Origin of the sequence: Kitasatospora brasiliensis, assembly GCF_032654805.1 — a bacterium.
GTDB classification, from domain to species: Bacteria; Actinomycetota; Actinomycetes; order Streptomycetales; family Streptomycetaceae; genus Kitasatospora; species Kitasatospora brasiliensis.
Window position 1 is genome coordinate 223,818 of record NZ_JAUOOW010000002.1, and the last position, 57,671, is coordinate 281,488.

Annotated in this window: 47 protein-coding genes and 3 tRNA genes (1 of these 50 only partly in view); 19 read left to right on the forward strand and 31 right to left on the reverse strand. The window is 71.5% G+C overall.

What is annotated here, in order from left to right:
* Positions 1–96: 96 nt before the first annotated feature.
* The 6 genes from QWJ13_RS08885 to pknB all read left to right on the forward strand — a co-directional run bounded on the left by QWJ13_RS08885 (position 97) and on the right by pknB (position 8,576).
* The gene (locus QWJ13_RS08885; RefSeq protein ID WP_316522169.1) at positions 97–969 is read left to right on the forward strand and encodes an FHA domain-containing protein; all 873 of its coding nucleotides are present in this window, start codon (positions 97–99) and stop codon (positions 967–969) included.
* A 46-nt stretch (positions 970–1,015) separates the two neighbouring features.
* The gene (locus QWJ13_RS08890) at positions 1,016–1,561 is read left to right on the forward strand and encodes an FHA domain-containing protein FhaB/FipA (RefSeq protein ID WP_316522170.1); all 546 of its coding nucleotides are present in this window, start codon (positions 1,016–1,018) and stop codon (positions 1,559–1,561) included.
* 53 nt (positions 1,562–1,614) lie between these two features.
* Positions 1,615–3,219, forward strand: coding sequence for a PP2C family protein-serine/threonine phosphatase (locus QWJ13_RS08895; RefSeq protein WP_316522171.1), 1,605 nt, complete (start codon positions 1,615–1,617; stop codon positions 3,217–3,219).
* A gap of 142 nt (positions 3,220–3,361) precedes the next feature.
* Complete coding sequence (locus QWJ13_RS08900; RefSeq protein WP_316523944.1) at positions 3,362–4,738, forward strand: FtsW/RodA/SpoVE family cell cycle protein; 1,377 nt, start codon at positions 3,362–3,364, stop codon at positions 4,736–4,738.
* On the forward strand, positions 4,735–6,192 hold the full coding sequence (locus QWJ13_RS08905) for a peptidoglycan D,D-transpeptidase FtsI family protein (RefSeq protein ID WP_316522173.1): 1,458 nt from the start codon (positions 4,735–4,737) through the stop codon (positions 6,190–6,192). The genes QWJ13_RS08900 and QWJ13_RS08905 overlap by 4 nt, the downstream gene beginning before the upstream one ends.
* 260 nt (positions 6,193–6,452) lie before the next feature.
* Positions 6,453–8,576: a Stk1 family PASTA domain-containing Ser/Thr kinase gene (pknB, locus tag QWJ13_RS08910; protein ID WP_316522176.1), complete on the forward strand. Its 2,124-nt coding sequence runs from the start codon at positions 6,453–6,455 to the stop codon at positions 8,574–8,576.
* A gap of 118 nt (positions 8,577–8,694) precedes the next feature.
* Here pknB and QWJ13_RS08915 read toward each other — a convergent pair whose 3' ends face one another.
* The 5 genes from QWJ13_RS08915 to QWJ13_RS08935 all read right to left on the reverse strand — a co-directional run bounded on the left by QWJ13_RS08915 (position 8,695) and on the right by QWJ13_RS08935 (position 12,337).
* Complete coding sequence (locus QWJ13_RS08915; protein ID WP_316522178.1) at positions 8,695–9,549, reverse strand: class E sortase; 855 nt, start codon at positions 9,547–9,549, stop codon at positions 8,695–8,697.
* Between the two features lie 35 nt (positions 9,550–9,584).
* Positions 9,585–10,601 (reverse strand): class E sortase, encoded by a 1,017-nt coding sequence (locus QWJ13_RS08920; protein WP_432277466.1) that lies wholly within the window; start codon positions 10,599–10,601, stop codon positions 9,585–9,587.
* Positions 10,602–10,606: 5 nt separating this feature from the next.
* Complete coding sequence (locus QWJ13_RS08925; RefSeq protein ID WP_316522180.1) at positions 10,607–11,269, reverse strand: aminodeoxychorismate/anthranilate synthase component II; 663 nt, start codon at positions 11,267–11,269, stop codon at positions 10,607–10,609.
* A gap of 54 nt (positions 11,270–11,323) precedes the next feature.
* Complete coding sequence (locus QWJ13_RS08930; RefSeq protein WP_316522182.1) at positions 11,324–11,503, reverse strand: hypothetical protein; 180 nt, start codon at positions 11,501–11,503, stop codon at positions 11,324–11,326.
* Positions 11,504–11,572: 69 nt separating this feature from the next.
* The gene (locus QWJ13_RS08935) at positions 11,573–12,337 is read right to left on the reverse strand and encodes a DUF881 domain-containing protein (RefSeq protein WP_432277467.1); all 765 of its coding nucleotides are present in this window, start codon (positions 12,335–12,337) and stop codon (positions 11,573–11,575) included.
* Between the two features lie 169 nt (positions 12,338–12,506).
* Between QWJ13_RS08935 and crgA the strand changes: the two genes are divergently transcribed.
* Complete coding sequence (crgA, locus tag QWJ13_RS08940) at positions 12,507–12,758, forward strand: cell division protein CrgA (RefSeq protein WP_316522185.1); 252 nt, start codon at positions 12,507–12,509, stop codon at positions 12,756–12,758.
* 347 nt (positions 12,759–13,105) lie between these two features.
* Here crgA and QWJ13_RS08945 read toward each other — a convergent pair whose 3' ends face one another.
* A complete protein-coding gene (locus tag QWJ13_RS08945) occupies positions 13,106–13,999 on the reverse strand; it encodes a rhomboid family intramembrane serine protease (protein WP_316522187.1) in 894 nt (297 codons plus the stop codon).
* Between the two features lie 281 nt (positions 14,000–14,280).
* Between QWJ13_RS08945 and QWJ13_RS08950 the strand changes: the two genes are divergently transcribed.
* A complete protein-coding gene (locus QWJ13_RS08950) occupies positions 14,281–14,997 on the forward strand; it encodes a DUF5324 family protein (protein WP_316522190.1) in 717 nt (238 codons plus the stop codon).
* A gap of 82 nt (positions 14,998–15,079) precedes the next feature.
* Here QWJ13_RS08950 and QWJ13_RS08955 read toward each other — a convergent pair.
* From QWJ13_RS08955 to dnaA, 13 genes are all read right to left on the reverse strand, one after another.
* Positions 15,080–15,152, reverse strand: a tRNA-Ala gene (locus QWJ13_RS08955).
* Between the two features lie 142 nt (positions 15,153–15,294).
* The gene (locus QWJ13_RS08960) at positions 15,295–15,423 is read right to left on the reverse strand and encodes a DLW-39 family protein (RefSeq protein WP_014137031.1); all 129 of its coding nucleotides are present in this window, start codon (positions 15,421–15,423) and stop codon (positions 15,295–15,297) included.
* Between the two features lie 356 nt (positions 15,424–15,779).
* A tRNA-Ile gene (locus tag QWJ13_RS08965) sits at positions 15,780–15,853 on the reverse strand.
* A gap of 105 nt (positions 15,854–15,958) precedes the next feature.
* Positions 15,959–16,032, reverse strand: a tRNA-Ile gene (locus tag QWJ13_RS08970).
* A 16-nt stretch (positions 16,033–16,048) separates the two neighbouring features.
* Entirely contained in the window at positions 16,049–17,443 is a 1,395-nt protein-coding gene (locus QWJ13_RS08975) for a class I SAM-dependent methyltransferase (protein WP_316522207.1), read from the reverse strand.
* Between the two features lie 195 nt (positions 17,444–17,638).
* Positions 17,639–18,331, reverse strand: a complete 693-nt coding sequence (locus QWJ13_RS08980) for a DUF3566 domain-containing protein (protein ID WP_316522210.1) — start codon at positions 18,329–18,331, stop codon at positions 17,639–17,641.
* Between the two features lie 150 nt (positions 18,332–18,481).
* Positions 18,482–21,019 (reverse strand): DNA gyrase subunit A, encoded by a 2,538-nt coding sequence (gene gyrA, locus QWJ13_RS08985; RefSeq protein ID WP_432277489.1) that lies wholly within the window; start codon positions 21,017–21,019, stop codon positions 18,482–18,484.
* 134 nt (positions 21,020–21,153) lie between these two features.
* A complete protein-coding gene (gene gyrB / locus QWJ13_RS08990) occupies positions 21,154–23,169 on the reverse strand; it encodes a DNA topoisomerase (ATP-hydrolyzing) subunit B (RefSeq protein ID WP_316522216.1) in 2,016 nt (671 codons plus the stop codon).
* A 269-nt stretch (positions 23,170–23,438) separates the two neighbouring features.
* Positions 23,439–23,903, reverse strand: a complete 465-nt coding sequence (locus QWJ13_RS08995) for a DciA family protein (protein WP_316523949.1) — start codon at positions 23,901–23,903, stop codon at positions 23,439–23,441.
* Positions 23,904–24,142: 239 nt separating this feature from the next.
* Entirely contained in the window at positions 24,143–25,276 is a 1,134-nt protein-coding gene (gene recF / locus QWJ13_RS09000; protein WP_316522217.1) for a DNA replication/repair protein RecF, read from the reverse strand.
* 40 nt (positions 25,277–25,316) lie between these two features.
* On the reverse strand, positions 25,317–26,192 hold the full coding sequence (gene gnd, locus QWJ13_RS09005; RefSeq protein WP_316522219.1) for a phosphogluconate dehydrogenase (NAD(+)-dependent, decarboxylating): 876 nt from the start codon (positions 26,190–26,192) through the stop codon (positions 25,317–25,319).
* A gap of 171 nt (positions 26,193–26,363) precedes the next feature.
* A complete protein-coding gene (gene dnaN, locus QWJ13_RS09010) occupies positions 26,364–27,494 on the reverse strand; it encodes a DNA polymerase III subunit beta (RefSeq protein WP_316522221.1) in 1,131 nt (376 codons plus the stop codon).
* A gap of 933 nt (positions 27,495–28,427) precedes the next feature.
* Positions 28,428–30,242, reverse strand: coding sequence for a chromosomal replication initiator protein DnaA (gene dnaA, locus QWJ13_RS09015; protein ID WP_316522222.1), 1,815 nt, complete (start codon positions 30,240–30,242; stop codon positions 28,428–28,430).
* Between the two features lie 353 nt (positions 30,243–30,595).
* On the opposite strand from dnaA, the gene rpmH reads away from it, so the two are divergent.
* From rpmH to QWJ13_RS09060, 9 genes are all read left to right on the forward strand, one after another.
* Positions 30,596–30,733 carry a 50S ribosomal protein L34 gene (gene rpmH / locus QWJ13_RS09020; protein WP_030059672.1) on the forward strand — a complete coding sequence of 46 codons (138 nt, stop codon included), beginning with the start codon at positions 30,596–30,598 and terminating at the stop codon, positions 30,731–30,733.
* Positions 30,734–30,751: 18 nt separating this feature from the next.
* A complete protein-coding gene (gene rnpA / locus QWJ13_RS09025) occupies positions 30,752–31,180 on the forward strand; it encodes a ribonuclease P protein component (RefSeq protein ID WP_316522231.1) in 429 nt (142 codons plus the stop codon).
* A complete protein-coding gene (gene yidD, locus QWJ13_RS09030; protein WP_316522234.1) occupies positions 31,177–31,491 on the forward strand; it encodes a membrane protein insertion efficiency factor YidD in 315 nt (104 codons plus the stop codon). Before rnpA ends, yidD begins: the two co-directional genes overlap by 4 nt.
* Before the next feature lie 3 nt (positions 31,492–31,494).
* Positions 31,495–32,658, forward strand: coding sequence for a membrane protein insertase YidC (gene yidC, locus QWJ13_RS09035; protein ID WP_316522235.1), 1,164 nt, complete (start codon positions 31,495–31,497; stop codon positions 32,656–32,658).
* 82 nt (positions 32,659–32,740) lie between these two features.
* On the forward strand, positions 32,741–33,271 hold the full coding sequence (locus QWJ13_RS09040; protein WP_316522236.1) for a Jag family protein: 531 nt from the start codon (positions 32,741–32,743) through the stop codon (positions 33,269–33,271).
* 159 nt (positions 33,272–33,430) lie between these two features.
* Complete coding sequence (gene rsmG, locus QWJ13_RS09045) at positions 33,431–34,255, forward strand: 16S rRNA (guanine(527)-N(7))-methyltransferase RsmG (RefSeq protein ID WP_316522237.1); 825 nt, start codon at positions 33,431–33,433, stop codon at positions 34,253–34,255.
* A 262-nt stretch (positions 34,256–34,517) separates the two neighbouring features.
* Complete coding sequence (locus QWJ13_RS09050; RefSeq protein WP_316523952.1) at positions 34,518–35,456, forward strand: ParA family protein; 939 nt, start codon at positions 34,518–34,520, stop codon at positions 35,454–35,456.
* Positions 35,453–36,559: a ParB/RepB/Spo0J family partition protein gene (locus QWJ13_RS09055; RefSeq protein ID WP_316522241.1), complete on the forward strand. Its 1,107-nt coding sequence runs from the start codon at positions 35,453–35,455 to the stop codon at positions 36,557–36,559. Before QWJ13_RS09050 ends, QWJ13_RS09055 begins: the two co-directional genes overlap by 4 nt.
* Before the next feature lie 138 nt (positions 36,560–36,697).
* A complete protein-coding gene (locus QWJ13_RS09060; protein ID WP_316522242.1) occupies positions 36,698–37,315 on the forward strand; it encodes a GNAT family N-acetyltransferase in 618 nt (205 codons plus the stop codon).
* A 75-nt stretch (positions 37,316–37,390) separates the two neighbouring features.
* On the opposite strand, the gene trxA is transcribed toward QWJ13_RS09060, so the two are convergent.
* The 7 genes from trxA to QWJ13_RS09095 all read right to left on the reverse strand — a co-directional run bounded on the left by trxA (position 37,391) and on the right by QWJ13_RS09095 (position 48,008).
* Complete coding sequence (gene trxA, locus QWJ13_RS09065) at positions 37,391–37,717, reverse strand: thioredoxin (RefSeq protein ID WP_316522245.1); 327 nt, start codon at positions 37,715–37,717, stop codon at positions 37,391–37,393.
* A 130-nt stretch (positions 37,718–37,847) separates the two neighbouring features.
* Complete coding sequence (trxB, locus tag QWJ13_RS09070; protein WP_316522247.1) at positions 37,848–38,813, reverse strand: thioredoxin-disulfide reductase; 966 nt, start codon at positions 38,811–38,813, stop codon at positions 37,848–37,850.
* A gap of 173 nt (positions 38,814–38,986) precedes the next feature.
* A complete protein-coding gene (locus QWJ13_RS09075; RefSeq protein WP_316522250.1) occupies positions 38,987–39,946 on the reverse strand; it encodes an RsmA family anti-sigma factor in 960 nt (319 codons plus the stop codon).
* A complete protein-coding gene (gene sigM, locus QWJ13_RS09080; protein WP_316522252.1) occupies positions 39,943–40,650 on the reverse strand; it encodes an RNA polymerase sigma factor SigM in 708 nt (235 codons plus the stop codon). Before sigM ends, QWJ13_RS09075 begins: the two co-directional genes overlap by 4 nt.
* A 46-nt stretch (positions 40,651–40,696) precedes the next feature.
* On the reverse strand, positions 40,697–42,676 hold the full coding sequence (locus tag QWJ13_RS09085; RefSeq protein ID WP_316522254.1) for a protein kinase family protein: 1,980 nt from the start codon (positions 42,674–42,676) through the stop codon (positions 40,697–40,699).
* Positions 42,677–42,979: 303 nt separating this feature from the next.
* A complete protein-coding gene (murJ, locus tag QWJ13_RS09090; RefSeq protein ID WP_316522257.1) occupies positions 42,980–45,445 on the reverse strand; it encodes a murein biosynthesis integral membrane protein MurJ in 2,466 nt (821 codons plus the stop codon).
* 58 nt (positions 45,446–45,503) lie between these two features.
* A complete protein-coding gene (locus QWJ13_RS09095) occupies positions 45,504–48,008 on the reverse strand; it encodes a DUF6049 family protein (protein ID WP_316522259.1) in 2,505 nt (834 codons plus the stop codon).
* Between the two features lie 366 nt (positions 48,009–48,374).
* Between QWJ13_RS09095 and QWJ13_RS09100 the strand changes: the two genes are divergently transcribed.
* Positions 48,375–49,799 carry a CCA tRNA nucleotidyltransferase gene (locus tag QWJ13_RS09100; protein WP_316523953.1) on the forward strand — a complete coding sequence of 475 codons (1,425 nt, stop codon included), beginning with the start codon at positions 48,375–48,377 and terminating at the stop codon, positions 49,797–49,799.
* 60 nt (positions 49,800–49,859) lie between these two features.
* On the opposite strand, the gene QWJ13_RS09105 is transcribed toward QWJ13_RS09100, so the two are convergent.
* From QWJ13_RS09105 to QWJ13_RS09125, 5 genes are all read right to left on the reverse strand, one after another.
* Entirely contained in the window at positions 49,860–50,933 is a 1,074-nt protein-coding gene (locus QWJ13_RS09105) for an LppU/SCO3897 family protein (protein ID WP_316522261.1), read from the reverse strand.
* Between the two features lie 32 nt (positions 50,934–50,965).
* Positions 50,966–51,622: an LppU/SCO3897 family protein gene (locus tag QWJ13_RS09110; protein WP_316522262.1), complete on the reverse strand. Its 657-nt coding sequence runs from the start codon at positions 51,620–51,622 to the stop codon at positions 50,966–50,968.
* Between the two features lie 108 nt (positions 51,623–51,730).
* The gene (locus QWJ13_RS09115) at positions 51,731–53,053 is read right to left on the reverse strand and encodes an MFS transporter (protein ID WP_316522264.1); all 1,323 of its coding nucleotides are present in this window, start codon (positions 53,051–53,053) and stop codon (positions 51,731–51,733) included.
* A 138-nt stretch (positions 53,054–53,191) separates the two neighbouring features.
* Positions 53,192–54,274, reverse strand: a complete 1,083-nt coding sequence (locus QWJ13_RS09120) for an inositol-3-phosphate synthase (protein ID WP_313764715.1) — start codon at positions 54,272–54,274, stop codon at positions 53,192–53,194.
* Between the two features lie 128 nt (positions 54,275–54,402).
* Positions 54,403–55,008 (reverse strand): PadR family transcriptional regulator, encoded by a 606-nt coding sequence (locus tag QWJ13_RS09125; RefSeq protein ID WP_316522270.1) that lies wholly within the window; start codon positions 55,006–55,008, stop codon positions 54,403–54,405.
* Between the two features lie 354 nt (positions 55,009–55,362).
* On the opposite strand from QWJ13_RS09125, the gene QWJ13_RS09130 reads away from it, so the two are divergent.
* Positions 55,363–57,671 carry the 5' portion of a transglycosylase domain-containing protein gene (locus tag QWJ13_RS09130; protein WP_316522273.1) on the forward strand. The gene runs 343 nt beyond the window's last position, so 2,309 of the gene's 2,652 nt are visible here — the first part of the coding sequence; it begins with the start codon at positions 55,363–55,365; its stop codon lies beyond the right edge, outside the window.

A 57,671-nucleotide genomic window follows, 5' to 3' on the forward strand; every position in this document is an offset into this window, starting at 1 on the left:
GATCAGTACGGAAGTACCGCAAGTAGGAGGCGTGACCGGGTCCCGGGCGGGACGCGGCCGGCAGGCAGGCGAACGAACCCTGGAAGGGGGTGCCCCATGGGAGTGCTGAAGAAGTTCGAGCAGCGACTTGAGGGTCTCGTCAACGGCACCTTCGCGAAGGTGTTCAAGTCCGAGGTCCAGCCCGTGGAGATCGCCGGAGCGCTTCAGCGCGAGTGCGACAACAACGCGAGCATCTGGAACCGCGACCGCACCGTCGTGCCGAACGACTTCATCGTCGAGCTCAGCCCGCACGACCACGAGCGGCTCAGCCCCTACTCCGGGCAGCTCGGCACCGAGCTGGCCGGCATGGTCCGCGAGTACGCGGAGGCCCAGCGGTACACCTTCATGGGCCCGCTCCAGGTGAACCTGGAGAAGGCCGACGACCTGGACACCGGGCTGTACCGGGTGCGCAGCCGCACCCTCGCCGCCGAGGAGCCCCAGCAGCCGCAGCAGCAGTACCCGCCGCAGCAGCCCGGCTACGACCGCCCGCCGGCCGCTCCGGCCCCCGGCGCACCGTGGCAGCAGCCCGGCGCCGGCCAGTACAACGCGCCCCCGCCGCCGGCCGCGCCCCCCGCGATGCCCCCGGGCCCACCCGCGCCCGCCGGCGGAAACGTCCGCGCCTTCCCCGGCTCCGGCCACGGCGGCACCGCGATGCGCCGCTGGGTCGAGGTGAACGGCTCCCGCTACCAGATCTCCGGTTCGGCCTGCGTGCTCGGCCGCTCGACCGAGGCGGACGTGCGGATCGACGACCCCGGGGTCTCCCGCAAGCACGCCGAGATCCGGCCCGGCACCCCGTCGATGGTGCTCGACCTGGGCTCCACCAACGGGATCGTGGTGGACGGACAGCACACCCAGCGCGCTACGCTCCGCGACGGCTCGCGAATCGTCGTGGGCTCCACCACCATCGTCTACCGGCAGGTCGAAGGGTAGTGTCCGAATTGTTCGCGCGCCTCGCTCACCGACTGGCGGGACGGTCATGTCAGAACTGACCCTCACGGTCATGCGGCTGGGCTTCCTGGCCGTGTTGTGGCTGTTCGTCATCGTCGCGATCCAGGTGATCCGCAGCGACCTGTTCGGCACCAAGGTGAACCCGCGGTCCTCCCGTCGCGGCGCGAGCGCCCCGGCCGGCGGCGGCCCGGCCACCGCGACCGCCGCACGCGCCGCGGCACCGGCCCCGGCCGCTCCGGCGGCGGCCCAGACCCAGGGCGGCGGCGGCCGCCGTCGCGGCGGCCCGACCCAGCTGGTCGTGGTCGCGGGCTCGCTGGCCGGCACCACGGTGGCGCTCCAGGGCCAGACCATCACACTGGGCCGCGCGCACGACTCCACCATCGTGCTGGACGACGACTACGCGTCCTCCCGGCATGCCAGGATCTATCCGGATCAGACTGGGCAGTGGACGGTCGAGGATCTAGGCTCCACCAACGGCACCTATCTGGACCGGCAGCGCCTGACCGCGCCCACCCCGCTCCAGCCGGGCATGCCGATCCGTATCGGCAGGACCGTCATCGAACTGCGGAAGTAGTAGCGCATGAGGGACAGCATCCCGTCCATGACCCAGAGGGGGGCACAGGTCGCATGACCCTGGTGCTGCGCTTCGCCGCCGGCTCCCACAAGGGACTGATCCGGGAGGGGAACGAGGACTCCGGCTACGCCGGGCCGCGGCTGCTGGCCGTGGCCGACGGCATGGGCGGCGCCGCGGCCGGCGAGGTCGCTTCCTCCGAGGTGCTCGGCTCGATCGTCCGACTGGACGAGGACGTGCCGGGCGCCGACCTGCTGACCCTGCTGGGCGACGCCGTCCAGGGCGCCAACGACCGGCTCCGGCAGATGGTCGAGGAGGACCCGCAGCTGGAGGGCATGGGCTGCACCCTGACCGCCATGCTGTGGACGGGCCAGCGGATGGGCATGGTGCACGTCGGCGACTCCCGCGCCTACCTGCTGCGCGACGGTTCGCTGGCGCAGATCACCCAGGACCACACCTGGGTGCAGCGCCTGGTCGACGAGGGCCGGATCACGCCCGAGGAGGCCGAGACCCACCCGCAGCGCTCGCTGCTGATGCGGGCGCTGGACGGCCGCGGCCAGGTCGAGCCCGACCTGTCGATCCGCGAGGTCCGGGCCGGCGACCGCTACATGATCTGCTCCGACGGCCTCTCCGGCCCGGTCAGCCACCAGACCCTCCAGGACACCCTCGGCAGCTACTACTCGCCCGAGCAGACCGTGCAGGAGCTGATCCAGCTCGCGCTGCGCGGCGGCGGTCCGGACAACATCACCTGCATCGTGGCGGACGTCATCGACGTCGGCGCCACGGACACCATGAGCGGCCAGTTCAACGACGTCCCGGTGGTGGTCGGCGCGGTCGCCGACGCCCCGCCGTCCTCGGCCGCCGCCGACCGCTCGATCGCGGACACCCCGGCCGGCCGCGCCGCCGGCCTCGGCCGCGGCCCGCAGGGCGCCTTCGGCCCGGCCGAGGGCTACGAGGAGGGCTACGACGCCGCACCGGGCGGCTTCGGCCCCGCCGAGGGCTACGAGGGCGGCTACGGCTCCGCCGAGCCCTCGGTGTACGGCACCGAGGACTTCGACGAGGGCCGGCCCCACAGGCGCAAGCGCAAGGGCCTGACGATCTCGGTGGCCGTCCTGGTCACGCTCGGCCTGCTCGGCGGCGCCGGCTACTTCGGCTACCAGTGGACCCAGGACCAGTACTACGTCGCCGCCCAGGACGACCACGTCGCGATCTACCAGGGCATCAACCAGAACCTGGCCGGGCTGAGCCTGTCCTCGGTGCACTCCTCGTACAGCCAGATCCAGCTGAAGTGGCTGCCCGAGGACCAGCAGGCGCACGTGAAGAAGACCATCTCGGTCGCCAGCCTCAACGACGCCCAGACCACGGTCACCGAGCTCGACGGCTGGGTCAAGCTGTGCCAGCGCGCCGCGAAGCCGGCCACCCCGGCCCCCGGCCAGGCCACGCCGGCCGCGTACCTGGCCAGCACACCCACCCCGGCCGAGAAGAAGAGCAGCCCGACCGCGGTGGCACCGTCCACCGCGCCCGCGGCCACCCCGACGCCGACCACCCCGGCGGCACCCGCCCCGGCGCCGAACGCCACCCCTCCGGCCGCCGGCACGCAGGGCGACGCCCCGCTGACCGACGACGAGCTCAGCCGGGCCAACGCCTGCCCGAAGCTGTGACGTCCCCGATCCGACATAGGACCGGCCGTCAGGGAGCGGTCACCACGTGAGCAGTTACGACCTGAGCGAACAGACCACCCGGGCCGGCCGACGCCGGGCGACGGCGGAGCGCGCCGTCCCCCGTCGGCGGGGCAACACCACCATCTCCCCGCAGGAGGCGCCCAACCGGCGCAACACCGAACTGGCCCTGCTGGCCTTCGCGGTGCTGCTGCCGGTCCTCGCGTACGCCAACGTCGGCCTCGCGATGGACTCCAAGCTGCCCGCCGGCATGCTCGGCTACGGGCTCGGCATGGGCGCCCTGGCGCTGGTCGCGCACCTGCTGGTGCGCCGCTTCGCGCCGTACGCGGACCCGCTGATGCTGCCGATCGCCACCCTGCTCAACGGGCTCGGGGTGGTGATGATCTGGCGGCTCGACAAGGCGGGCAAGCTGCTCCCGAGCAACTACCCGGCGGCCGAGAACCAGCTGATGTGGTCGGCGCTGGGAATCGCCGGCTTCATCGGGGTGATGGTCCTGCTGAAGGACCACCGGGTGCTCCAGCGGTACACCTACATCTCGATGGTGGTGGCCCTGGTGCTGCTCGCCGCGCCGGCCTTCTTCCCGTCCCGGGCGGAGGACTTCGGCGCCAAGATCTGGATCCGGATGGGCAGCTTCTCCATCCAGCCCGGCGAGTTCGCCAAGATCATCCTCACCGTGTTCTTCGCCGGCTACCTGATGGTCAAGCGGGACGCCCTGGCGCTGGCCAGCCGCCGGTTCATGGGCCTGTACCTGCCGCGCGGCCGCGACCTCGGCCCGATCGTCGTGATCTGGCTGCTCAGCCTGCTGATCCTGATCTTCGAGAACGACCTGGGCACGTCCTTCCTGTTCTTCGGCCTGTTCGTGGTGATGCTCTACGTCGCCACCGAGCGGACCAGCTGGATCCTGTTCGGCCTGCTGATGTCGGTCGGCGGCGCGGTCGCGGTCGCCTCGACCGCCAGCCACGTGAAGGTCCGCATCGACGCCTGGCTCAACCCGATGGCCGCCTTCGGCCCGAACCCGCCGAAGGGCGCCACCGAGCAGATCGGCCAGTCGCTGATGGCGCTCGGCTCCGGCGGGGTCACCGGCTCGGGCCTCGGCCAGGGCCGCTCCTGGCTGATCGCCTTCGCCGCCAAGAGCGACTTCATCCTGGGCTCCTTCGGCGAGGAGCTGGGGCTGGCCGGCCTGATGGCGATCTTCCTGCTGTACGCGCTGCTGGTGCAGCGCGGTCTGCGCACCGCGCTCGCCGCCCGCGACCCGTTCGGCAAGCTGTTCGCCGTCGGGCTCTCTTCGGCCATGGCGATCCAGGTGTTCGTCGTGGCCGGCGGGGTCACCGGACTGATCCCGCTCACCGGTATGACCATGCCGTTCCTCGCCCAGGGCGGTTCGTCCGTGGTCGCCAACTGGGCGCTGGTCGCGATCCTGCTGAAGATCAGCGACAGCGCCCGCCGCCCCGGGGTCGAACCCGCCCCGGCCACCGAGGGCCAGGGAGGACCCGCCCGATGAACAAGCCGATCCGCCGGGTCTCGATCTTCTGCCTCGTGCTGATCCTGGCCCTGATGGTGCGCACCAACTGGGTGCAGGGCGTCCAGGCCGAGTCCTGGGCGAGCAACAAGAACAACAAGCGCCAGCTGTACGACCGGTACGCCCACCCGCGCGGCAACATCATCGTCAGCGGCCAGCCGGTCACCAAGTCCGACTTCGTCGACGGCCTGCGCTACAAGTACAAGCGTTCCTGGGTCGACGGCCCGATGTACGCCCCGGTCACCGGCTACTCCTCCCAGGCCTACGGCTCCAGCCAGCTGGAGAAGCTGGAGGACGGCATCCTCTCCGGCACCGACGACCGGCTGTTCTTCCGCAACACCCTGGACATGCTGACCGGCGAGCAGAAGCGCGGCGGCGACGTCGTCACCACCATCAACGCCAAGGTCCAGAAGGCCGCCTTCGACGCCATGGGCAACAAGAAGGGCGCGGTGGTCGCCCTCGACCCGAAGACCGGCGCGATCCTGGGGCTGGTCTCCACCCCGTCCTACGACCCCGGCACCTTCGCCGGCGGCGAGGCGGCCGACCAGAAGGCCTGGAAGGACCTCGACGCGGACCCGAACAAGCCGACGCTCAACCGGGCGCTGAAGGAGACCTATCCGCCCGGCTCGACCTTCAAGCTGGTCACCGCGACGGCGGCGTTCGAGAACGGCCGCTACCAGAGCATCGACGACGCCACCGACACGCCCGAGCCGTACGTCCTGCCCGGCACGAACACCCAGCTGAAGAACGAGAGCCCGAACGAGCGCTGCGAGAACGCCACCGTCAAGTCCGGCATGGACCAGTCCTGCAACACGGTCTTCGCCAAGATGGGCGCCGACCTGGGCAAGGAGCGGATGCGGGCGCAGGCCGAGAAGTTCGGCTTCAACAGCACCATCGACACCCCGGTCCGCTCCGAGAAGAGCGTCTTCCCGGACAGCCCGAGCCTGGACGGCACCGCCCAGGACTCGATCGGCCAGCACGACACCCGCGCCACCCCGCTCCAGATGGCCATGGTCTCCGCCGCGATCGCCAACAACGGCAGCCTGATGCAGCCGTACCTGGTCGACCAGGAGCGCTCGGCCACGCTGACCACCATCTCCAAGCACACCGAGAAGCAGTTCTCCCAGGCGATGAGCCCGGCCACCGCGCAGAAGATGCAGGACCTGATGGTCTCGGTGGTCGAGAACGGCACCGGCACCAACGCCAAGATCCCGGGCCTCCAGGTCGGCGGCAAGACCGGCACCGCGCAGCACGGCGAGGACAACGCCGGGCTGCCGTTCGCCTGGTTCACCTCCTGGGCCAAGACCCCGGACGGCCAGTCGGTCGCGGTCGCGGTCGTGGTCGAGGACGGTTCGCAGAACCGCGACGGCATCAGCGGCGGGCGGCTCGCGGCCCCCATCGCCAAGGCGGTGATGCAGGCCGCACTCGGCAAGTAGGAGCCCGGATCCGGGGTGAGGGGAATGTCACGATCGCCCGTCCCGTCCGGATACCGGTCTGATATCGGCCGACAGCTGACTCCGGTCCGATGCGGTACGACCGGTAGCGTATCCGCCAGCAGCGGGTGTGCCCGTTGCCGCCCGCGAGGCACCGAACGGCCCGGCCGGAGAACGGTCGCGGACCGCGAGGCACCACCCTGGAGCGTGCGGGGACACCTACGTCACAACCTCACCGGCGGGTGAGGGAGAGGGTCGGAACTATGGAAGAGCCTCGTCGCCTCGGCGGCAGGTACGAGCTCGGCGGCGTCCTCGGACGCGGCGGCATGGCCGAGGTGTACCTCGGCCATGACACCCGGCTCGGCCGCTCCGTCGCAGTGAAGACGCTCCGGGCCGACATGGCCCGGGATCCGTCGTTCCAGGCCCGCTTCCGCCGCGAGGCGCAGTCCGCGGCGTCCCTGAACCACCCCGCGATCGTCGCCGTGTACGACACCGGCGAGGACTACATCGACGGCATCTCCATCCCGTACATCGTGATGGAGTACGTCGAGGGGTCCACGCTGCGCGAGCTGCTGCACTCCGGCCGCCGGCTGCTGCCCGAGCGCGCACTGGAGATGACCATCGGCATCCTCCAGGCCCTGGAGTACTCGCACCGGGCCGGCATCGTGCACCGCGACATCAAGCCGGCCAACGTGATGCTGACCCGGCAGGGCAACGTCAAGGTGATGGACTTCGGCATCGCCCGCGCGATGGGTGACGCCGGGATGACCATGACGCAGACCTCGGCCGTCATCGGCACCGCCCAGTACCTCTCCCCCGAGCAGGCCAAGGGCGAGCAGGTCGACGCCCGCTCCGACCTCTACTCCACCGGCTGCCTGCTCTACGAGCTGCTGACCGTGCGTCCGCCGTTCGTCGGCGACTCACCGGTCGCGGTGGCCTACCAGCACGTCCGGGAGGAGCCGCAGCCGCCGTCGGTCTTCGACCCCGAGGTGCGCCCCGAGGTCGACGCGATCGTGCTGAAGGCGCTCGCCAAGGACCGCGACTACCGCTACCAGACCGCCGACGAGATGCGCGACGACATCGAGCGCTTCCTCGACGGCCTGCCGGTGGCCGCCGCCCAGCAGGCCGCGTACGGCATGGGAGCGGCCGGCTACGGCTACGACCAGAACGGCTACCCGCAGCAGCAGGACCCGTACGGCCAGACCAACGTGCTGCCGCAGCAGCCCGGCGGCGGCCCGACCACCCTCCTGCCGCAGGCCGCCGGGCAGCCCGGCTACCCGCAGCAGGGCGGCTACCAGGACGACGGCTACGGCCAGACCTACGCCGGCGCCGCGGGCGGCGCGGGCGACGGCTACGACGACGGCTACGGCCGCGGTGGCCGGCGAGGCGAGGACCAGCCGAAGAAGAGCAACACCTCCTGGATCGTGCTGGCGGTGGCCGCCGTGCTGGTCCTGGTCGGCACCTTCTTCGTCGCCCAGGCGATGTTCGCCGACAAGAAGGGCAGCGGCGACGCCGCGAAGGTCACCGCGCCGAACCTGGTCGGCAAGACCCTGGCGGAGGCCAAGGCGGCGGCCACCGGGGTCGGTCCCAAGCTCGTGGTGGCCGAGGGCGAGAAGATCGCCTGCCCGGACACCAACATCAAGAAGGACCAGGTCTGCACCCAGAACCCGGCGGGGGGCACCCAGGTCGTCGAGACCTCCACCATCACGGTGCAGATCTCCTCGGGCCCGGCCAAAGCGCCGCTCCCCAGCGTGGTCGGCAAGACCAAGGACCAGGCCACCAAGGCGCTCGCCGACCTCGGCTTCACCAACGTCACCACCGAGTACAAGGACGACGACACCGCCGCGCAGGACAACGTCACCGCCCAGGACCCGGCGGCCAACACGGCCGTCGACCCGAGCACCCCGGTGAAGCTGACCGTGTCGCAGGGCAAGACCAAGGTGACCGTCCCGAACGTGGTCGGCGCCCAGAAGGACGACGCGCAGAACACCCTCCAGGGCCTCGGCTTCCAGGTGGACGCCTCGAAGACCGCGCAGACCACCGACCCCTCCAAGGTCAACACGGTCGCCCAGCAGTCCGTCCCGGCCAACACCAAGGCCCCGGCCAACACCAAGATCGCGCTGACGATCTACAAGGCGCCGGAGAAGGTCCAGGTCCCGCCGCTGGGGAACGTCAAGCTCTCCGACGCCATCGCCCAGCTCCAGAAGGCCGGCCTGCTCTACGTCGTGGCCAGCGGCCCCCCGGACCTGAACGCCATCGTCCAGCAGAGCACCCCGCCGGCCGGCACCCTGGTCGACCCGAACGCCCAGATCCAGCTGATCACCAAGGCGGCCGAGCCGCCCAAAGGGGGAGACCCCACCACCACACCCCCCAAAGGGGACCACTAAGCCCCCGATATTCCCCTGGTTCAGCTGAACCGGGGGCCGGAGGCCGGGTAACTCCCCAGCACGCCCGAGGGCCCGCCGCAGAGCTTGCGGCGGGCCCTCGGGCGTTCGTGCGGCGCGCTCAGGAGGAGCGCAGCTCCGGCGGCGGGGTGCGCTTGGCGTCCATGTCGTCCACCCGCACCAGGCTGCCCCAGACGGCCATCCGGTAGCGCGAGGTGAACACCGGCGTGCAGGTGGTCAGGGTGATGTAGCGGCCGGGCCCCTCGTAGCCGGAGCGGACCGGGACGGGCGCCACGATGCCGGTGTCGTACTTGGACGTCTCCGCCAGGGTGTTGTCGACCTTGTAGACGTACCACTTGTCCTTGGTCTCGACCACGACCGCGTCGCCCTTGTGGACGGCGTCCAGGGCGTGGAACTTGGCGCCGTGGCCGTCCCGGTGCGCGGCCAGCGCGAAGTTGCCCTGCTCGTCCCAGGGCATCGCGGCCTTGTACGGCTGCTCGTAGACGCCCGCCACGCCCTCGTCCAGGACCTCGGTGGAGGTGCCCATCCGGATCAGCACCTGGAAGTTCCGGCCCATCGCCGGGATGTGCAGGAAGCCGACGTCGTCCCCGGCCGCGAACTGCCTCGGCCCGTCCGCGGCCCCGGCGGACGCGCCGGCCGACGGGGTGGCCCCGGGAGCCGGCGCGGCGCCGGGCGCGGCCGGGGCTGCGGCGGCCGGGGCTCCGGCGGTCGGGCCGGCGGACCAGCTGCCGCGCAGCCGGTCGGCGGCCTGCGAGGCCGAGCGGTCCGCCTGCACGTTGGTCCACCACAGCGAGTAGGCCACGAACAGGCCGAGCACCAGGCCCATCGTGATCAGCAGCTCGCCGAACACCCCGAGCGCGACCAGCGCCCGGCTCCGCCTCCGTCCGCCCCGCGGTGGGGGCGGGGGAAAGGCTTCCTCCGCCGGTTCGGCCGACTGCACGGTGTCTTCCTGCATCTGCGGTGCTCCCCCTCCGGGCGGGCGGCCGGGCGCTACCCGCCCGTGATCGCGGCCGGCTTGCCCTGGGCACGCGGCCGTTCCTCGATCATCTTGCCAAAGACGATGAGACGGAACTTGGAGGTGAACTCCGGGGTGCACGTCGTCAACGTGATGTAGCGGCCCGGACCGGCGTACCCGGCGCCGTTCGGCACCGGCTTGATCACGCTCACGTTGTTCGGCGAGGTCTCCGGGATGCCCCCGGTGACCTCGTAGGTGTAGTAGCCCGCGGCGGTCTCCACCACGATCTTGTCGCCCTTGCCGAGCTCGTTGATGTACCGGAACGGCTCGCCATGGGTGTTGCGGTGGGCGGCCAGCGCGAAGTTGCCGGCCTTGTCGCCCGGCATCCCGGTGTTGCTGTAGTGGCCGACCAGGCCCTTGTCGAGCACCGACGACTTGGCGGTGCCCTCGGCGATCGGGAACTTCAGCCCCAGCTTGGGCAGGTAGATGATGGCGAAGCCCTTGCCGGGCTCGAACACCTCGGGCTTGTTCGGGTCCGGGGCCGGCTGCCCCGGCTGCGCGGCCGGCGGGGCCGCGTCGAACTGCTGCTCCAGCCGGCTGCGGGCCCCGTCGGCGGCCGCGTCGGCCTGCACGTTGGTCCACCAGAGCTGGTACGCGACGAAGAGCAGCATCACCAGGCCGAGCGTGATGCACAGTTCGCCCATGCCCCGGGCGGCCACCACCAGCGGGGACTCCTTGGGGCGCGCCCGCCCGGCGGAGCGGCCGTTCGCCCGGCGCCGGCCGTGGCCGGAGCGCAGCGAGGTGCGGCCCTGGGCGGCGCGGCGGCGCTCGGCCCGGCCGCCGGTGGGCGGGGCCGGCTCGTCGGCCGGCGCCTCGCCGAGGTCGGCGGGCAGCCGCAGCTGGAGGGTCTGGTCCGGCAGCCAGGGGTACTCGGGCCCGTCCACGATGGGCTCCTGGGCCTGCTCGTACACGCCCCAGGCGTCCTCGGGCTGCACGGTTCCGTACGGGTCCGCCTCCGGCTGGAAGCGCCCCTCCGGACGCAGCGCGGTCACGCCGGTCAGCCCCGGCCGATCACCGGGGCGAGCCCGGCCGACCGGTCGACCGCCTGCGGGAAGCCGCACTCCGCGAGCCAGTTGGCGAGCATCCGGTGCCCGCCCTCGGTGAGCACCGACTCGGGGTGGAACTGCACGCCCTCGACCGGGAGTTCACGGTGCCTCAGACCCATGATCACGCCGCTCCCGGTGCGCGCGGTGACCACCAACTCGGCCGGTACGGTGGCCGGTTCGACCGCGAGCGAGTGGTAGCGGGTCGCCGTCAGCGGCGACGGCAGGCCCGCGAACACCCCGCCGTCCTCGTGCTCGACCGGCGAGGTCTTGCCGTGCAGCAGCTCCGGCGCCCGGCCGACCACCGCGCCGTACGCGGCCGCGATCGACTGGAGGCCCAGGCAGACGCCGAACACCGGCAGCCCGATCCGCGCGCAGTGGTGCACCATCTCGATGCAGACCCCGGCCTCCTCCGGGGCGCCGGGCCCGGGGGAGAGCAGCACCCCGTCGAAGCCCTCCGCGCCGTCCCGGCGGACGGCGTGCTCGACGGTCACCTCGTCGTTGCGCACCACCTCGCAGGTGGCGCCGAGCTGGTACAGGTACTGGACCAGGTTGAAGACGAAGCTGTCGTAGTTGTCCACCACCAGGATGCGGGGCGGGGTCGGCCGGGTCGTCATGCGCGCGTGGTCTCCGTGGGATGCGGTGCCGGAAGGAAGTGAGGGCCGGCCGGCTCAGCCGGTCGCGGCGCCGTCGCCGCCGTCCACCGTGACGTCACCGAAGGGGAGCAGCGGTTCCGCCCACGGGAAGACGTAGGTGAAGAGGACGTAGACGATCCCCAGCACGAGGAGCAGCGAGATGACGGCCCGGACCAGGGTGTTACCCGGGAGGTGACGCCAGATCCAGCCGTACATGGTGCTCCCTCGACGTAGCGGACTGGGGTCAAGAGTAGACCGGCTACCCGCTGCCGCGGGGCAGGTCCGCTACTGCTGGCCGCCCGCCGAGCGCAGCTCGGTGGTGCCGGAGTACCCGGGCAGGGTCAGCTCCCCGCTCTCCTGGACCTTCCAGCCCAGCCCGTAGGCCTGGACGTACTGGAGGTAGTTGCCGATCGTCGGGTCGGCGTCAACGGCCGAGCGCAGCGCGTCGGTCTTCCCCACGGCCTTGACGACGTACGGCGGGGAGTAGACCCGGCCCTGGAGCAGCAGGGTGTTGCCGACGCAGCGGACGGCGCTGGTGGAGATCAGCCGCTGGTCCATCACCTGCACGCCCTCGGCGCCGCCCCGCCACAGCGCGTTGACCACGGCCTGGATGTCCTGCTGGTGGATGACCAGGTCGTTGACGCCGGGCTCGGGCACCCCGGGGATGCGCGCGGTGGCGTTCGGCGGGGCGTCGTTGAGGGTGACGGTCAGGCCGCCGCCCTGGAGCGGCTCCAGCGCGGCGCCGGAGCGCAGGCCGCCCAGCTGGGCGGCGTCGGCGGGGTTGTGGCCCTGCTGCTCGGTGAGCTCCTGGGCGCGGGCCTGGAGGTCGGCGAGCTGGGACTGCGCCTGCTGGTTCTGCGCACTGCGCTGGCGGACCACGTCGCCGAGGCTGAGCAGCGAATTGTCGGTCCGCAGGTCGGTGCCGCGGGCGGTCTGCGCGCTGACGTAGAAGAGCAGCCCGGCGAGCGCGAAGACGGCGCAGGTCAGGGCACGTCCGACAATTCGGGTGCCGGAACGGCGGGTACGGGCCGGCTCAGGGGGAATCGACAAATTCGTCACCGTACCCTTATCTCCTCTAGACCCGCCGAGCCACTACGCTAACGGACGCCGGTGGCATGTGGCGGAGCGGTCCCCCAGGGCGTTCTCCACGGTCAGCGCCGGCAGACTCACCCGCTGCACGTCCGCGCGGTCTCACAGCGCATCGACAGGAGAGCTCCTCGTGCCGAAGTCCCGACTCCGCAAGAAGTCCGACTACACCCCGCCGACCACGGCCGCCGCGGTGAAGATCAGCTCGGGCCGCGGTTGGGTCGCGCCGCTGATGCTGGCACTGTTCCTGATCGGCCTGGTGTGGATCGTCACCTACTACGTGACCAGCGGCAGCTACCCCGTCGAGAGCTGGCGGAACTGGAACATCCTGGTCGGCTTCGGCTTCATCGCCGCCGGCTTCGGTGTCTCCACCCAGTGGAAGTGACGGACCACCCGTCCTGAGGTTCGGCTTCGAGCCGTTCTCCGCCGCTTCGGATCGCTCGTCCCGGGGCGGCGGTCAGGCATGCCCGGAGGCCGTAGGAAAGCCGGTCGGCCCGGTCGGTTATCCCCATCATCGGATGGTCTCGCTTATCCACATGGTTATCCACACTGGGGAAAAGTCCCCCCAGCCTGTGGATAACTTTTCCGCACCGGACTTTCCACAGCTGTGCACAACCGCGCGGAAACCTGGAAACCGCACAGCGGGACACGCGTAGAACAACAGTCCACACCCGGCCGGTCGCACAGCCTGTGCACAACCCCGCACCCGCTGTGGACAAACGTCCGAGGGGATCAGGCCCCGTAGAGGGACATCCCGACCAGCAGCAGCCCCGCCTCGACGGCCACCGCGCCCGCCACCGTCAGCGCCTGGACCAGGCCGCGGCGCTCGCGCGGGGCGTACATCAGGCCGGCCGCGGTCAGCGAGCCGAGCACCAGACCGCCGACGTGCGCCCGCCAGTCGATGCCCGGACGGGCGAAGGTGACGATCAGGTTGAAGACCAGGAACGCCATCGCCGGGCCCAGCGGGCCGCGGTTGCGCAGCTGCATCACGATCGTGGCGCCGATCAGCCCGAAGACCGCCCCGGAGGCGCCCACCGAGTTCATCCAGTCGCCGGCGATCAGGAAGGCGAAGGTGCTGCCGCCCAGGCCGGAGACCAGGTAGAGGGCCAGGAAGCGCAGCCGGCCGAGCGCCTGCTCCAGCGCCGGGCCGAGCCAGAACAGCACCAGCATGTTCATCCCGACGTGCCAGAACTCCAGGTGCAGGAAGGTGGCGGTCAGCAGCCGGTACCACTGGTGGGGGCCGTCGGCGATGCCCGCCGGGCCGCCGAGGATGTCCCGCCCGGCGCTGAACAGCGACCAGGTCTGGCCCAGGCGCGGGCTGAGCACGAAGGCCGCCAGCACCCAGACCACGACGTTGAGCCCGATCAGCACCCGGGTGACCAGCCCGCCGTCGGCGGCCAGGGCGCCACCGAACCGGGTGGTCGCCCGTCGCGCGGCGGCGTGGCCGCTGCCGACGCACTCGGGGCACTGGAAGCCCACCGAGGCGGCCACCATGCACCGGGGGCAGATCGGGCGCTCACAGCGGGTGCAGGAGACCCCGGTGGGGGTCTGCGGGTGGCGGTGGCAGCCGGGCAGTCCGGCCTCCGGGGACCGATCGGCCGACGGCCGCGGCTCGTCCGGGAGCATCAGCGGGGTCCCCTTCCCGTACACGACCTCCGAAACCGCCAGCCTACTGCGGCACCCCCGCCACCGGACCCCGCCACCGGGACACTCCCCCGTTCCGCCGCCCCGCAGGGGCCCGCGGACAGCCCACCCGACATGCCCTCCCGGCCCCACCCCTCCGCTCCGCCACCCCGCAGGGGCACCCCACCTACGGCCCACCCGACATGCCCTCGGACAAATCAGGATGCATGATCAGCATTCAGGTGGATATGTGCATAAAGGACGCCACCCAGGAGGAGAGACTCGTGAGCTTTACGGATTCGGCCCGAGAGACGGCCACCAAGACCCGGGACACCGCCGCACAGTTCGCGGACGGCGCCAAGCAGCGCCTCGGCCCCGCCTTGGACGCCTTCGGCCCGAAGGCCTCCCAGGCCGCCCACAATCTCCGCATTCAGTACGACAAGCATCTGGCCCCACAATTCGGCCAGGCCTTCGCCAGCCTGTCCCCCGAGGCCCAGCAGAACGCCCTGAAGGCCCTCCACCGGGCCCAGGAGGCCGCTCTGGCGGCCCGACTGTCCGCCACCCAGGCAGTCGACCAGGCGCGCTCCACCGTCGCCCCCAGGGTCGCCCAGGCGGTCGATCAGGCCCGCTCCACCGTCGGCCCGGTCGCCCACGAGGCCCAGGCCCGGGGCGCGGCCGCGCTGACCGCCCTCCAGGGCAACGTCAGCTCGGCCGAGATCAGCGAACTCGCCGCCCGGAACGCCAGGAAGGAGCGCTGCAACGGCCTGGCCACCGGTCTCGCCGTGGCCGGCCTGCTGGCGATCGGCAGCGGCATCGTGGCCTGGCAGTGGTGGCGCCGGCACAGCAACCCGGAGTGGCTGGTCGAGCCCCCGGTCGTGCAGGAGCCCCGCCCGGCCGGCGCCCACGCCGCCTCCACCCCGGTGAACGGCTCCGACGCCGCCGAGGCCCCGGTCGTCGAGGACGACGGCCCCGCCGCCGAGGACGGCCCCGAGCCGCGCTGACCGTCCCGGGACTCCCCCGGAACGCCGATCGGCCGCCGACCGGGATTCCGGTCAGCGGCCGATCGGCGACTGCTGTGAACTGTGGAGCATAGGAGACTCGAACTCCTGACATCTGCCTTGCAAAGGCAGCGCTCTACCAACTGAGCTAATGCCCCTCGACGGCACTGCGCGTGCCGACGGGCACTAGCGTACCGGGTTCCGGCGCGATTCCCAGCGCCGTCCCCCTCGGAACAGCGCCGGCTCCGGAGGCGCCGTCCGACGCCTCCGGAGTTCGTCGATCGTCAGATCGTCCGGGGCTCAGCGACCGGCCGGGACCGGGTCGGTGGCCTCGGTCCACAGGTCCTGCTCGGCGCGGTCCGCCTGGACCTGACGGTAGACAAAGAAGCCGCCGAGGGCGACCAGGGCGACCAGGAGAAGCTTCTTCACCGCGGGACCTCGTCCTTCTTGCAGTTGGTGGACTCAAGAGCCGGATCCGGCCGGAATGACCGGGCCGACGAGTCCAGATGTGTTTCGAGCTCGAACGGGCGGACCGGTTGCCAGACTGCCCTTGCGGCCGATGATACACACCGGTGTCCCAATCGTGACCAGCCACCGGCACGGTCAACCCGGCGGCCCGGTCCCAGGATTGACGCCGTACCTCCTGGCAGCCGCTCCGACTGCGGAAACGGCCGCGGGGCACGGCCGTGCGGACGGCCGCGGAACCGACCGCGTCGACGGCCGTGGAACCGACCGCGGAAACGCCGAAGGGCCCGGAGTGGATCACTCCGGGCCCTTCGTGGAGGTGGGCCTAACAGGACTTGAACCTGTGGCCTCTTCCTTATCAGGGAAGCGCTCTAACCGTCTGAGCTATAGGCCCTCACCGAACAGAGATCGTACCGGACTCCGGCCGGACCGAGGCCCCACCCGATCTCAAGAAGTGTCGAAGGGCCCGGAGTGGATCACTCCGGGCCCTTCGCGGTTGTGGGCCTAACAGGACTTGAACCTGTGGCCTCTTCCTTATCAGGGAAGCGCTCTAACCGTCTGAGCTATAGGCCCTTGCCGCACTGAAAGATTAGCGGACCGACCGCCGATCTCCCAAATCCGGGCCGACCGGGGCCGCGGCGCCGCCCCCGGTGACCAGCCCCGGCACTCCGGCGGCCGGGCGCAGCAGCCACTCCTCGCGGGTCGGCGGCAGGCCCGCCGCGCCCTCCTCGGTGCTGCGGACGGCGAGGACCTGGTTGATCCCGATCCGGTTCTGTTCGAAGGCGAGCGCGCTGGCCGCCATGTACAGCCGCCAGACCCGGGCCCGGCCGCGGCCGACCAGCCGGACCGCCTCCGTCCAGTGCGCCTCCAGGTTGGCCACCCACTCGCGCAGGGTCAGCCCGTAGTGCTCGCGCAGCGACTCGACGTCCCGGACCTCGAAGCCGGCCTCCTCCAGCCGGGCCACGGTGGAACCGACGGGGGAGAGCTCGCCGTCGGGGAAGACGTAGCGGTCGATGAAGGGGCTGGTGCGGTGCGGTTCACCGGGGAGGTCGGGGCGGCGGGCGATCTGGTGGTTGAGCAGCCGGCCGCCGGGCACCAGCAGCCGGTACAGGCCCTCGGCGTAGACCCGGTACTGCTCGGAGCCGACGTGCTCGGCCATCCCGACGCTGGAGATCGCGTCGAAGGGGCCGTCGGCGATCTCCCGGTAGTCCTGGAGCCGGACCTCCACCCGGTCGGACAGGCCGGCCTCCTCGACCCGGGCGCGGGCCAGCGCGACCTGCTCCTTGGAGATGGAGACGCCGACCGCGGTGACCCCGTAGTGCTCGGCGGCGTGCAGCAGCAGCGAGCCCCAGCCGCAGCCGACGTCCAGCAGCCGCATCCCGGGCCGCAGGCCGAGCTTGCGGCAGATCAGGTCGAGCTTGGCCTCCTGGGCGGCCTCCAGGCTCTTCGCCTCCGGCGTCCAGTAGGCGCACGAGTAGACCATCGAGGAGCCCAGGACGAGGCGGTAGAAGTCGTTCCCGACGTCGTAGTGGTGGCTGATGGCCTCACGGTCCCGGCTGCGGCTGTGCAGCCGCCCCTGGGCCCTGCGGACCTCCTCGCGGGGCGGCTCCGGCTCCAGGCCGAGCGCCCCGACCCGCAGCGCGGTGGCGAGCGCCCGGCGGCCCCTGGCGCCGAGGGCCTCGCGCGGCCCGAGCTCCAGGCCGCGGATCTCCGGCAGCTCGGCGAAGCGGGCGACGGCGGAGAGCGTCTCGTACAGGTCGGTGCCGGGGGCGAGTTCCACGTCCCCCGCGACGTAGGCGCGGGCCAGGCCCAGCTCGTCCGGCCGCCAGACCAGTCGGCGCAGGCCCCTGCGGTTGCGCAGCACGACGGTGGGCGCCCCCGGTGGCCCGGCGACGCTACCGTCCCAGGCCTGCACCCGCAGTGGCACCGGGACCCCCAACAGCCCTTCCAGTGCCTCGACCAGTTGACCTGCGAGCTTCCCCATCGCGCGCCTCCGTCCAGTCGTCCTGTGGAACCACAGCTGACCCGGTCAGCCGACCGGGGGAGGCCCACGGCACGCCGCGGGTGACCTGCTGTCACCCGAAACGCCGACGGGCCCCGCCCGGCTGCAACAGCCGGTGGGGCCCGCGCATTCCGCCCGTGGACGGGAAACTGAGCGACCGTCAGGTTTCGGCCAGGATCAGTCCTCTTCGGCCAGGGTGAGCTCGACGCCGCCGGTGAAGCCGGCCGCCGCGTTGTAGATGAACGCGGAGAGCGTGGACAGGGCGGTCAGCAGCACGACGTCGACCACGGCGATCAGCGTGGTGAAGGTCATCACCTTGCCGAAGCCGACGTAGTCCATCAGGTTGACGCCGCCGGCGGCGTCCGAGCCGGTGACGTCCTTGAGGGTCTTGCTCAGCGAGTCGAAGACCCCGAGCGAGTCCAGCGTCATCCACAGCACCGCCGCGGCCACGATGATGATGATGCCGACGGCCAGCGACAGCAGGAAGCTGACCTTCATCACGGACCACGGGTCGACCTTGGTCACCCGCAGCCGGGCCTTGCGGGTCCGGCCGAGGCCGACACCGCCGGCCGCGGGGGGCCCGGCGGGGCGGCGCGCCGCTCCCGCGCCGGCGGCGCCGACCACCGGGGTCCCGCCGGGCGGGGTGTTGCCGCCCGCGGTCCGGGTGCCCCGGGCCGGGGTCGGCTGCCCCTTGGCGTACGTGGTCGGCTGCGAGAAGCCGCCCTTGCCCGCGCCACCGGTCGGCGGCATCACCGAGGTGGACGCGGCCGGGTGCTCGGCCGGCGGCTGCGGGACGCCGTACGAACCCCCACCCTGCGCGCCCGGACGGCCGCCGGAGGTTCCTCCCGCAGCACCCGTGGCTCCACTCACCTGGTCCTCCCGCACTTCCCACCAGGACGGCGGCGCCGCCCTGCTTCGTCACTCGTCACCCAGCGCCCGGCGGGTTTGCCCGGAACTGGTCGGCGTCGGTGCCGCCGCATCCCTCCAGTGGGACGCGGCGGCACCGGTCTGCGGTTCGGTTCAGGCCTCGACGTCTCCGCCGACCACCGTCTCCGTACCTTCGGCCGTCTCGGTGGACTCGGTACCCGTCTCCTCGTCCTCCGCCGTCTCCTCGTCCTCGGCCTCCGCGTTGCGGGCCATGCCCACGACCGCGTCGCGCTTTCCGAGGTTGATCAGTTGGACGCCCATGGTGTCACGTCCGGTTTCACGAACCTCGGAAACCCTCGTGCGGATCACCCCACCCGAGAGGGTGATGGCCATGATCTCGTCGGACTCGTCGACCACCAGTGCGCCGACCAGCGAGCCCCGGCCCTCGACGATCTTCGCCGCCTTGGTGCCGTAGCCACCACGTCCCTGGACACGGTACTCGTCCACATCGGTGCGCTTGGCGTAGCCGCCGTCGGTGGCGGTGAAGACGTAGGTACCCGGACGGACGACGTTCATCGAGAGCAGTTCGTCGTCCTCGCGGAAGGACATGCCCTTGACGCCGGAGGTGGCGCGGCCGGTGGGCCGCAGGGCGTCGTCGGTCGCGGTGAAGCGGATCGACTGGGCCTTCTTGGAGACCAGCAGCAGGTCGTCCTCGGCGGAGACCAGCTCGGCGCCGATCAGCTCGTCGTCCTGGCCCTCCTCGTCCTGGCGCAGGTTGATCGCGATCAGGCCGCCGGAGCGCGGGGAGTCGTAGTCCTTGAGCGCGGACTTCTTCACCAGGCCGGCCCGGGTGGCGAGGACCAGGTACGGCTTGTCCTCGTACGTGCGGACGGCCATCACCTGGGTGATGTGCTCCTCCGGCTGGAAGGCCAGCAGGTTGGCCACGTGCTGGCCGCGGGCGTCGCGACCGGCGTCCGGCAGCTCGTAGCCCTTGGCCCGGTAGACCCGGCCCTTGTTGGTGAAGAACAGGATCCAGTTGTGGGTCGTCGTCACGAAGAAGTGGTCGACGATGTCGTCCTGCTTGAGCTGGGCACCGCGCACGCCCTTGCCGCCGCGCTTCTGCGAGCGGTAGAGGTCGGAGCGGGTCCGCTTGACGTAGCCGCCACGGGTGATCGTGACGACGATGTCCTCCTCGGCGATGAGGTCCTCGATGGAGAGGTCGCCGTCGGACGGGATCAGCGTGGAGCGCCGCTCGTCGCCGTACTTCTCGACGATCGCGGTGAGCTCCTCGGAGATGATCTCCCGCTGACGGGTCGGCGAGGCCAGGATCGCGTTGTACCCGTCGATCTTGCGCTGGAGCTCGTCGTGCTCGTCGGTGATCCGCTGGCGCTCCAGGGCGGCCAGGCGGCGCAGCTGCATCTCCAGGATGGCGTTGGCCTGGAGCTCGTCGATGTCGAGCAGGTCCATCAGGCCGGTGCGGGCGGCGTCGGCGCTCGCCGAGGCCCGGATCAGCGCGATGACGTCGTCGATCAGGTCCAGGGCCTTGAGCAGGGCGCGCAGGATGTGGGCGCGCTCCTCGGCCTTGCGCAGCCGGAAGCGGGTGCGCCGGACGATGACCTCGACCTGGTGGTTGACCCAGTGCCGGATGAAGGCGTCCAGCGACAGGGTGCGCGGCACGCCGTCGACCAGGGCCAGCATGTTGGCGCCGAAGTTGGTCTGGAGCTCGGTGTGCTTGTACAGGTTGTTCAGCACGACCTTGGCGACCGCGTCGCGCTTGAGCACGACCACCAGGCGGGTGCCGGTGCGGGACGAGGACTCGTCCCGGACGTCGGCGATGCCGGCGATCTTGCCGTCCTTGACCAGGTCGGCGATCTTCAGCGCGAGGTTGTCCGGGTTGACCTGGTACGGCAGCTCGGTGATCACCAGGCACTGGCGGCCCTGGATCTCCTCGACCTCGACGACGGCCCGCATGGTGACCGAGCCGCGGCCGGTGCGGTAGTAGTCGTCGATCCCGCGGCGGCCGACGATCAGCGCGCCGGTGGGGAAGTCGGGGCCCTTGATCCGCTCGACCAGGGCGTCCAGCAGCTCCTCGGCCGAAGCCTCCGGGTTCTCCAGGTACCAGAGCGCGCCGGAGGCCACCTCGCGGAGGTTGTGCGGCGGGATGTTGGTGGCCATGCCGACCGCGATGCCGGTGGCACCGTTGACCAGCAGGTTGGGGATGCGGGCCGGGAGGACGGTCGGCTCCTGCGAGCGGCCGTCGTAGTTGGGCGCGAAGTCGACGGTCTCCTCGTCGATGTCGCGCATCATCTCCATGGCGAGCGGCATCAGCTTGCACTCGGTGTAGCGCATGGCCGCTGCCGGGTCGTTGCCCGGGGAGCCGAAGTTGCCGTTGCCGTCCACCAGCGGCATCCGCAGCGACCACGGCTGGGCCAGGCGGACCACGGTGTCGTAGATCGAGGTGTCACCGTGCGGGTGGTAGTTGCCCATGACGTCGCCGACGACGCGGGCGCACTTGTAGTAGCCCTTCTCGGGGCGGTAGCCGCCGTCGTACATCGCGTAGAGCACGCGGCGGTGCACCGGCTTGAGGCCGTCGCGGACCTCGGGCAGCGCACGGCTGACGATCACGCTCATCGCGTAGTCGAGGTACGAGCGCTGCATCTCGGTCTCAAGCTCGACCGGCTCGATCCGCATGGTCGCCTGGGCGGTGGCCTCGGCGGCCTCGGGCGTCTCGGGCTGGTCGCCTTCGGGACGGTTGTCGTCGACCACTGGTGGTCAGTTTCCTTTCACGCGGACTGGAACGTGCGGGGCCTGGGATGCGGGCCGCGTCACACGTCCAGGAAGCGGACGTCCTTGGCGTTGCGCTGGATGAAGGAGCGGCGGGCCTCGACGTCCTCGCCCATCAACACGGAGAACAGCTCGTCGGCGCGGGCGGCGTCCTCCAGGGTGACCTGGAGCAGCAGCCTGTGCTCGGCGTCCATGGTGGTGACCCGGAGCTCCTCGGCGTTCATCTCGCCGAGACCCTTGAAGCGCTGGATCGCGTCGTCCTTGGGCAGCCGGCGCCCGGCCTCGACCCCGGCGGCGATCAGGGCGTCGCGCTCGCGGTCGGAGTAGGCGTACTCGAAGTCGTCCTTGCCCCACTTGATCTTGTACAGCGGCGGCATGGCGAGGTAGACGTACCCGGACTCGACCAGCGGCCGCATGAAGCGGAACAGCAGGGTCAGCAGCAGGGTGCGGATGTGCTGACCGTCGACGTCGGCGTCGGCCATCAGGACGATCTTGTGGTACCGCAGCTTGGACTCGTCGTAGTCCTCCTGGATGCCGCAGCCGAACGCCGAGATCAGCGCCTGGACCTCGGTGTTCTGGAGGACCTTGTCGACCCGGGCCTTCTCGACGTTCAGGATCTTGCCGCGGATCGGCAGGATGGCCTGGGTGCGCGGGTCGCGGCCCTGCTTGGCCGAGCCGCCGGCGGAGTCACCCTCGACGATGAAGATCTCGCACTCGGCCGGGTCCTTGGACTGGCAGTCGGAGAGCTTGCCCGGCAGCGAGGCGGACTCCAGCAGGCCCTTGCGGCGCGTCAGGTCGCGGGCCTTGCGGGCGGCGACGCGCGCGGTGGCGGCCTGGATGGACTTGCGGATGATGTCCGCGGCCTCGTTGGGGTTGCGGTCCAGCCAGTCGTTGAGCTGCTCGTGGACGACCTTCTGGACGAAGGTCTTGGCCTCGGTGTTGCCGAGCTTGTCCTTGGTCTGGCCCTCGAACTGCGGCTCGCCGAGCTTGACCGAGATGATCGCGGTCAGACCCTCGCGGATGTCCTCGCCGGAGAGGTTGTCGTCCTTCTCGCGGAGCAGCTTCTTGTCCCGCGCGTAGCGGTTGACCAGGCCGGTCAGCGCGGCGCGGAAGCCCTCCTCGTGGGTACCGCCGCCGTGGGTGTGGATGGTGTTGGCGAAGCTGTAGACACCCTCGGTGTAGGAGGAGTTCCACTGCATCGCGATCTCCACCGAGATCGCCTTGTCCTTGTCCTCCGCCTCGAAGTCGATCACCGAGGGGTGGATGACCTCGCCCTTGCGGGAGTTGAGGTGGGCGACGAAGTCGGCGATGCCGCCGTCGTACTTGTACGTGACGGAGAGCGGCTCGCCCTCCTCGTCCACGTGGTCGGCGCGCTCGTCGGTCAGCGAGATGGACAGGCCCTTGTTGAGGAAGGCCATCTCCTGGAAGCGGCGGGAGAGCGTCTCGAAGGAGTAGACGGTGGTCTCGAAGATGTCGCCGTCGGCCCAGAAGGTCACCGTGGTGCCGGTGCGGTCGGTCTCCGCGCCCTTGACCAGGGCGGCGGTCGGCGCGCCCATCTTGTAGTCCTGGGTCCAGATGTGGCCGTCCTTGTGGATCTCCACCGAGAGCCGGGTGGACAGCGCGTTCACGACCGAGACGCCGACGCCGTGCAGACCGCCGGAGACGGCGTAGCCGCCGCCGCCGAACTTGCCGCCCGCGTGCAGGACGGTGAGCACGACCTCGACGGCGGGCTTGTCCTGGCCGGGGACGATGTCCACCGGGATGCCTCGACCGTTGTCGACGACGCGGATCGCGCCGTCGGCCATGATCGTGACGTCGATGGTGTCGGCGTACCCGGCCATCGCCTCGTCGACGGAGTTGTCCACGACCTCCTGCACCAGGTGGTGCAGGCCTCGCTCACCGGTGGAGCCGATGTACATGCCGGGGCGCTTGCGGACGGCGTCGAGGCCTTCCAGCACCTGGATGTTGCTACCGGTGTAGGAAGCCTGGTCGGTCTGGTCTTGGGTCTGGCTGGGGTTGCCGGAATCGGCCACGAAGCGCCCTCTCTGGCACAGCACGGGCCGCATCCCCTGCCCCGTGCGGGCGGGCGTGCGACCACAGCGTTTCGACTCGGTTGCCACTAGCAACAGTGTTTGGCTTTCAGTCTACCGGTACGACTGACAGAGATGGGCGTTTGGCAGCCCTTGAGGGCAGATATGCCGCCCTGAATCCCCTCTGCACATGTCCCGATACTCGACCGGGGGGCCCAGGGCGCCTGGAAGGGCTGTCAGGGGTTCCGGAAGATCGCCATCCGATCAGCGCTCCCGAGGACCGGTCGACTTCCCGGTCAGCCCCAGGTGTCGCCCGGCCCCTTGCTCCCCGGCGCACGCAGCCGGCCGTAGCCGCGGGCGGGCGCCGCCGGGCCGAGCACCTTGATGGTCTTGACCGTCCCATGGCCCAGCTCGTGGTTCAGACGGGCCACCAACTGCCGTGCCAACCAGCGCAGTTGGGTGGCCCAGGCGGTGGAGTCGCACTGCACGGTGAGCACCGCGGCGGCCTCGTCGTAGGAGGAGGGGTGGCAGTGCGCGGCGATGTCCGGGCCGACGATCTGCGGCCAGCGGCCCATCACTCCGCCGACCGCGGCCGAGGACTCCCAGCCGCGCTCGGTCAGCAGCCGGTTCAGCGCGGCGCCCAGCGGGACGGGGTCGCGGCCGTCCGAGCGGGCTCCGCTGCGCAGACCGGTCCGCTTCGCCTCGCGCTTCTCCCGGACCTGCTCGCCGCGCTGGCGGGCCTGGGCCCGGGCCGCCCGCAGCGCGGAGCGGGCGAGGTCGGCGCCGGTCGGCTGCGCGGGGCCGGGCTCGGACGCGGCGGGCTTGGCTCCGGATTTGGTTCCGGGCTTGGTTCCGGGCTTGGGGGAGTGCTCCGCCGGCTCGCTCACGGCGAATCTCCTTTCCCCAGCCTGTGGACAACGCTGAGCGATCCAGCGTACGGGAGCGCACACGGGACGGGCCGCCGGGTGCGCCCGACGGCCGGGGGGTACGGGGAGAGCGGTCAGGCGTCGATCCGGCGCACCGCGCCGTCGGAGACCGCGAAGCGGGCGCCGGCCAGCGCCTTCGGCACGTCCTCGGCGACCGCGGCGGTCACCAGCACCTGCTCGCCGCCGGCCACCAGCTCGGCCAGCCGGTCCCGGCGGGCGGCGTCCAGCTCGGCGAACACGTCGTCCAGGATCAGCACCGGCTCGCCGCCGTCGGCGCGCAGCAGCTCGTACGAGGCCAGCCGCAGCGACAGCGCGTACGACCAGGACTCGCCGTGGCTGGCGTAGCCCTTGGCGGGCAGCGGGCCCAGCTTGAGCCCCAGCTCGTCGCGGTGCGGGCCGACCAGGGTGACGCCGCGCTCGACCTCCTGCTTGCGGACCGCCTGGAGCGCGGCCAACAGCTGCTCCTCGGCCTGTTCGCGGCTGGTCGGCAGCTCGCCCTCGAAGGAGCTGCGGTACTCCAGCGCGGTCTCGCCGCCGCCGGGGGCCAACTGCCCGTAAGCGGCCGTCACCAGCGGTTGCAGGGCGGCCACCAGCTGGATCCGGAAGGCCGTCAACTCGGCTCCGGCCCTGGCCAGATGGCCGTCCCAGACCTCCAGGGTGGAGAGGTCGGCGCCCTTGCCGCCGCCGGCCCGGCGGGCCATCGCGGCGGTCTTCAGCAGGGCGTTGCGCTGCTTGAGCACCCGCTCGTAGTCCTGCCGCACGCCGGCCAGCCGGGGGGCGCGGGCGGTCAGCAGCTCGTCCAGGAAGCGCCGCCGCTCACCCGGGTCGCCCTTGACCAGGCTGAGGTCCTCGGGGGCGAACAGCACGGTGCGCAGCAGGCCCAGCACGTCGCGCGGGCGGACGTTGTCGGAGCGGTTGATCCGGGCCCGGTTGGCCTTGCCCGGGGTGAGCTCCAGCTCGACCAGGGTGGAGCGGCCGCGGTCCACCACCGAGGTGCGGATCACCGCCCGCTCGGCGCCCAGCCGGATCAGCGGGGCATCGGTGGCGACCCGGTGGCTGCCCAGGGTGGCGACGTAGCCGATCGCCTCGACCAGGTTGGTCTTGCCCTGGCCGTTCGGTCCGACGAAGGCGGTCACGCCCGGGTCGAGGGGAACCTCGGCCCGGGCGTACGACCGGAAGTCAGCGAGCGACAGATGCGCGACGTGCATGGCTGTGGACTGCGCCCGCCTTCTGTGGAGAACTCTTCGGTTACTTGGACTCGACCGCGTGGCCGCCGAACTGGTTGCGCAGGGCGGCGATCATCTTCATCTGCGGCGAGTCGTCCTGGCGGGAGGCGAAGCGGGCGAACAGCGAGGCGGTGATCGCCGGCAGCGGCACCGCGTGGTCGATCGCGGCCTCGACGGTCCAGCGGCCCTCGCCGGAGTCGGCGGCCCAGCCGCGCAGCTTGGCCAGGTGCTCGTCCTCGTCCAGGGCGCGGACGGCCAGGTCCAGCAGCCAGGAGCGGATCACGGTGCCCTCCTGCCAGCTGCGGAAGACCTCGCGCACGTCGGTGACCTCGGGGGCGGCCTCCAGCAGCTCCCAGCCCTCGGCGAAGGCCTGCATCATCGCGTACTCGATGCCGTTGTGGACCATCTTGGCGAAGTGGCCGGCGCCCACGGCGCCCGCGTGCACCGAGCCGAAGTCGCCCTCGGGCTTGAGCGCGTCGAAGACCGGCTGGACCTTGGCGACGTGCTCGGCGTCGCCGCCGTACATCAGGGCGTAGCCGTTCTCCAGGCCCCAGACGCCGCCGGAGACGCCGCAGTCCACGAAGCCGATGCCCTTGGCGGCCAGCGCCTCGGCGTGCTTGATGTCGTCGGTCCAGCGGGAGTTGCCGCCGTCGACCACCACGTCGCCGGGGGAGAGCAGCTCGGCGAGCTCGTCGACGGTCGCCTGGGTGGCGGCGCCGGCCGGGACCATGACCCAGACCACGCGCGGGCCCTGGAGCTTGGTGACGAGCTCCTGGAGGCTCTCGACGTCCGAGATGTCCGGGTTGCGGTCGTAGCCGATGACGGTGTGGCCGGCGCGGCGGATCCGCTCGCGCATGTTGCCGCCCATCTTGCCGAGACCGATGAGGCCGAGCTCCATGACCAAGTCCTTACCTGTGGTGTCGTGCCTGACGGCGGCGCCGTTGCCGCACTCCCTGAGCCTACGCGTTGGAGCGGCTCCGGCCGCCTGGGGTCGGGCCGACCGGGGGAGACGTCCACAGGCTGTGCACAGCGGGTGTGCACAGCCTGTGGACGCGAGGGCGGGGCGGGATCAGCCGGAGAGGCGGACCGGCATGATCAGGTACTGGTAGGCCTTGTCCTCCTCGGCGTCCACCGAGACCTTGCCGCTGAGCAGCGCGGGCTTGGTCGGGGTGGTGAAGCTGAGCTGGGCGAAGGGGGAGTCGATGGCCTTGAGGCCCTCCTCCAGGTAGCCCGGGTTGAAGGCGATCGAGATGGCGTCGCCCTCCAGGGAGGCCTCGATCCGCTCGGTGGCCTGGGCGTCGTCGCCCGAGCCGGCCTCCAGCGTCAGCACGCCCTCCTCGAAGTTCAGGCGGACCGGGGTGTTGCGCTCGGCCACCAGCGAGACGCGCTTGAGCGCCTCCAGGAAGGGCTGGGTCTGGATCGCGGCGACGGCGTTGAACTCCGTCGGGAACAGGCTGCGGAACTTGGGGAACTCGCCCTCCAGCAGCCGGGTCGTCGTCCGGCGGCCGGCGCCCTCGAAGCCGATCAGGCCCTCGCCCGCGCCACCCGAGGAGAGCGCGATGGAGACGTTGTCGCCGCTGCCCAGGGACTTGGCGATGTCCTGGAGCGTCTTGGCGGGGACCAGCGCGACGGCGGAGATGTCCGACTGCTCGGGCTTCCACAGCAGCTCGCGGACGGCGAAGCGGTAGCGGTCCGTGGCGGCCAGGGTGATCTTGTCGCCCTCGATCTCGACCCGGACACCGGTGAGCACCGGGAGGGTGTCGTCGCGGCCGGCGGCGACCGCGGCCTGGCTGACGGCGGAGGCGAAGACGTCGCCGGAGACGGTGCCGGTGGCGGTCGGCATCTGGGGGAGCGCGGGGTACTCGTCCACCGGGAGGGTGGGGAGGGTGAACCGGGAGCTGCCGCAGACCACGCTGACCCGCTGGCCGTCGGTGGAGATCTCCACCGGCCGGTTGGGGAGGTTGCGGGAGATGTCGTTCAGCAGCCGGCCGGAGACCAGGACGGTGCCGGCCTCCTCGACGTCCGCCTCCAGCTCGACCCGGGCCGAGACCTCGTAGTCGAAGCCGGACAGGGCCAGGCTGCCCTCCTGCGCGGTCAGCAGCAGGCCGGCCAGCACCGGCACCGGCGGCCGTGCCGGGAGGCTGCGGGCAGCCCAGGCCACCGCCTCCGCGAGGACGTCACGCTCCACCCGGAACTTCACCGGTAACCGCCTCCTGGATCGAGCGCTCCCGCTCGCACTCTGTGGTTCGTCTGATCTTGATCGTCGGTTCGGGCTGTCCGCCGAGCTCCGCGCTCCGCTTCCAGTCGCAAGGACAGTCTGACGTACTCCGCCGACAGACGGGGCAGACGGGCGGAAGCGACCCGAACAGTTGTCGGGGCCCGGTTGTCCACAGATTCGGGGCCCACCCACTTTGAAAGCAAGTCCGGGGTCTAAATGTGTAGTGGTAGTAGTAGGGCCTGTGGAAACCGTGGATAACCCCGTTTCCGCAGGTCAGGGCCCGAATTTTGTCCACAGGGACTGTGGATCGCGGCTGTGGACGAACACGCCCCGCTGTGGACAGCCGAGCGTTACCCACAGGGCACGCTCGGTATCCACAGGTTATCCCCAGGGCTGTCCCCAGATCCGGGCCCGGTTATCCACGGACGCCGGTCAACTTTTCGTGACGCCTTTCACACCAGGGTATGAACGCCAGCTCACGGTTGTCGAACTGTGGACGCCGCTGTGGACAACCTGGGGATAACCGCCCCCGGCCTGGGGACAACCGGTGGATAACTCGGACGGCCTACTGTGGACCCGTCAATTGTCCACACCCTGTGGATAACTGTTGTGCACAAGTCCACAGGCACCTGACCTGCGCGGAAGAGCGTAGCGGTGACGGGCCTGTGGACGAATTCTGGATAACTCCGCGGCCCCGGCCCTGTGGACGGCGCGGAAGGGGCCCGTCCTGTGGACAACGGCCCTGCGCGCCCCCGGGGTTCGAATCACCGGTCAGCTGTTCGGCCGAGGCTGTGGACTGGCGGAGCGTCCGTCGATCGCATCCCTGCCCAGCCGGCCCGCGACGCACACCTGCGGGAGCGCGAAAAGGGCGTCAGGATCGCTCCTGACGCCCTCCGGCCGTGTCGGGGACGGCGGCTAGCTCTTGATGCGGTTGGTCAGTTCGGTGACCTGGTTGTAGATCGAGCGCCGCTCGGCCATCAGCGAGCGGATCTTGCGGTCCGCGTGCATCACCGTGGTGTGGTCGCGGCCGCCGAACTGCGCGCCGATCTTCGGCAGCGAGAGGTCGGTGAGCTCCCTGCACAGGTACATCGCGATCTGACGTGCCGTCACCAGCACGCGGCTGCGCGAGGATCCGCAGAGGTCGTCCACGCTCAGGCCGAAGTACGCGGCGGTCTGCTGCATGATGACCTGCGCGGTGATCTCCGGACCGGCGTCCTCGTCCCCGCCCGGGATCAGGTCCTTGAGGACGATCCCGGCCAACTCCAGGTCCACCGGGGCCCGGTTGAGGTTGGCGAAGGCGGTGACCCGGATCAGCGCGCCCTCCAACTCCCGGATGTTGCGGGTGATTCGGGACGCGATGAACTCCAACACGTCGGCGGGAGCGTTGAGTTGCTCCTGGATCGCCTTCTTGCGCAGGATCGCGATCCGGGTCTCCAGCTCCGGCGGGGTGACATCGGTGATCAGCCCCCACTCGAAGCGGTTGCGCAGCCGGTCCTCCAGCGTGGTCAGCAACTTGGGCGGCCGGTCCGAGGAGAGCACGATCTGCTTGTTCGCGTTGTGCAGGGTGTTGAAGGTGTGGAAGAACTCCTCCTGCGTGGACTCCTTGCTCGCGAGGAACTGGACGTCGTCCACGAGCAGGATGTCCATGTCCCGGTAGCGGCGGCGGAAGGTGTCCGCCTTGCCGTCCCGGATCGAGTTGATGAACTCGTTGGTGAACTCCTCGGAGGACACGTAGCGCACCCGGGTGCCCGGGAAGAGACTGCGCGAGTAGTGCCCGATGGCGTGCAGCAGGTGGGTCTTGCCCAGCCCGGACTCGCCGTAGATGAAGAGCGGGTTGTACGCCTTGGCCGGGGCCTCGGCGACCGCCACCGCCGCCGCGTGCGCGAAGCGGTTGCTCGCGCCGATGACGAAGGTGTCGAAGAGGTACTTGGGGTTCAGCCGGGCGGCCGGCTCGTCCTTGCGCGAGCCGCCGGCCGGGGGAGCGCCGGGCGGGGCGGGCACCCCGGGGACGCCGGGACGCTCGGAAGCGCGCTCCGGGGCGGCCTTGTCCGACGGACGGCCGCCGGAGGGGCGGGAGCCGCCCGCGCGGCGACCGGCGCCGGTGCGGGGCTGCTCGTTCGGGCCGGGGCCGTAGGCGCCGCCGAAGAGGTCGCCCTGGGTGGTCGCGGGCGGGCCGGGGACGGGCCGGGGCCGGGGCGTGGGCTCCTCGGGCTCGTGGTAGGCCGGGGGCTGCTCCTGGTAGCCGCCCTGCCAGCCCTGATTGCCGGCCGGGCCGCCGTATCCGCCCTGGCGCTGCTCGTAGCCGCCGGTGTCGTAGCGGGGACGCTCGTAGTCCTGCTCGTACGGCTGGCCGTGCTCGTAGGGCTGCTGCTGGTAGCCCTGGCCGCCGTAGTCGGGGGCCTCCTCCTCGGCCGGGCCCGGGTAGGGCTCGGCGGGGGCCTGGGAGGCGGGGGCGGTCGGCATCGCGCTGGCGTCGACCATCACGGCGATCCGGACCGGGCGGTTGAGCTCACGACTGAGGGCTTCGGTCAGCTGCGGCAGCAGCCGGCCCTCCAGCACCTGCTTGGCCCGCTCGTTCGGGGTCGCCAGCAGGGCGGTGTCGTGCATCATCCACATCGGCTGGGTGCGCTGCACCCACTGCTTGTCCATCTCTCCGACATCGGGGTCGCTGACCAGCCGCTCGACGACCCTGGCCCAGACCGGGACGAGGTCGCTGTTGACATCAGCCACTGGTGCACGCTTTCCAAGAACAAACCAGACAAGTTCTGCAACGGTAGTCAGCGAACAGGGTCGGATCAAGTCGTTGTCCACAGGCTGTGGGTAAGACGGGCCGCGAACGGCTGGTTTGACCCTCGCGCCCCGTCCCGCGTACCGTAACCAGGTCGAGTTGTCGATGGCCGCTGCCGCATGTCCGCGGGTCCGCCCGCTCCATAAGGCGCGCAGCACGGGCGCCGTGGATTGTCTCAGACCCCAGCCGAACTGGGGCGATGGGCCGGATTTCCGAAGCAAGGGAGATCACGCGGACGCACGGTGACGGCCAAGCGACTCCCCGTCATCCTACGATTCACCTCAGGAGCCCCCGAGTGAGCAAGCGCACCTTCCAGCCGAACAACCGTCGTCGCGCGAAGACCCACGGCTTCCGGCTGCGTATGCGTACCCGCGCCGGCCGCGCCATCCTGGCCGCCCGCCGTGGCAAGGGCCGCGCCAGCCTGTCCGCCTGATCCGCGCCAGAGTCTGTTGTGCTGCCCTCCGAGAATCGGCTGCGGCGGCGCCAGGACTTCGCGACCGCGGTGAAACGCGGTCGCCGGGCCGGCCGGCCCCTTCTGGTCGTCCATCTCAGCAGAGACGGTGACCCGCAGGGGCCGACCGACCGGACCAGCGACTCCCGCCCGCACGTCGCCGAGGGGACTCCTTCGGCGCGTGCGGGTTTCGTCGTGAGCAAGGCCGTTGGCCCGGCGGTCGTCCGCAACCTGGTCAAACGCAGGTTGCGCCACCTCGTTCGTGATCGTCTGTCCAGGCTGCCCGCCGGTAGCCTGATAGTGGTGCGTGCGCTGCCCCAGGCCGCGACCGCCTCGTACCAGGACCTCGAACGTGACCTGGACGCGGCATTGAAGCGGTTGCTGAGGACGGAGCCCGCCGCCACGGCGCCGACGGGAGCAGGGCGATGAAGTACCTGCTGATGGGTCTGATCAGGGTCTACCAGTGGACGATCAGCCCACTGCTCGGTCCGGTCTGCCGTTATTACCCCTCCTGCTCGCACTACGGCTACGAAGCCGTGAAGGTGCACGGGGCGGTCAAGGGCGGCGGACTGACCGTGTGGCGCATCCTGCGCTGCAATCCTTGGTCACCCGGTGGGGTCGACCACGTACCGCCGCGCAAGCACCCGGTGTGGCACCGCCGGCTGCGCGATCTGCTGAGCCCCAAGAGCGGGACCGCCGAGCCGGAGCCGGTGGCGAAGCCCGATGCCCAAGGAGTCTGACCGGTGACCTTCGGTTTTCTGAGTCCCCTCTACACGGCGGTGTCCTGGATCATCGTCCAGTTCCACTCGCTGTACAGCCACGTCTTCAATCCGGACGGCGGGTGGGCCTGGGGCCTGTCCATCGCCTCGATGGTGGTCGTCATCCGGATCTGCCTGATCCCGCTCTTCGTGAAGCAGATCAAGGCGACCCGGGCCATGCAGGCGATCCAGCCGAAGATGAAGGCCATCCAGGAGCGCTACAAGAACGACCGGCAGCGCCAGTCCGAAGAGATGATGAAGCTGTACAAGGAGGCGGGTACCAACCCGTTCTCCAGCTGCCTTCCCATCCTCGTGCAGGCGCCCTTCTTCACCGCGCTCTACGGTGTGCTCGCCAAGGTCGCCAAGGGTGCGGACATCGGCGTCATCCACGGTGACCTGCTGGTGAGCGCCGGCAAGGCGCACATCTTCGGTGCCCCGCTCTCCGCGACCTTCGTCGGCAGCAGCGAGACCAGCGTCAAGATCGTCACCGCCGTGATGATCATCCTGATGTCGCTGTCGCAGTTCGTCACCCAGCGCCAGCTGATGACCAAGAACGTCGACCTCACGGTGAAGACGCCGTTCATGCAGCAGCAGAAGATGCTGATGTACGTCTTCCCGATCATGTTCGCCGTGATGGGCATCAACTTCCCGGTCGGTGTCCTGGTCTACTGGCTGACCACCAACGTCTGGTCGATGGCCCAGCAGCTGGTCGTCATCCACAACAACCCGACCCCGGGCAGCAAGGCCTTCGAGGAGCGCCAGGCGCGGCTGAAGAAGGCCGGCCGACTGCGTCCGGACGGTACGGAGATCAAGGGCGCGCTCTGGGGCATGCTGCCCCCGTCCAAGACGGCCGTCAGCGAGGCGGCCAGCGCCGCCACGGTGGTCGAGGAGTCGGTGCAGGCGCGCCGCCAGCAGCCCCGCCGCCAGACCAAGTCGCAGCGCCAGGGCGGTGCCGGGCAGCCGACGGTCGACCTGGGCAAGGACACGGCCGAGGAGGCCGCCGAGACCGTCCAGGCCGAGGCCGAGGCCGAATCCGGTGCCAAGCCGGCGGCCGCCAAGCAGGGTGCGGCCAAGCCGGCCGGCACCAAGCAGGGCACCCGGCAGCAGCCGAAGCGCACCGGCGGCCAGCGGCCGAAGAAGAAGTCCTGACCGGCGCCCAGCCTGTTGTGACAGCCGCGAAGAGCGTCGTTCCCGGCCCGCCAGACGGGCCCATCTCCGAAGGAGTCCATCAGTGACGGAAGGCACCACCTCCGCCGTCGAGGCCGAGGCCGCCGCCAGCGCCGACGAGAGCCTCATCTCCCGCCTGGAGCAGGAGGGCGACATCGCGGCGGACTACCTGGAGGGTCTGCTCGACATCGCGGACCTCGACGGTGACATCGACATGGACGTCGAGGGCGACCGCGCCCTGGTGTCCATCGTCAGTGACGGCAACGACCGCGCGATCCAGCGCCTGGTCGGCCAGGACGGCGAGGTGCTGGAGGCTCTCCAGGAGCTGACCCGGTTGGCTGTCCACCGGGAGACCGGCGAGCGGAGCCGCCTCATGCTGGACATTGCCGGCTTCCGGGCCCGCAAGCGCGAGGAACTGGCGGCGCTCGGTGCCAAGGCCGCGGAGCAGGCGAAGAGCACCGGCGAGCAGGTCAAGCTGCGGCCGATGACGCCCTTCGAGCGCAAGGTCGTCCACGACGCGGTCGCCGCGGCGGGCCTGCGCAGTGAGTCCGAGGGCGAAGAGCCCCAGCGGTGCGTGGTCGTGCTGCCGGCCTGAAGCCGGTAGGTCGATGACCGGCCGCCGCGGTGGCCGGAGAGCTTCACCGGACGCGACCCCGTCCGCCTCGTGCGGGCGGGGTCGTCGTCCCTCCTGGGATGTTTCACGTGAAACAGTGCGTTGAGCGGGTCGGTGGATCCGGGGATCGGAGAGGTCGAGATGGACACGGATAACGCGGCTGCCGGCCGGGCGGGGGCGGACGTGGACCCGGCCGCTGAGGGCCGGGCCATCGAGGTGGGCGAGCCGGGCGAGGCGCCCGCCGTCGCCCGGGAGGTCTTCGGGGAGCGGTTCGACGCCGCGGTGCGCTACACCGAGCTGCTGGCCACCGCGGGCGTGCAGCGCGGACTGATCGGGCCGCGCGAGGTGCCCCGGCTCTGGGACCGCCATGTGCTGAACTGCGCGGTGCTGGCCGAGCTGCTGCCGTCCGAGATCACCCTGTGCGACGTCGGCTCCGGGGCCGGCCTGCCGGGCATCCCGGTGGCGCTGGCCCGTCCGGACGTCTCGGTGACGCTGCTGGAGCCGCTGCTGCGCCGGACCACCTTCCTGGAGGAGGTCGTCCGGGAACTGGGGCTGGAGAACGTCACGGTGCTGCGCGGCCGGGCCGAGGAGATGGTCGGCAAGCTGGCGGTGGACGTGGTGACCGCCCGCGCGGTGGCGCCGCTGGAGCGGCTGGCCGGCTGGGGCATGCCGCTGCTTCGCCCGCACGGGCAGATGCTGGCGCTCAAGGGCGACAGCGCGGAGCAGGAGCTGGCCGACTCGCGGGCCGGGCTGGCCAAGCTGGGCGCGGTCGAGTGGAACGTCATCGCGGTCGGCGAGGGCACCCTGGAGACCTCGACCCGCGTGGTCCAGGTGAAGGCCGGGGAGAGCCCCGGCGGGGTGAAGGCGGCGACCCGGCGTGCCAAGGCGGCCCGGGCGGGCCGTAACGCCGGCGCCGCCCGCACCGCCGGCGACCGCGCTCGCGGCGGACGGCGCCGCAGCCGCTGACCTGACACCTGCCGACCACGGGCGGACGGGCCTCCTGAGTGGGAGGAACGTCCGCCCGTCGTCGTTCAGCCGGCGGGTGGGTGGCCGGTGGGACACCGGAGTGTCGCAACGTCAGATTTCCGGCATAGCGGGCATGGTGTTTCACGTGAAACGTCGCTCCTTGCTCTCGGGCATCCTCCGCCGTGACCGGGCGGCGACTGTTGCCGCTCCGGTTTCACGTGAAACACTGACCCCCATGCAGGACTCGGAGACCGTCGACCAGATCGACGACACGCCCATCGCACGGGCTGCCCAGGCTGCGGTTCGGGCGATCGGCCGAGCGGGTGAAGGACTGCCCCGGCCCGCCGACACCCGGGTGATCGTGGTCGCCAACCAGAAGGGTGGGGTGGGCAAGACCACCACCACCGTGAACATGGCCGCCTCGCTCGCCATGCACGGCCTTCGCGTCCTGGTCGTCGACCTCGACCCGCAGGGCAACGCCTCCACCGCGCTCGGCATCGACCACCACGCCGACGTCCCGTCCATCTACGACGTCCTGGTGGAGGGCAAGCCGCTGGCCGACGTGGTGCAGCCGGTGCGCGATGTCGAGGGGCTGTTCTGCGTCCCCGCCACCATCGACCTGGCCGGCGCCGAGATCGAGCTGGTCTCCCTGGTCGCCCGGGAGAGCCGGCTCCAGCGTGCCATCGCGGCCTACGAGCAGCCGCTGGACTACATCCTGATCGACTGTCCGCCCTCGCTGGGCCTGCTGACGGTCAACGCCCTGGTCGCCGGCCGGGAGGTGATGATCCCGATCCAGTGCGAGTACTACGCGTTGGAGGGCCTCGGCCAGCTGCTGCGCAACGTCGAGCTGGTGCGCGCTCACCTCAACCCCGCACTGCACGTGTCGACCATCCTGCTCACCATGTACGACGCCCGGACCAGGCTGGCCGCCCAGGTCGCCGAGGAGGTCCGGACCCACTTCCAGCGCGAGGTGCTGAGCACGGCGATCCCGCGCTCGGTGCGCATCTCGGAGGCGCCCAGCTACGGGCAGACGGTGCTCACCTACGACCCGGGCTCGACCGGGGCGCTCTCCTACCTGGAGGCCGCCCGCGAGCTCGCGCAGCGCGCGGTGGGCGCCACGCTGGTGGGTCAGCAGCGGGACGGCCAGCAGGGGCACGGCGCCCCGGTGGTACAGCACGGCACGACGGAGGGTCATCAGTGAGTGCTCGCAGGGTTGGTCTGGGGAAGGGGCTCGGGGCGCTGCTCCCGTCGGCTCCGTCGGCGGTCGGCGGGGCGGTGGGACAGCCCGCGACGGCCGCGCCCGAACCGGCCTCGGTGGTGTCCCCCGGGAACGGGAAGGTCTCGCCGGCCGCGGTGCCGGTGCTGCCGTCCGGCCGGGGAACGGTGGCCGCCCGGGCCGGCCTCCTGGGCCGACGGGAGAAGGCCGTGGCTCCGCAGCCGACGGAGCAGTCGGCCGAGGTCGCCGGGGCGCGGTTCGCCGAGCTGCGGCTGGACGCGATCAGCCCGAACCCGCGCCAGCCGAGGGAGGTCTTCGACGAGGACAAGCTGGCCGAGCTGGTCGCCTCCATCAAGGAGGTGGGCCTGCTCCAGCCGATCGTGGTGCGTCAGGTCGAGGCCGAGCGCTACGAGCTGATCATGGGCGAGCGCCGTTGGCGCGCCTCCCGGGAGGCCGGGCTGGAGCGCATTCCGGCGATCGTCCGGGCCACCGAGGACGACAAGCTGCTGCTGGACGCCCTCCTGGAGAACCTGCACCGGGCCGAGCTGAACCCGCTGGAGGAGGCCGCCGCGTACGACCAGCTGCTGAGGGACTTCTCCTGCACCCACGAGGAGCTGGCCGACCGGATCGTCCGCTCGCGGGCGCACGTCTCCAACACGCTGCGGCTGCTGAAGCTGCCGCCGTCCGTTCAGAGCCGGGTCGCCTCGGGGGTGCTGACCGCCGGGCACGCCCGGGCGCTGCTCGGGCTGTCGGACGCCGAGCGGCAGGAGGAGCTGGCCAAGCGGATCAACGCGGAGGGCCTCTCGGTGCGGACCACCGAGGAGATCGTCCGGATGATGGCCGCCGAGCCGCAGACACCGAAGCGGCAGGCGCCCAAGGCGGGCAAGCTGAACTCCCCGGCCTTCAACGACCTGGCGACCCGGCTGTCGGACCGCTTCGACACCCGGGTCAAGGTCGAGGTGTCGCAGCGTGGCGGCAAGCTGGGCAAGGGCAAGGTGGTGCTGGAGTTCGGCTCGGTGGACGACCTGAACCGGATCCTGGACAGCATGGCCCCCGGCGAGGACGGTCTGCGGCTGTCGCAGGGCTGAGCCGGACCAAGGGGACCGGTTGAGGGCAACGACCCGATGGGTGCATGTTCCACGTGAGTGCGGGTTTCACGTGAAACATGCACCCATCGGCGTTCGTGGGGGAATGCTCGACCGTGAGAGGGAGGAGGAGGGTCGGCCATGGGACGCCGGATCGCTCCGCTGACGCTGGACAACCTCGGGGACCTGCCGCTGGGCTGTCGCTCCTGCGTGTTCTGGGAACTGGACCCGGTGAGCGCGCGGCAGGCGGTGGAGTCGGGCAAGCCGGAGCTGGAGAAGGAGGGGTGGATCTCCACGGTGCTGCTGGAATGGGGGTCCTGCGGTCGGATCGTCTACGTGGACGACAGGCCCGCCGGGTTCGTGCTGTACGCGCCGCCGGCCTACGTCCCCCGCTCGCAGTCCTTCCCGACCAGCCCGGTCTCGCCGGACGCCGTGCAGCTGATGGTCAGCCGGGTGCTGCCGGGCTACCAGCGCCAGGGGATCGGACGGGTGCTGGTGCAGACCGTGGCGAAGGACCTGATCGGGCGCGGGGTGCGGGCGATCGAGGCCTTCGGCTCGGCCGGACGGGTGCCGGTCAGCTGCGTGCTGCCGGCCGACCACTTGCTCGCGGTCGGCTTCAAGACCGTCCGCCCGCACGGGCGCTACCCCCGGCTGCGGCTGGAGGCGCGGACCACGCTCTCCTGGCGGGAGGACGTGGAGGGGGCGCTGGAGCGGCTGCTCGGCGGCGGGCGCAAGGAACCGGCGCTGCGGCCGTTCTGAGGAGCCGGGATACGACGGTGGCGGGGCTCCTCGCCGAGAGGAGCCCCGCCACCGTGCGGTCGACGACCGTGCGACCTAGATGAACTCGGCCAGCTCGCGCAGCAGCGCGGCCTTCGGGCGGGCACCGGTGATGGACTTCACCGGCACGCCGTCCTTGTAGACGATCAGGGTCGGGATCGAGATGACGTTGTACTCGGCGGCCGTCTTCTGGTTGGCGTCCACGTCGAGCTTGGCGATGGTCAGCTTGTCGCCGTGCTCGGCCGCGATGTCCTCCAGGACCGGGGCGACCTGGCGGCACGGGCCGCACCAGGTGGCCCAGAAGTCGACCAGTACGGGCTTCTTGCTGTCCAGGACGTCGGCCTGGAACGTCGCGTCGGTGACGGTGGTGGTGGCGCCGGCCACGGGAACTCCTCGGGTTCGGACGGAGGGGGCTGCTGCCAGGAGAACAACGGATGGGCCCGTTCTGTTTCTGCCCGGCCGGGGCGGGGGTGTTTCACGTGGAACACCCCCGCAGGGTGGTTCGGGGGAAGGCTCAGACCGCGACGGTGGCGGCCTTGGACTCCAGGTCGTCCAGCGCGGCCAGGTAGCGCTCGGCGTCCAGCGCGGAGGAGCAGCCGGTGCCGGAGGCGGTGATGGCCTGGCGGTAGGTGTGGTCCACGACGTCGCCGGCGCCGAAGACGCCCGGGATGTTGGTCCGGGTGGAGGGGGCCTCGACCTTGAGGTAGCCCTCGGCGTCCAGGTCCAGCTGGCCCTTGAAGAGCTCGGTGCGCGGGTCGTGGCCGATCGCGATGAACAGACCGGTGACGGCCAGCTCGCGGGTCTCGCCGGTGGTGGTGTCGCGCAGGGTGACGCCGCTCAGCTTCGGGTCGCCGTGGATGGCCTCGACCGCGCTGTCCCACTCGAAGCGGATCTTCGGGTCGGCGAAGGCGCGCTCCTGCATCGCCTTGGAGGCGCGCAGGGTGTCCCGGCGGTGGATGATCGTGACGCTCTTGGCGAAGCGGGAGAGGAAGGTCGCCTCCTCCAGGGCGGTGTCGCCGCCGCCGACCACCGCGATGTCCTGGTCGCGGAAGAAGAAGCCGTCGCAGGTGGCGCACCAGGAGACGCCGCGGCCGGAGAGCTTGTCCTCGTTCGGCAGGCCGAGCTTGCGGTGCTGGGAGCCGGTGGTGACGATCACGGCGCGCGCCTTGTGCACGTTGCCCTCGGAGTCGGTGACGGTCTTGATGTCACCGGTGAGGTCGACCGCGACGATGTCGTCGGGGATCAGCTCGGCGCCGAAGCGCTCGGCCTGGGCCCGCATGTTGTCCATCAGCTCGGGGCCCATGATGCCGTCCCGGAAGCCGGGGAAGTTCTCGACCTCGGTGGTGTTCATGAGCGCTCCACCGGCGGTGACGGCCCCCTCGAAGACCAGCGGCTTGAGGGAGGCACGGGCCGTGTAGAGAGCGGCCGTGTAGCCTGCCGGGCCGGAGCCGATGATGATCACGTTACGGACGTCGCTCACTGCTTCTCCTGGTTCGCATCGCGACCCGCGTTTGCTGCGGGGAGGGCGGTCCTGCTCCGCCGCCCGGGACAACGACTGACCAGTGTCTCGCATTCCCAGGCGGATCAGTACCAGGCGCCCGAAGTCCGGAAGCGGCGTGCCGCCGTCGACGTGGATCGCATGGGAACCGCCGGTCAGCGGCTGGGAACGGCCTGGTGCAGGACGACCGGGCCGCAGTCCGGGGAGCGCAGGTAGACGTCGACGTAGCCGGGCCGGTCGGGCAGCGGGTAGACCAGGACGTCGACCGGGGCACCGCGGTAGCTGCCCCGGTCGATGGCCAGCGGGGTGCCGGTGGCGGGGGCCGGGCAGGCCGGGTCGGCAGGGGAGGCGGGCTCGGGGCGGATGCCCTCGGACTGGGCGGGCAGGACGGTCTCGGACCGGGCGGGCCCGGTGGCGGACAGTCCCGGGGCGCTCTGGGAGCGGGCCAGCAGCTGCTGGATCCGGGTGACGAGTTCGTCCTCGCGGTAGTCCGGTCCGGCGCCGGTCGCGTGCGGGGTGCGGGCGCCGCGGTCGTCGGCGGTGGCGGTGGCGGTCGGGACGGCGCCCGCGACGGTGGTGCCGCCGTCGGAGCGGTCGCCGGGGTGCAGCAGCAGGGCCCCGCCGAGCCCGAGGGCGGCGAGGGCGACGGCCGAACCGAGCAGCAGGGCGAACCGCCGTCGGCGGGAGCGGCCGGGGCCGGTTCCCGAACCGGGCCGGCCGACGGGCCTGCCCGCGGGCCGGTCGGAACGCGGAGCGGCGGACGGTACGGCGGCGGGTACGGACCGGGCCGGGGCCTCGGCCCGGTGGCCGGCCGTGGCGCCCTCCCGCTGAGGCTCGGCGGCCTCGGCGGCGGTTCCAGCGGCGGCCTCGGCCAGTGCCGCGTCCAGCCGGGCGGCGATGTCGGCCGGCATCGGCGGGGTCTCGACCTCGCCGAGCAGCGCCTGGACCTCGGCGAGCGCCTCGACCGTCTCCCGGCACTCGGCGCAGCCGTCCAGGTGGCGCCGCAGCGCCGCGAGGGCCTCCGGGGAGTCGATCAGCCCCTCGGCGAGGTCGGCCAGCCGCTCGACCGGGGGGTGGTCCTCGGTGGGGTCGGGGGAGGAGGGATGGGCGTTCATCGGGTGCTCGCGTCTCCTTCCAGAATCGTCCGACCGGTGCTCGGGCCCGCCCCTGTGACGGTGCCCGGCCGCTGCGGGTTCCCCGGGGTGCCCCGGTGCGGCGGTGGGGTCGAGCCTCGGGCGGGCGGTGTTTCACGTGAAACGTCCTGCTCGCGCAGGTGCCGGACGAGCGGAAGGAGCCGGGCCCGGCCGCGCGCGCAGCGGCTCTTCACGGTGCCCACCGGGACGCCCAGCAGCTCGGCGGCCTCGGCGACCGGGTAGCCCTGCATGTCGACCAGCACCAGCGCGGCCCGCTGTTCGGCGGGCAGCTCGGCGAGCGCCGCGGTCAGCTCGCGGTGCAGCTCGGCCCGGACCACCGGGGAGTCGGCCGGCTCGGCGGTGCCGACCAGGGCGTCCAGCCGCTGCGGGTCCTCGTCGAGCGGGGTGGTGCGGCGGGAGGCGCCGCGCCGGGCGCGGTCCAGGCAGGCGTTGACCACGATCCGGTGCAGCCAGGTGGTGACCGCCGAGCGGCCCTGGAAGCCGGCGGCGGCGCGGAAGGCGGAGACCAGGGCGTCCTGGAGGGCGTCGGCGGCCTCCTCGCGATCGCCCAGGGTGCGCAGCGCGACCGCCCAGAGCCGGTCGCGGTGGCGGTTCATCAGCAGGCCGAAGGCCTCCGGGTCGCCGGCGACGTGCCGGGCGAGCAGTGCCGCGTCGTCGTCCGTCACCGTCACCCCTCGACCCCTCGTTGTCGTGCCGGGCCACCGGTCCCGGTCAGCCGGAGACCTTGACCTCGGCGACCTGGCCGGTGAAGTGGCCGTTGCCATCCTTCGGCAGGGCGGTCAGCCAGAGCAAGAGGTAGCGCGTGGTGACCGGGGATTCGAGGGTGTACTCGACGTTGGGGCCGCTCTTCTTGCCGACCACGGTGAAGCCGTCCAGCTTGGCGTTCGCCGGGTTGGCGGCGGCGCCCGCGCCCGGCACCCGCAGCTCCGCGGTGTGCTCGCCGACGAACTGGACGCTCACCGAGGAGACCGCCTGCGGCGAGCCGAGGTCGAGCAGCAGCCCGGTGCCGGCCTTGAGGGCGGGCGCCTTGGGGCCGAACTGGTCGGCGTACCACTGGGTGGTCCAGGCGGTGCTCGGGTCGTTGTCGATCACCTTGGCGGGGCTGTCGCTGCCCTCGTTGCCCTCGCCCGGCCCGGTGTACGACGTCACGCTCTTGACGGTGAGTGGCACCGGGTTGTGGGTGCTGGCCTGCGGGCTCGGCGCGGCGCTGGTGGCCGACGGGGTCGTGGAGGTGACGGTCGTCCCGGTGTGGCGCAGGTTGTCGACGAACTGCCAGGAGGCGACGCCGATCGCGCCCAGTGCGACCGTCCAGGCGGTGGCCTTGACCACCTGGCGCAGCCGCCGCCGGGTGCGCCGGGAGGAGGTCGGACGGGAGGAGGCCGGCAGCGGGTTGACGGTGGTGTCGGCCACCCGGGTCGGGTTGGGCGCGGTGGGCAGCGCGTGGGTGTTGTGCCGGGGCGGGGCCGGGAAGGCGGGCAGCTCCGGCTCGGGCTGGCGGATCCGGGGCAGCTTGGCGATCGCCCGGACCAGCTCCTCCGGCGTGGTGATCGGCTGGGCGTGGTGCGGCGGCTGGTCGAACAGGGCGCGCGCGGCGAGCTCCGACAGGCCCTTGTGGACCCCGGCGCGGACCTGGTCCGGTGAGACGTTCTGGAGGCCCCTGGGCAGGCCCTGGAGGTCGTAGCGGTCCTCCGGGTACGGCCAGCGGTGGGTGAGCGCGGCGAACAGCAGTGCGCCGATCGCGCGGGTGTCGGCCCGCTCGGCGTCCTCGGCCTCCTCGCCGGGCAGCCCGCGCAGGGCCGCGTCCACCGCGATGCCGTTGATCCGGTACTGGCCGCTGTCGGTGCGCAGCACGCAGCGCGGGGTGAGCCGCAGATGGGCCTGGCCGCGCCGGTGGGCGGCCGCGACGGCGTCGGCGACCTGGCGGACCATCTGGTACGCCTCGTGCGGCTCCATCGGGCCGTTGGCGATCAGCCGGGCGAGGTCGGAGGAGTGCGGCAGCCACTCCCGTACGACGTAGACCAGCTCGCCCTCGTGGACGGCGTCCAGCACCTGGACGAAGCGCGGGTCGCCGAGCAGGGCGGCGGACTTGGCCGCGGCCAGCACCTTGCGGGCCCGCTGGTGGCCGGAGGCCATCAGGTGGACGCCGACGGCCCGGCGCAGCTTCTCGTCGACGGCGCGCCAGCTGCTGAAGGTCGCGGTCTGGGAGATGCACTCCTCCAGCCGGTACCGGTGGCCGATCATGTCGCCGCTGCGGCGCTGCGGGGCGGGGAGGGTGCGCGGGAGGGTGGCGGTGTCGCGCGGGTCGACCGTGGGCTGCGGGTCGGTGGGGCGGCGCGCGGGGCGGGCGGCCGCGGGGGAGGGGGCGGGCTTCTTCCGGGGGGAGCCGGCGGCCAGTTCGGCGCGGATCTCCTGGACCGAGAGCGGGGCGGTGATCTCGGAGGTCTCCTCGCTGACGGGGGACTCCCCGCCTTTCGCCTCGTCCGCCTCGTCGTCCGCCGTGGTGTCCGCGTCGGTGTCCGCGTCCGTGTCCACGGCGGCAGCGGCGGCAGCGCCCTTCCGGGCGTCCGCGGAGGCGCCCTCGCGGGCGTCCGCCGAGCCCGCGAGCTCGTCGATCGCCGCGGCCAGCGCGGCCTCGTCCGCCGCCGCGTCAGCTGCTGACGTGTCGACGACCGCCTTGGTGCCATCAGCCACCGTGGTCCTGCCTCCCCTGTTGTCGCCCCGGCCTGAGAGAGTCGCTGGAGCCCGAGGGTTGGCCGCCCTGTGCTCCAGGACAATTGTGCCCACTCTTCTCCACCGGGTACGACCGCTGAGGGGTCCGCTCGGTTGCACGGGGGTGGAGAGATGTGGTGCAGATCCGACACCGGCTCGTCATCCGGCGGTCGGATGGGCTCGAACGAACCGGCTGCCCAGCACTCGGCCGGACGAGCGGAGGAGCTTCTCGCTCCGGTTGACGCCCGGTCAGGGCGCCCGCTCGTCCGGCCGGTGGTCGGACGGTCAGCGGCCCAGTCGGCCGCGCAGCATGCCCAGTGTGGCGTTGAGTTCCTCGATCCGCAGGCGCTTCGCGACCAGCGTGAAGACCACCAGCTGGAGGCCGCCGGCCACGACCACGGACGCCACGCTGCCCGGCCAGCCGCCGAGCGCCTGCTGGATGCCCAGGCTGGTGCCGAGGCCGACCAGGGCGGCCGGGACGCAGGCGGCGGCCAGCCGGCTGTACGTCCGGCCGATCCGCTTGGTGTCCAGCCCGCCGATCCGCTTCTTCAGCTTCGGCATCGCGACCACCACTCCTATGGCGTAACCGAGGCCGTAGCCGAAGGCGATGCCGATCACCGTCCACTCGGCGGGCAGCACCAGCCAGCACAGCACCGCGAAGCCGGCCTGACAGCCCGCGACCCAGACGGTGTTGGAGAACGGGGTCCGGGTGTCCTCGTAGGCGTAGAAGCCGCGCAGCATCACGTACTGGGCGGAGTACGGGATCAGGCCCAGCGCGAAGGAGGAGAGCATCAGACCGATGTTGGTGGCGTCGGTCAGCACCCGGTCGTTGCCGCCGACCGCGTAGATCGAGCGGCCGATCGCCGGGCCGAGCGCCAGGAACAGGAAGGCCGCCGGGACGACCGCCACCGCGGTGGTGCGCAGACCGTAGGAGATGTCGTCCCGCACGGCGCCGGCGTCGTCGTCGGCCGCGGCCCGGGAGAGCCGGGGGAGCACCGCGCTCATGATCGAGACGGTGATCACGGCCTGCGGGAGCTGCCAGATCAGCAGCGCGTTGGAGAACGCGGCCAGGCCGACACCGCCGTGTCCGGCCGCCGCCGCGGTGGCGCCCGCCTTGGTGGACAGCTGGGTGATCACCAGGTAGCCGGCCTGGTTGGCGAGCACGAAGAAGAACGTCCACTTGGCCAGCCGGGCGGCCTTGCCCAGGCCGTGGCCGCGCCAGTCGAAGCGCGGCCGGTAGCGGAAGCCGGCGGCCCGCAGGTACGGGATCATCGACAGCGACTGGACCGTGAGGCCGATCAGGGTGCCGAGGCCGAGCAGCCGCACGCCCTCGGGGGAGATGGTGCCGGGGTCGACGTGGGTGGAGCCGAATCCGCCGTAGACCCAGATGTAGGCGGAGAAGGTGAAGATCACCACGACGTTGTTGAGGACCGGGGTCCACATCATCGCGCCGAACCGGCCACGGGCGTTGAGGATCTGGCCCATCACCACGTGGATGCCCATGAAGAAGATCGTCGGCAGACAGTAGCGGGCCATCGCCACCGTGGTGTCGGCGAGCTCCGGGGTCGCCATCATCGGATGGGCGATCAGCTGCACCAGCACCGGTGCCCCGAGCACCGCCAGGAAGACCACGCCGCCGAGCCCGACGATCACCAGGGTGAGCAGCCGGCTGGCGTACGCGGTGCCGCCGTCCTCGTCGTTCTTCATGCTGCGCACCAGCTGCGGCACGAAGACCGCGTTGAGCGCGCCGCCGCCGATCAGGATGTACAGCAGGGTCGGCAGGGTGTTCGCCGCGTTGTACGAGTCACCCATGACGGCGACGCCGATGGCGGTGGTGATCACCATCGTCCGGACGAAGCCGGTGCCGCGGGAGACCAGGGTGCCGGCCGCCATGAGCGCGCTGGAGTTCAGCACGCTGGCGACCTTGCCGCCGCCGGTCGCCTTGGCGGGTTCGGCGGCGGGCGCGGGCGCCTGCTCGGCGGCCTGCTCCTCGGCGGCGAAGTCCGCCGGCGACTGGACCGCCGGGGGCACCGCGACGGAGGCCACCTGCATGGTGGCCTCCTCCTCGGAGAGCGGCGGGTCGAACTCGATCGGCGGCACGAAGTGCTGCTGCTGCCCGGCCGGAGCGCCGTACTGCGGCTGCCCCTGGTAGCCGGTCATCGGCGGGTACGGCGCCGGGCCGTTCTGCGCGGCCGTCGGCGGGCCGGGCTGCGGGGCCGGGGCGGGCTGGGGGACCGGCGGCTGGGCCGCGGCCTGCGCCGGGCGGCCGCCGAACAGGTCGTCCACCCCGACGTACTCGGTGGTCTCGGTGTCCCACACGGAGTGCGCCGGGCCCGGCTCCCACTGCCGGGGCTGCTCGGCGTCGCCCCAGTGGCCGCCCGCGGCCGGGACCGGCTGCTGCGGCCAGGCGGCCTGCGCCGGGGCGTCCCAGCCGGGCCGCACCGGCGGCACCGGGGGCGCGAAGTGCTCCTGACCCGGGTACGGGGTCGGCGGCACCGGCATCGGGTAGCCGCCGGCCTGCGGCGGCAGCTGCGGCGGCACGTCGTACGCGGCGGCCGGCTGCTGCGGCTCGGCGGGCCGCTCGGCCCGCAGTCCGTACGGGTCCTGGCCGTCCTGCGGGTGCCCGTACGCGTTCGCCGCGTACGGGTCCTGGGCGTAGGTGTCGGCCACGTACCAGTCGCCGGACGGCGACTCGGCGCCCGGCCGGCTCTCACCGCGGCCCGGCGGCCGCTCCTCGCTGCGCCCGGTCATGTCACCTCTTCGCTGTCGTGGGGGGAGGCCGGCCCGGGGAAGCGGGGGGTCGGCGGTATCAAGGACCAACCTTCTCATCACTGGCGGTCCGATCCCGGCCATCCGGGCTGCTGCCACGCGGTGTCTGCGCGGGAGCGCCACCAGCGGTGTCGTCCGTCCCGGCGGCGCCGTCCGGTGTCCGGCCCCCGGCGGAATCCTCCGGGGACTCCTCCTCCGCCGCCGGGCCGGGCCCGGCCGCCGGGGCGTCGCCGACCGGCTGGTCGCCGTCCTCGTGCGGCTGCCCGCCGCGCCGCCGGCGCTGGCGCACGAAGCGCAGCGCGGCCAGCAGCAGCAGGACGCCGGCGCCCGCGAAGACGTACAGCACGCCGTTGGTCACCGAGGTGACGTCCACCCGGAAGTGCTGGGGCTCGCCGTACGGCCTGGAGTCGGGGCCGGTGGTCCACAGCTGGGCGGTCATCGCGACCGGCCCGTTGCTGCGCGCCTCGGCGTTGAAGCGCAGGGTCACGCTCTGCGAGGCCGGGAGGACCAGCTCCTCCTCCTTGCCCACCCGCAGCCGGTTCTGCTGGCCCGAGGTGAGCACCAGCTTCAGGTTGGTGACCGGCTGGGTCAGGTCGTTGCGGACGCTGACCTGGAGCACGCCGGTGTTGCCGGCCAGGGTGACCACGTTCTTGTGCGGCACCTGGACGGCCTTGGTCAGCTCGTCCAGGTACCCCTTGACGCCGGCCCGGTAGGCGCTTCCGGCGGGCGGCTGGCTGCGCCATTCGGTGGACAGCGAGCGGACCATCGCGGCGCTGAACGGGCCGCGCACCCGCTGCGGCTGGGTGAGCACCCGCATCAGGGTGTCCAGGTCGTTCTGGATCTCGTCGGTGCCGCTCAGGTCGTCCGCCGGCAGCTCCGAGGCGCGGGTCTGCGGCGGGTAGTCGGTGGGCGCCGGGACGGCGGTGTTGGCCTTCGGGTCGGGCGCGGACTGGGCGACCGCGTCCAGCTTGGCCGAGGAGATCCACTTGCCGTCCGCCGTCTGGAGGGCGGTGGCCAGCACCTTGGCGTTGGCGGCGCTCAGGTCGCGCGGCGGCATGACCAGCAGCCCGCGCTGGTTCTGCGGCTGCTCGTGGGTGATCGCGAAGGTCTCGGCGAGGAAGCGCTGGGTCGTCTCGGTCTGCTTCTGCGGGCTGCTCAGGTCCTGCTCGAAGAGCGCCGAGACGGTCGGGTCCGCCACCACGGCGTTCTGGCCGTTGCCGATCGGGCGGACCGCGGTCGGGGTGTAGTTGAGCGAGTCCGGCTCCGGCATGCTGCCGCCGTTGACCAGCACCAGCCCGCTGCCCGCCTGCTGGGCGAGGGAGGCGATCTGCTGGTCGAGGTAGCCCTGGAACGGCCAGGCGACGTCGGAGCGGGTGTCCACGGCGAGCCGGCCCTCGACGGTCAGCCGGCCGGCGGTGGCCGCCTTGCTCAGCGCGGTGGTCATCCCGGCCAGGTCGGAGCCGTTGTGCGCGATCGAGGCGAGGTCCGGGTCGGCGTACGGCAGCGAGACCACCTGGTCGCCCGGCTTGGCGACGGCGGCCCGCAGCTTGTCCAGCCAGGCGACGGCGGCGGCCGAGGGCTGCATCTGGACGGTGTTGTCGTCCTTCGCGGACTTGCCCGCCTTCTCGGTGCCGGGCTTCTGCACCTTGTACGGCTTGGTCATCGCGAGCGCGGCGTCCAGCAGGTCCGGGTCGATGACCCAGGTCAGGCCGTTCAGCTTGGCGCCGGTGTCGACCAGCTCGTACAGCCGGCCGCCCGGGGCGAACTCGGCGGCCAGGCTGTCGTCGCGCAGCACCGAGATCGTCTGGTCGTTGCTGTCGGTGCTGGTCTGGGCGGCCACCACCGGCGCGTGCACCAGCGGCCAGACCGTGGCGACCTTCGTCGGCTGGGCCTCGGCGCCGCCCGGGTTGTACGGCAGGAAGCTCCGGGCGATGCCCAGGGCGCGGTCGCGCGGGTTGTCCGCGGTGCCGCCCCAGGCGTCCACCGCGAGCTCGTACGCGCCGCTCGCGGTGAACCCGAGGTCGCTCACCGCGACGCTCAGGGTGTACGGCTGGCTCTGCCCCGGGTTCAGCTCCGGCAGGGCGTACTGGGGGCTGTCCAGCTCGATGCCGTCCCGGTCGCTCGGCGTGGAGCGTCCGGCCACGCCCGCCAGGTCGCTGCGCCGGTCCAGCGGCTTGGCCGAGGCCGGCTTGCGGACGGCCGCGTGGGCGCCCTTGATCGCCGACTTGCCCGCGTTGGTGACGTGCCCGGTGATCGTCACGGTGCCGCCCGGGGTGGCCACCAGCGGACTCAGCGTGTCGATGGTCATCACCACCGGGTACTCGGCCGTGGCGGTGGTGTCGGCGGCCGGCAGCACGTTGCCGCCGGCGGGCAGCGCACCGGCCGGGGCGGCCGTGAAGAGGGTCAGGGCGGCCGCGCAGGCGGCGGCCAGGCGCAGGCCCGCTCGGCGCACCCGGCGGGCCGGATGACGCCCGCCGGAGGGGCGCTCGGCCCGTCCAGGCTGTCGGTGCGCCTCCAGGCCCGAGTGCCGGTCCGGCTCACTCACTCGCTTAGCCCTCGCCGTTCTCGATCGTTCGCTGCTGATGCCCTCCGCCCGACGCGGTGCGCCCGACGGTCTTCGCCTGCCTCGTGGAACCCTTCGCCCGACGCCGTCGCCGCACTGCCGCCGCGGAGGTTTCCGCGGGTGGCGGCGACACGCGACACCGCATCCCCGTGCCGGTGTCCGAGATTCGTCCACCGGCATGGTAACGATGCGGCCTGCGGTGCGGTGTTGCGGGCTGTGGGGTGAGACGCCCAAAACGCGCGGGCGGTTGACCTGTCGGGGCACGTACCCTTGTGAGCCGTGTCCACTGCCAATGAGCCCACCGCGCGCACCGACCGTTCCAGCACCGCCGTCCAGGTCGTACCAGGCCTGAGCGAGGCCCAGACCCTCGGCCTCCAAGAGCTGCTGCGGGTGTCACCGGTGGCCGACGAGATCGCCCGCCGGTTCCAGGCGGCCGGTCACCGGCTGGCGCTGGTCGGCGGCTCCGTCCGGGACGCGCTGCTCGGCCGGCTCGGCAACGACCTGGACTTCACCACCGACGCCCGCCCGCAGCAGGTGCTCAAGCTGGTCAAGGGCTGGGCGGACGCGGTCTGGGACGTCGGCATCGCCTTCGGCACCGTCGGCGCCCGCAAGGACACCGCCGAGGGCTCCTTCCTGATCGAGATCACCACCTACCGCTCCGAGGCGTACGACCGCACCTCGCGCAAGCCCGAGGTCAGCTACGGCGACACCATCGAGGAGGACCTGGTCCGCCGGGACTTCACGGTCAACGCGATGGCCGTCGACCTGCCCGGCCGCGGCTTCGTCGACCCGCACCGCGGCCTGGAGGACCTGGAGGCCCGGGTGCTGCGCACCCCCGCCACCCCCGAGGAGTCCTTCTCCGACGACCCGCTGCGGATGATGCGGGCCGCCCGCTTCGCCGCCCAGCTGGACTTCGACCCGGCGCCCGAGGTGGTCGCCGCGATGACCGCGATGGCCGAGCGGCTCACCATCGTCTCCGCCGAGCGGATCCAGGCCGAGCTGAACAAGCTGCTGCTGGCCAAGCACCCGGTGAAGGGCCTGCGGCTGCTGGTGGACACCGGCCTGGCCGCCTTCGTGCTGCCCGAGCTGCCCGCGCTGAAGCTGGAGCGCGACGAGCACCACCGGCACAAGGACGTCTACGAGCACTCGCTGACCGTGCTGGAGCAGGCCATCGACCTGGAGCAGGACGGCCCGGACCTCACCCTGCGGCTGGCCGCGCTGCTGCACGACATCGGCAAGCCGCGCACCCGCCGCTTCGAGTCGGACGGCCGGGTCTCCTTCCACCACCACGAGGTGGTCGGCGCCAAGATGACCCGCAAGCGGATGCGCGAGCTCAAGTACTCCAAGGAGCTCACCGAGGACGTGTCGCGCCTGGTCGAGCTGCACCTGCGCTTCCACGGCTACGGCGGCGGCGAGTGGACCGACTCCGCGGTGCGCCGCTACATCACCGACGCGGGGCCGCTGCTGGAGCGGCTGCACAAGCTGACCCGCTCCGACTGCACCACCCGCAACAGGAAGAAGGCGGCCGCGCTCTCCCGCACCTACGACGGCCTGGAGACCCGGATCTCCGAGCTGAAGGCGCAGGAGGAGCTGGACGCCGTCCGCCCGGCGCTGGACGGCAACCAGATCATGGAACTGCTCGACCTCAAGCCGGGCCCGCAGGTCGGCAAGGCGTACAAGCACATGCTGGAGCTGCGGCTGGAGCACGGCCCGATGGAGCACGACGAGGCGGTCGGGGCGCTGCGGGCCTGGTGGGCCGGGCAGCAGGGCTGACCAGCGGACGAGAGAGGGGCCCCGGCGGAATGCCGGGGCCCCTCTCGTGCGCGTGCCGGGTCAGTTGATCTGCTTCAGGCAGAGCACGTAGTCCAGGAACGTCAGCTCGGGGTGCTTGCTGGTGTACCAGCTGTCCGACTTCGGCTGCTTCTCGCAGACCTTCTCGTCGGAGGTGCCCGGGTACTTGTAGACCACCTTGTACTGCGCCTTGGAGTCGGTGCAGGGCAGCACGGTGACCTTCGGGTGGTTGTCGGTGGTGTCGCTGGGGGCGTTGGCGTTGCGCAGGCAGTCGCCGACCTTGGCCGAGTCGACGCTGTCGGCCGCGGGCTCGCTCGGGGTGGCGATCGGCGGGAGCGTCAGGGTCGGCTTCGGCACCGTGAAGGTCGGCGAGGGGAGCACCGGAACGGTCGGCGTCGGCAGCGGCCCGGGCGAGATGGTCAGCTGGGAGGGCGTCGGCGTCGGGTCGGCGACCGGGTCGGTCGTCTTCGGGCCGAGCACCCCGGCGGCGGCCAGCACCACGACGAGCGCCAGCGAGCCCGGCACCAGCAGCATCGCGATGTGCGGGCGCCTGGTCAGCGGGACGCCCGGGTCGAGCTGCGGGCCGTGGGTGCCCGGGACGGGCGGCGGCAGCTGCTTGAACTTGTTGTGCGGGCCGAGGTTCAGCAGCAGCGTGATCGGGGTGAGCACCCAGGAGATCAGGCTCCACCAGCCCTGGACGAGCGTCCGGGCGGACATGTCGCGCACCGTCGCCGTTCCGCAGGTGTGGCAGAACGGGCCGGTCATCCGGAGCATCCGGTAGGCGATGATCAGGCCCTGGTGGCCGCGGACGGTGGCGTCGACCGCCGGGTAGCCGCCGCAGAACCGGCAGGTGGTCCCGTCCATCGGGGGCGGCGGCGGGTACCCGTAGCCGTAGCCGTCCTGCGGGGGCGGCGCGCCGTACGGCTGCTGGGGCGGCGGCGGGGCGCTGGGGTAGCCGTAGCCGGGCGGCGGCTCGGGCGGCGGCGCGCTCGGGTAGCCGTAGCCGGGCGGGGGCGGCGGCGGGGGCGGCGCTCCGTAGGGGCCGCCGGAGGCGTACGGGTTGCCGTCGCCCGGTGGCGGGCCGTACGGCATCTGGGGCGGAGGCGGAACGGACAAGTGGTCCCCCGGGGAAGGAGTGGCGGAAGAGGTCAGGACTTCTTCACCGGCGGGAGGCCGGTGACGGCGGCGGGCGACATCGGGCCGAGGCAGAGCACGTACCGCTTCTTGTTCCAGCGGCGGCCGCTCTTGCCCGAGACCACGCTGGTGGTCTGCGGAGTCTGGTTGCAGCGGGTCATGTCGGTGGTGCCCTCGAACTTCGACAGCACCCGGTAATTCGCCTTGGTGTCAGTGCACTTGACGATCTCGACGTCGCGGGAGCCGGTCGCGTGCACGCAGTCGCCGGGCTTGGCGCTGCTGACGCTCGGTCCGGCGACGAAGTAGCCCACCGCCAGGGCCGCGCAGCCGCCGACCAGTCCGACGATCCGCAGCTTGGACCGGATGCCGCTCTTGGCGGCCGGCGCGGGCGGCATCGCCGGGGCGGGCTGCGGCGGACCGTACGGGTTCGGGCCGGGCTGTCCGTAGGGGCTGGGGCCGGGCTGTCCGTACGGCGGCGGCTGCTGCCCGTAGGCCGGCGGTGGCGGCGGGCCGTAGCCGGGCGGGGCCGGTTGCGGGGGCTGCCCGTAGCCGGGTGGCGGGCCGTACGGCGCGGCCGGCGGGGGGACGGGTGCCCCGTACGGCGGGGGGACGGGTGCCCCGTACGGCGGCGGTGCGGCGGGCTGACCGTACGGATTTGGCGGTGTGCTCATCAGTTCGTCCCCCGAGACGTCATTCTGTCGATCCGACAGGCCTGAGTACCTTAGCGAGTCGGACGGACGCCACCGGCTCCGAGCCCCCGAGGGGCCCGGAGCGCCCGGTCACGCGGGGATCGGGTTCCGGCGGGCGGCGCGCAGATAGAGGACCGCGGTCAGCGCGTACACCCCGGCGACCCCGAGCAGCACCCCGACCGAACGGCCGGACAGCGGCAGCACCAGCGCGGTGACCAGGGCGGCGGCCACGAAGGCGACGTTGAACAGCACGTCGTAGATGGCGAAGACCCGGCCGCGGTACTCGTCCTCGACCGACTCCTGCACCACCGTGTCGGCGCAGATCTTGGTGCCCTGGGTGACCACCCCGAGCAGCAGGGCGGCGAACAGGCAGGGCACCAGGGCGAAGCTGAGGCCCAGCGCCGGGACGAAGAGCACCGGGGCGACCAGACAGGCGGTCATCCACCCGGCCAGGCCCAGTCGGCGGGTGCACCAGGGGCTGACCACCGCGGCGACGAAGAACCCGGCGGCGGACAGGCCGACCGCCTGGCCGAGGGTGACCAGCCCGGCCGCGCTGTCGGTCGGGTCGTTGAAGGTGTACCGGGCGAGCATCACCACGACCACGATCAGCACGCCGTAGCAGAACCGGGCCGCGGTGACGGCGGCCAGCGCGTGCACGGCCGGCCGGCAGTCCCGGACCAGGTGGCGCACCGCGGCGCCGAGCCCGACGGCGGCCCCCACCAGCGCCTGGCCGATCCCCGGGCGGTCCGGGTGCTGCTCCGGTCCGAGCAGGTCGCGGTCCATCCGCCGGGCGGCCAGCGCGGCCGAGAGGTAGAGCAGCGCGGCCACCGTGACCAGCGCGGCGTCGGCCTTCGGCCCGGGGGCCATCAGCTGGTGGAGCAGGAAGCCGATGCCCCCGCCCGAGGCGGCGGCGACCGTCCCGAGGGTGGGGGAGAGGGCGTTCGCGGTGACCAGCTCGTCCTGGCGCACCACCCGGGGCAGCGCGGCGGACAGCCCGGCCAGGATGAACCGGTTGAGCGCGGTGACCAGCAGGGCCGAGGCGAAGAACAGCCAGGTCGGCGCCTCGGCCAGGAGCAGCGCCCCGGTGCCCAGGCCCAGCCCGAAGCGGGCCAGGTTCCCGAAGTAGAGCACCTGGCGGCGGCGCCAGCGGTCCAGCAGCACCCCGGCGAACGGGCCGATCACCGAGAACGGCAGCAGCATCACGGCCAGCACCGAGGCGATGTCGGCGGGGGAGGACTGCTTCTCGGGGGAGAAGACGACGTAGGCGGCGAGCGAGACCTGGAAGACGCCGTCCGAGAGCTGGGAGAGCACCCGGGCGGTCAGCAGCCGCCGGAAGTCGCGGCCCTTCATCAGATGGCGGAGCGTGGCGCGGGGCGCGGGCTGGTGAGTGCTGCCGTTCTCGGTGATCGCCACCCGCCCAGAGTGCCATGGAACCGGCCGCCGTTTCACGTGAAACATTGGCCTCGGAAACGTGAAGGGCCCATGATCCGCAGACCCTGGGCCCTTCCCGCCGACCATGCGGTCAGCCGTTCAGCGTTCCGTGCTCAGCGCTCAGCGCTCGACCTCGCCGCGGATGAACTTCTCGACGTTCTCCTTGGCCTCGTCGTCGAAGTACTGGACCGGCGGGGACTTCATGAAGTACGAGGAGGCCGAGAGGATCGGGCCGCCGATGCCGCGGTCCTTGGCGATCTTCGCGGCGCGGACGGCGTCGATGATGACACCGGCGGAGTTCGGGGAGTCCCAGACCTCCAGCTTGTACTCCAGGTTCAGCGGGACGTCGCCGAACGCGCGACCCTCCAGGCGGACGTACGCCCACTTGCGGTCGTCCAGCCAGGCCACGTAGTCCGAGGGGCCGATGTGGACGTTCTTGGCGCCCAGCTCGCGGTCGCGGATCTGCGAGGTGACGGCCTGGGTCTTGGAGATCTTCTTGGACTCCAGGCGCTCGCGCTCCAGCATGTTCTTGAAGTCCATGTTGCCGCCGACGTTCAGCTGCATGGTGCGCTCAAGGATGACACCGCGGTCCTCGAACAGCTTGGCCATCACGCGGTGCGTGATGGTTGCGCCGACCTGGGACTTGATGTCGTCACCGACGATCGGCACGCCGGCCTCGGTGAACTTGTCCGCCCACTCCTTGGTGCCAGCGATGAACACCGGCAGGGCGTTCACGAAGGCGACCTTGGCGTCGATGGCGCACTGGGCGTAGAACTTGGCCGCGGCCTCGGAACCGACGGGCAGGTAGCAGACCAGGACGTCGACCTGCTGGTCCTTCAGGACCTGGACGACGTCGACCGGGGCCTCGTCCGACTCCTCGATGGTCTCCAGGTAGTACTTGCCCAGGCCGTCGAGGGTGTGGCCGCGCTGGACGGTCACGCCGGTCGGCGGCACGTCGCAGATCTTGATGGTGTTGTTCTCGCTGTTGCCGATGGCGTCGGCCAGGTCGAAGCCGACCTTCTTGGCGTCGACGTCGAAGGCGGCGACGAACTCCACGTCACGGACGTGATAGTCACCGAACTGGACGTGCATCAGGCCGGGGACCTTGCCGGCCGGGTCGGCGTCCTTGTAGTACTCGACACCCTGCACCAGCGACGCGGCGCAGTTGCCCACACCCACGATGGCTACGCGAACCGAACCCATTCCGGTTGCTCCCTGTGTTCTCATGAGGCCCGCCGGGGTAGGCGGAGCTCTCCCTGCTTCTTCGATGACTGCATGTGCGGGCGCGCGAGGCGCCCCATCCTGCCGCGTGGCACAGGGCTGGCGCGGTGTCAGCTTCCGGCGGAGCTGCCGCCGGTGTCGGGGCCGGACCGGCCGGTGCGGTTGGACCGCTCGGTCTCGATCAGCTCGTTGAGCCAGCGGACCTCACGCTCCACCGACTCCAGTCCGTGCCGCTGGAGTTCGACGGTGTAGTCGTCGAACCGTTCGCGGGCGCGGGCCAGCGAGTTGCGCATCCGCTCCAGCCGCTCCTCCAGCCGACTGCGGCGTCCCTCCAGGACGCGCATCCGCACGGCCCGGTCGGTCTGGCCGAAGAACGCGAAGTGCACGCCGAAGTGCTCGTCCTCCCAGGCGTCCGGACCGGAGTCGGCGAGCAGCTCCTCGAAGCGCTGCTTCCCCTCGGCGGACAGTCGGTAGACGATCTTGGACCGCTTGCCGTTGAGCGCGGTGGCCGGGACGTACTCGACCTCGGGGTTGTCCTCGACCAGGTAGCCCTGGGCGACCAGGCTCTTCAGACAGGGGTAGAGCGTCCCGTAGGAGAGCGCCCGGAAGGTGCCGAGCAGGATGTTCAGCCGCTTGCGCAGCTCATAGCCGTGCATCGGGGCGTCGTGGAGCAGGCCGAGGACGGCGAACTCCAGCACTCCTGAGCGTCTGCCCACTGCCGTGGCCCTCCTTCCTCTTGCCTGCGGTCCGGCCGCCGCATCCGGCGGTATGCCGCTTCGATGTATCGGCTCGATATATCGAGAACAGTAAACCCGGCCCTCGGAACCGGCAAGAGGGGCGCGCGTGAATGTGATCACAAGCCGACGCGCGGACCGAGTTGGCAACGGGCGTGTAATGATCTGTCGCTGATTTGTGGGGATTGAGGACTGATGTCCGATTAGTTGTATTTCAGTGCTGCGTACGCTGTCGCGTGTGCACGAGGACCACCTCCGGGATAAGGGCGGTTTTGCGGGCATCCGACGTGAACCCTGCCTTCAGGCTGGAAACGCCTGGCGAGGAGTGGCTGGAAGATGAGCGAGCGACGGCGAAGGACGCCCAACCCGGGCGATGACGGGCAGCAGCCCCCGGGCGGCGGTGGCCGTCGGGGCGGGGGCCCGGAGCCTGACGAGCTGCGCTCGGACGGCGTCGGCCGGCGGCGCCCCGCGGGGGTCAGGGAGACCGCCCAGCAGCCCCGGATGACCCGGGCGGAGATGCGCAAGGCCGCCCAGAAGAAGGGCAAGGGCGGCGGACGCGGCGGTGGCGCCGCGGCCTCCGCCGCCGCGTCCGCCGACCCCGGCAAGAAGCGCTTCATCGACTACCCGCGCTTCGGCAAGACCGGCGTGCGGCGCTGGCTGCCGTCCTGGAAGCAGTGGTTGAGCGGCTTTTTGCTGGTCTTCGGCTGCTTCGTGGGCCTGGTGTTCTACCTGTACCAGACCACCAAGGTGCCGGAGCTGAACGATCTGGTGCAGAACCAGAACACCATCTACTACTGGGCCGACAACAGCGAGATGACCCGCAAGGGTCAGACGAACCGCCAGATCGTCGAGCTCAACGACATCAGCCCCAACCTCCAGAACGCCGTCATCGCCGCGGAGAACAAGAGCTTCAGGACGGACAGCGGCATCGACCCCAAGGGCATGCTCCGCGCCGTCTGGAACATGGCGAAGGGAGGTGAGACCCAGGGCGCCTCGACGATCACCCAGCAGTACGTGAAGAACGCCTACCTGAGCCAGGAGCAGACACTCAGCCGCAAGGTGAAGGAGTTCTTCATCACGCTGAAGATCAACCAGGACAAGAAGAAGAACGAGATCCTCACCGGCTACCTGAACACCAGCTGGTTCGGCCGCGGTGCGAACGGCGCCCAGGCGGCCGCCCAGGCCTACTACGGCGTGAACGCCAAGGACCTCGACGTCTGCCAGAGCGCCATGCTGGCCGCCCTGCTCAAGGGCGCGACGTACTACGACCCCACCAACCCGGAGAACAAGGAGCGGGCCCAGGGCCGGTGGAACTGGATCCTGGACCAGATGGTGGACACCAAGGCCATCACTCCGGAGGAGCGCGCCAAGTGCTCCACGTTCCCGGACCCGATCCCGCCGAAGCCCAGCGCCAACATGAACGGCGAGATCAGCTACCTGGTCGACACCGCCAACAAGTACGTCACGGCCACCGACAAGACGATCACCCAGCAGATGATCGACCGCGGCGGTCTGAAGATCTACACGACCTTCGAGAAGGACAAGGTCGACGCCCTGAAGGCCGCGGTCGACGCGGTCAAGGCGGAGAACCTCGACCCGCAGAAGCGTCCGGACAACGACACCAACATCCAGTTCGGCTCCGCCAGCATCCGCCCCGGCGACGGCGCGATCGTCGCCCTCTACGGCGGCGACGGCGTGGAGAACGGCCACTTCGGCAACAACGCCGACGCCACCGGCGTCCAGGTCGGCTCGACCTTCAAGCCCTTCGTGCTGGCCACCGCGATGCAGACCGGCGTGCTGACCGCGAAGGACGACAAGGGCAAGCCGAAGCGGATCAACGCCGACAGCCGCTACCTCGCCGACGACCTGTCCGAGATCCGCAAGCCGGACGGCTCGCTGGTGATCGGCGACGACGGCAAGACGTACCACCAGAAGAACGAGGAGGCGGGCAAGCGCGGCTACGTCTCGCTGCGGCAGGCCATGCAGTTCTCGTACAACGTGCCCTTCGTCCAGCTCAACCAGGATGTCGGCGGCCAGAACGTGGCCGACATCGCGGTCCAGATGGGCATCCGGAGGGACAGCCTCGCCGACCCGAAGACCGCGACCTTCCCGCTCGGCACCTCCACCATCAGCCCGATCCGGATGGCCACCGCCTACGGCACCCTGGCGGCCAGCGGCAAGGAGTCCGAGCCGTACTCGGTCACCAAGGTCGAGGTGAGCGGGATCGAGCGCCCGGGCTTCGGCAAGAAGGACTCCAAGGTCGCGCTGGAGCCGGCGGTCGCCGACAACGTCACCGACGTGCTGGTGAACGTGGCGGCGAACGGTACCGGCAAGAAGACCAAGGAGCTGGGCCGCCCGGTGGCCGGCAAGACCGGTACCACCGACGAGAACAAGTCGGCCTGGTGGGTCGGCTACACCCCGCAGCTGGTCACCAGCGTCGCGATGTGGCGCGAGGACCCGAGCAAGCACGAGCGGCAGTCGCTCAAGGGCACCGGCGGCAAGCAGTCCATCCACGGTGGTGACATCCCGACCGACGTCTTCACCCGGTACATGAAGGCCGCGCTGGCCAACGAGAAGAAGATGGACTTCCCGAACCCGCAGCCGGTCGGCTCCGAGGTGGATTCCTCCGGCGCACCGTCGACGGT

Excerpts from the sequence above, each read along its gene's own strand:
- QWJ13_RS08885 (WP_316522169.1), top strand. The coding sequence starts at position 97 with ATGGGAGTGCTGAAGAAGTTCGAGCAGCGACTTGAGGGTCTCGTCAAC.
- QWJ13_RS08890 (WP_316522170.1), top strand. The coding sequence starts at position 1,016 with ATGTCAGAACTGACCCTCACGGTCATGCGGCTGGGCTTCCTGGCCGTG.
- QWJ13_RS08895 (WP_316522171.1), top strand. The coding sequence starts at position 1,615 with ATGACCCTGGTGCTGCGCTTCGCCGCCGGCTCCCACAAGGGACTGATC.
- QWJ13_RS08905 (WP_316522173.1), top strand. The coding sequence starts at position 4,735 with ATGAACAAGCCGATCCGCCGGGTCTCGATCTTCTGCCTCGTGCTGATC.
- pknB (WP_316522176.1), top strand. The coding sequence starts at position 6,453 with ATGGAAGAGCCTCGTCGCCTCGGCGGCAGGTACGAGCTCGGCGGCGTC.
- QWJ13_RS08915 (WP_316522178.1), bottom strand. The coding sequence starts at position 9,549 with ATGCAGGAAGACACCGTGCAGTCGGCCGAACCGGCGGAGGAAGCCTTT.
- QWJ13_RS08925 (WP_316522180.1), bottom strand. The coding sequence starts at position 11,269 with ATGACGACCCGGCCGACCCCGCCCCGCATCCTGGTGGTGGACAACTAC.
- QWJ13_RS08930 (WP_316522182.1), bottom strand. The coding sequence starts at position 11,503 with ATGTACGGCTGGATCTGGCGTCACCTCCCGGGTAACACCCTGGTCCGG.
- QWJ13_RS08945 (WP_316522187.1), bottom strand. The coding sequence starts at position 13,999 with ATGCTCCCGGACGAGCCGCGGCCGTCGGCCGATCGGTCCCCGGAGGCC.
- QWJ13_RS08975 (WP_316522207.1), bottom strand. The coding sequence starts at position 17,443 with ATGGGGAAGCTCGCAGGTCAACTGGTCGAGGCACTGGAAGGGCTGTTG.
- gyrA (WP_432277489.1), bottom strand. The coding sequence starts at position 21,019 with ATGCGGATCGAGCCGGTCGAGCTTGAGACCGAGATGCAGCGCTCGTAC.
- recF (WP_316522217.1), bottom strand. The coding sequence starts at position 25,276 with ATGCACGTCGCGCATCTGTCGCTCGCTGACTTCCGGTCGTACGCCCGG.
- gnd (WP_316522219.1), bottom strand. The coding sequence starts at position 26,192 with ATGGAGCTCGGCCTCATCGGTCTCGGCAAGATGGGCGGCAACATGCGC.
- yidD (WP_316522234.1), top strand. The coding sequence starts at position 31,177 with ATGAAGTACCTGCTGATGGGTCTGATCAGGGTCTACCAGTGGACGATC.
- rsmG (WP_316522237.1), top strand. The coding sequence starts at position 33,431 with ATGGACACGGATAACGCGGCTGCCGGCCGGGCGGGGGCGGACGTGGAC.
- QWJ13_RS09060 (WP_316522242.1), top strand. The coding sequence starts at position 36,698 with ATGGGACGCCGGATCGCTCCGCTGACGCTGGACAACCTCGGGGACCTG.
- QWJ13_RS09075 (WP_316522250.1), bottom strand. The coding sequence starts at position 39,946 with ATGAACGCCCATCCCTCCTCCCCCGACCCCACCGAGGACCACCCCCCG.
- murJ (WP_316522257.1), bottom strand. The coding sequence starts at position 45,445 with ATGACCGGGCGCAGCGAGGAGCGGCCGCCGGGCCGCGGTGAGAGCCGG.
- QWJ13_RS09110 (WP_316522262.1), bottom strand. The coding sequence starts at position 51,622 with ATGAGCACACCGCCAAATCCGTACGGTCAGCCCGCCGCACCGCCGCCG.
- QWJ13_RS09120 (WP_313764715.1), bottom strand. The coding sequence starts at position 54,274 with ATGGGTTCGGTTCGCGTAGCCATCGTGGGTGTGGGCAACTGCGCCGCG.